Source organism: Shinella sp. H4-D48, assembly GCF_022637395.1.
Lineage (GTDB): Bacteria > Pseudomonadota > Alphaproteobacteria > Rhizobiales > Rhizobiaceae > Shinella > Shinella sedimenti.
On the sequence record NZ_CP093338.1, the window covers coordinates 692,059 to 749,388 of the forward strand.

The following is a 57,330-nucleotide window of genomic DNA, read 5'->3' on the forward strand; positions in this document are numbered from 1 at the left end:
CACGTTCTCATCACCGAGCGGATTCCCACCATCGTGGCGCAGTGGGCGCAGGACACGCTGGTCAACGCCATCCTGATCATTCTCATGATGAACATCATCATGCTGGTGGTCGGCATGTTCCTCGACCTGCCTGCAGCGATCCTGCTTCTGGGTCCGACCTTCGTAGCCATCGGACACGCCATCGGCATGGACCCGATCCAGCTTGGCGTGATGGTGTGCATCAACCTGTCGATCGGCCTCTTCACTCCGCCCATCGGTACCACGCTGTTCATCAGCGCGGCCATAGCACGCGTGCCGATCGGCGCCGTCGTCAAGGAGCTCTGGCCTTTCTATCTGGTGGCGTTCATCGTGCTGGTATTGATGTCATACGTTCCGGCACTCACAATTTATTGAGGACAGCATGACCAAGACCATCGCATTTGTCGGGCTAGGCTCCATGGGCCTGCCCATGGCCACCAATCTGGTCAAGGCCGGGTACTCCGTCCATGGCTTCGATACGCGGCCGCAAGCCATGGACGCGCTCGCTGCGGCCGGCGGGATGCGCGCCGAAAGCCTTGCATCGGCCTGCCAGCATGCCAATGCACTGATCCTCATGGTGGTCAACGCCGCGCAGGCGCTGACCGTGCTGATCGAGGCCGGAGCGCTCGCCGCGCTTCCCACGGGCGCGCATGTCTGCCTGATGGCGACATGCCCGCCGGACGAGGTCACGGCACTGGAAACAGAGATTCGGGCAAGCGGCAAGCGCCTCGTCGACTGCCCGGTCTCCGGCGGTGTCGTCGGCGCGAAGGCCGCGACGCTGACCATCATGGTGGGTGCGCCGCAGGAGGACTTCGACGCGGTCGCTCCGATCCTTCGCAGCATGGGCGACAAGCTCTACCATTGCGGCCAGAAGGTTGGCCAGGGTGCGGTGGTCAAGGCAATCAACCAGCTTCTCTGCGGCGTTCATCTCGCCGCGGCCGGGGAAGCGCTAGCGCTGGGCGAAAAGGCCGGCGTCGACGTCGCCACGCTCCTGGAGATCGTCTCCGGCTCGGCGGCCTCGAGCTGGATGCTGAAGGACCGCGGCCCGCGCATGCTGATGCAAACCCCGCCCGTAACGAGCGCGGTCGACATCTTCGTCAAGGATCTCGGCATCGCGCTGTCCGCCGGGCATTCGGCCGGCATGGGGCTGCCGCTTGCCGCTGCTGCCCACCAGATGTTCCTTGCCGAAAGCGGCAACGGCAATGGTCTTGCCGATGACAGCAAGGTCATCGCCGCCTATCGGCGTCTCAACGGGATCTCTTGACATCCACGGCACGCCGCAGCCCATTGGCGGGCGGCGTTCCGGATTGTCTCCGGGGCGCCGCATACACTGCGGAGACCAGCGTGGCCATCAATCCCAATCTGAATTCACTTGCCTATTTCGAGGCCGTCGCCCGCACGGGACGCGTATCGCTAGCCGCTGCCGAACTCGGTGTGTCTGCCGCCGCCGTCAGCCAGCAACTCAAGCAGCTTGAGGAGCAATGGGGTGTACGCCTGTTTCGCCGCAAGGACCGCCGCCTGAGCCTGACGCTCGACGGAGAGACGCTTTTCCAGGCAACGACGAACGCATTTCGCATGATCCGCGGCGCCCGGGCCGTGGTCCTGCGCCAGCGCAACAGCCGGCAGCTGACGGTGCGCTCCAGCCCCAGCTTTGCCGTCCGCTGGCTAACGCCGCGCCTCAAGCATTTCCTCGACGCCAATCCCGACTGGGGTATTCGCGTCGATGCCACGCCCGATTTCTCAGACTTCGAAACGGAGGCGATCGATCTCGACATGCGATATGGCGCAGGTGCCTGGGACGGCCTGCATACCGAATGCATCATCAACGATTTCTTCCTGCCGATGTGCAGCCCGGCCTATCGCGAGCGCCTGACGGCCGACGATGCGGATCCGGCCGGTCTTCTCGCCCATGCAAGACTGATCCATTCGGTGAAGACGCTCTATCAATGGGACGCCTGGCTGCTGGTGCATGGCATCGACCCGCCGCTGGAGCAGGCACCGCTGCGCTTTGACCGGTCGTCCATGGCCATCCAGCTTGCCCGCGACGGCGCGGGCGTAGTGCTCGATTCCGCCACCCTTGCCCAGGAAGATCTCGAGCGCGGCACGCTCGTCCCGCTATCGGCCGCCTTCGATGTCGTGGAGTTTCCCGCCTACTGGATCGCCTGCCCGCCCCGCCATGTCAACAGGCGCAATGTGCGGCTGTTTTCCGACTGGATCCGTGAGCAGGGCCAGAGCTTCGACCATCAGGCGCGCGGCCTTCTCAAGGGTCTCGGTTGCCGGATCCGCTTCGCCAACGACGGCGAGCCGGTCCTGCGCTAGCATTTCCGGCCGCGCCCTGGGGGCGCGGCCGACCGACACTCGTCCTCAATAGATGGTCAGGGCCGGGACGTAGGAGATGAGGCCAAGGGCAAGCGCTGCGACGAGGTAGAACGGCCAGAGTTCGCGCACGACGACTCCGATGGGAACGCGTGCAATGGCCGCGCCGATGAACAGCGTGGTGCCGATGGGCGGGGTGAACAGGCCGATCGACAGGTTGATGCAGATCATGATGCCGAGCTGGATTGGATCCAGGCCGATCGCCTGGCCGATGGCCACGAAGGTCGGGCCCAGCAGCAGGATCGCTGCCGGAAGGTCAAGGAACATGCCCACCACCAGCATAATGATGTTCATCATGAGGATGATCAGGATCATCGTGCCCAGCGTCTGCTGCGCCCATTGTGCCACGATGGTGGGGATCCGCTCCGTGATCAGCACGTGGCCGACGAGGCTGGAGGCGGTGATGACCAGCATGACGATGCCTGTCGTTACGACGGTCCCGACCAGCGCGGCGTAGATGCTCTTGAGGGTCAGGTCACGGTAGACAACGGCACTGACGACCAGCGCATACGACACCGCGATGACGCTGACCTCGGTCGGCGTCGCGATGCCGGCGCGCAGAAGAAGCACGATGAAGAGTGGCATGGCGAGCGCAGGCAGAGCCGAGACGAACAGCCTGCCGAAGGGCGGGAACTGCGAGCGGTCGGTCAGCCGCGGAAAATTACGGATACGGCCGGACAGATAGCAGACCAGCATCATGCCGGCGGCGAGCATCAGGCCGGGCAGGATGCCGGCGGTGAACAGGGCCGCAATCGAGACATTGGCAACCGTCGAATAGAGGATGAGCGGGATCGACGGCGGTATGAGGCCGGCGATCGTGGCCGAAGATGCGGTGACGGCGGCGGCAAAGCCGGCCGGATAGCCCTCGCGCTTCTGCCAGGGAATGAGCATGGAACCGAGGGCCGAGGCCTCGGCAACGGCCGAGCCGGAGACGCCACCGAAAATGGTGGAGCCGACGACGGTGACCTGGCCCATACCGCCATGGAAGCGACCGACGAGGGCGGCGGCGAGCTGGACGAGCTTCTGGCCGAGCGTGCCGGACATCATCAGCGAGCCGGACAGGATGAAGAAGGGGATGGCCAGCAGCGGGAAGCTCTGGGTCGGCTGAAACAGCTTGACGACGGCCAGCACCGTGGGCGTTCCACCATGCCACAGGATGGCGCCACCCGAGGCGATGATGAGGGCGTATCCGACCGGCATGGAAAGCGCCAGCAGGACCGCGAAAACGGCGAGCATGATCGCAGTCATGGCGCGTGCTCCGGATCGGTTTGATTCAGGGATTGCGGGTCCTGCGCAAAGGCGACCCGCACGATGTTGACGAGCGATGCGAGCGCGATGCCGACGAAGCCGAAGAGCAGTGCCGAATAGGCCCAGGCCTGTCCCAGCCCTGTCATCGGGAAGACCTGCGCCTTGGTGATGGCGATGACCTGCAGCGAAAGCCAGGCGAGATAGCAGAACGCGACGGCGACCATCGCATGCAACAGCATAAGGAGCCTGCGCAGCTGCTCGGTGCTGAGATAGCTGCGGATGGCTTCGGCGGCGATATGGCTGCCGCGCTGTGCGCCGATGACGATGCCGCCCATGATAAGCCATGGGAATAGCAGGTTCGGTACCTCGTTGGGCCAGCCGAGGCCGGCGGAGGTGAAGTAGCGCACGAGGACCTCGGCCATCAGTGCCAGGAAGATGACGACGATGGAGCAGACGGAAATCGCGATGGCGGCATAGTCGATGACGAGGCCAGCCATGTTTGAGACGCGCAAGGCGGGTGGACCCGCCTTGACATCATAGAGGGGGGAGTTGGCCAGCCCCATTATTGCGCCGCCGCCTGCCTGGCCGCCGCAACCAGCTCGTCGACGAGCTCCGGATACTGCGCGCGCCACTTCTCGTAGACAGGCTGCGTCGCTGCAACGAACGGTGCAGGGTCCACATCGTTGAACGTCACGCCCGCCTCCTGCAGCTTGGCATAAAGTTCCTCGCTCTGCTCGCGGACCATCTTACGGTTCAGCTCGCCCGCCTCGATGGCGGCCTTGCGAATGATGTTCTGATCCTCCGGCGAGAGCGAATCGAAGACGATTTTCGAAGCGAGGAACGGCGTGGATTCGAATTTGTGGTTGGTGCGGCTGATATAGGGCTGAACCTCGTAGAGCTTCGAGGAGAAGATGTTGATCAGCGGGTTTTCCTGACCGTCGACCACCTTCTGCTGGAGCGCGATGTAGAGTTCGGAGAAGGCCATGGGGGTCGGCGACGCGCCGAGCGCTTCGAAAATGTCGATGGTCATCGGGTCCGGCGGCGTGCGGATCTTCAAACCGGCGAGATCGCCCGGAGCCAGGATGGGCTTGCTGGAGTTCGATGTCTCGCGAATACCATTGTTCCACCACGCAAGAACCAGGATGCCCTGCTTTTCAGCCGCCGCCGCGATCTTCTCACCGACTGGGCCGTCCATAACGGTTTCGGCCTGCTCAAGGCTCTGAAACAAGAAAGGCAGGCCGAAAAGCCCGATCTCAGGAACCGCGCCCGACGTCGCACCTTGCGCATTCGCCGAAAACGCGATGGTGCCCAAGCGAATATTGGTAATGCTCTCTGCATCATCACCAAACTGCGAACTGGTTCCGACGTCGATGGTGATGCGTCCGTCCGTGCGCTCCTTGACGAGTTCTGCGAATTTCAAGGACGCGGTGTCCTTGGGATTGCCGACAGCGGCACTGTGCGAGATCTGGAACTGCTGGGCAGCTGCGGAACTGGCACACAATGAAACGACGAGAGCGGCGACGATATTACGAACTTTCATGACTATCCTCCACTTGTTGTCACGAGCTGTCTAGTTGGTGTTTTCGGGCTCCCCTCCCGAAGACTGACCTGTCAGGGGCAAACGCGGGCCAGGCGCACCTGCGTAACAGGTGTCGCTGCCATGAAACCGATCTGCCGGGTCGAACGGACATCCCCTTGGGGGCGCCGATCAGGTGGTTCTACGAACGACGCCGAACCGGCTTGTCTGGCCGAATGGCCGGCGGGCATTGCTCCCTGCGGCACACCGCGCGATGCGCCATTCCGGCTGCCGGACTGTCTTCCTCATACGCCTCCCGAACCGTCTCTACATCTGAAGCAGCAGCTTCTTGAGGATCTCGCGCACCAGATGGCGGTGATCCTGGCAAAGCTTGCGTGCCTTCTCGCTGTCACCGGCAGCAATGGCCGCGATGATCAACCGGTGTTCCCGGACGGAATTCGCCCGGTCGACATAAATCGGGCTGACAAAAGACAGCACCGATTTCATCTGGTCGCGGACCGAATAATAGCTGCTGGCGATCAGCGCGTTTTCGGACATGTCGAAGATGATCTGGTGGAATTGCCCGTCCAGCTCCGCCCATATCCGCGCCTGGTCGCGGTCCAGATTCTCCTCCATCCTGTCGACCAGCGGCGTCAGACGCGCTTCCAGTTCCTGTCCATCCACGTCGCCGGCGGCGACACGTTCGGCCAGCAGATATCCCGCCATGCCATCGAGCGCCTCGACCAGTTCGTACCCCTTAATGAGGTCCTGGATCGTGAAATGGCGCACAAAAGTCCCGGAGCGCGGAATGACCTCCACAAGCCCGTCGGCTTCCAGCCGCTTGATGGCGTCGCGTACCGGCGTGATGCTCATTTCGAATTCACTGGCGATGCGGTGAATGTCGAGGGGAGCCGACGGACGCAGACCACCATTGATGATCCTGTCCCGCAGCGTTTCATACGCCTTGTCGGAATAGTTTCGCGTCATCGTCTTCCCTCTGGACACCGCAGGGCCTCGTTACATGAGTTCGCTATATACCCTCGCTATATCCTGCGCCGACAACGGAACATAGTTGTTTACCAGCAATCGCTGCTGTGTTTCGATCACCTTGTCGGCGTACCGGCTCGCGTCACCGGCGGTCATGCCGTATTCGCCAAGCCGCCGTGTCGGCACCACCGCGGCAAGAAGCGCATCGAGCGCATCGAAGGGATTGTCGCCATCGCTCACGCCCACGACATCCTCGATCAGGCGCGCGATATCGGCGATCTTTCCGTCCGGGGCCTTCTCGTAATAGATCTTGAAGACCGGCGGGAGGAAAAGCCGTGTCGCCTCGCCGTGCGGCACGTGATGCGCGCTGCCGAAATGCATCGCGATCGCGTGAACGCCGCCGGCGAGCACGTTTGCCAATGCGATGCCCGCCATGTTGCTGGCGGTCAGATATGCCTTGGCGTCTTGCTGGATGACATCGCGACCATGTTGCACGATGCGCATGTAGCCCTGCAGGATCGCGCGGATGGCCGCCATGCAGAACATGTCCGTAAAGGCGCTGGCGCGCGGCGCGAGATAGATTTCCAAGGCGTGCACGAGCGCGTCGGCCGATGATGTCGCAAAGACATGATAGGGGATTTTCGACAGGAGTTCGTCGATCAGGACGGCATGATCGGCAAATCCTGCGTCGAAACCCTTGCCGATCTTGCTGCCGATGGACGGGAAGTCAAAGACAGAAACACAGGTGACCTCGCAGCCAGTTCCGCACGTTGTCGGGATCAGGAGCAGGCCCGCCTTGCGGCCCGGCTGCACGCCGGCTGCAAAAAGTCCTGCCACGGTCTCATCCGAATCCAGCGCCAGCACCTTCGCGCAATCGAGGATCGAGCCGCCGCCGATGGCGATGAGACGCTCGAAGCCGAGCTTTCGGACAGCACGCAGCATTTCGTCGACGGCAACATCCGTCGGCTCGCCGCCGCAGAAGTCGTCATAGAATAAGGTCTGCGCCGGCGTATCCTTCATGAAGGCGTCATGCAGGACGCGTTGCGTGAGAATCAGATCCCGTTCCGTGACGGCATGGGCTTCGGTGAAGGCGGAAAAGGTGTCGTAGCCATGAAGCTGTGGGCAAACAGCGAACTTCATAGTCGTTCAGGCTCCCGCAGCGATACGCACGGCGGCGATCTTCCCGAGCAGGGGGCCGTAGATGGCCTGATCGTCGGGCGCCGACCGGTCAAGCGGTTCGGCGATGCGCGTCGTGTTGTAATAGTGCTTCTGGGTGACGTTTTCGGATACCGAGTTCCCACCCCAGCTACCGCAGCCGAGCGAGAAGGTCTTCGCCAGGCCGTTGGACCAGCTGCCCGAATTCGCAACACCGTGCGACTGGCGCACGATGACCCGCGAGGTCTTCGTTTCGAGGCCGAGCTTCAGGATACGCTCGGGATCGTTGGAATGGATGCCGCAGGAATGGCCGGCACCAGAATAGCCGGTGATGACGTTGACCAGCGCGATGGCGTCGTCGAAGGCATCGTATTTGTAGCAGGTGAGGACGAGGCTGAGCTTTTCGCCGGAGAACGGATAGTCGGCACCGGCGCCCTGCTCTTCCACCACGATGAACTTGCGACCGACAGGCACGTCGATGCCGGCAAGGGCCGCGATTTCAGCGAGAGGGCGAGCAACGACCTTGCGCGAGACATGGCCGTTCTCCCAGAGCACGGCCTGGAGCTTCGCCTTCTCTTCGACCGTCGCGATATACGCCCCCTCCTCTTCGAGTGCGCGCAGAAAGCCATCATAGACGGAGGCCTGGACAATGATGGCGTTTTCGGCCGAGCACCCGGAGGCATTGTCGCCGGTTTTGCCGATCCTGATCTTCGAGGCTGTTTCCGCCAGATCGATCGTCTCGTCGATGATCACAGCAGCATTGCCTACACCTACCCCATAGGCCGGCTTGCCGGAAGAATACGCCGCGGCCACCATATCACCCGAGCCTGTCGCCATGGTCACGTCGCACTGGGCCATGAGCTCGGCGGCGAGCGCCTTAGACGGTGCCACGATACACTGGACCAAATCTTCCGGGGCATCGAGCGCACGAAGAACCTGGCGGATGACATCGACGACAAAGATGGTGGTATTTTTGCTGGCCGGATGCGGCGCGCAGATCACGGCGTTGCGGGCGCGGATGCCCAGAACCGATTTGAAGATCGGCGTTGCCTCGCAATTGGTACTTGGCACCAGCGCCGCGATGACTCCGTAGGGCTTGGCAATAGTGATTATGCCGTTCTCGTTGTCGCGGGCGATGACGCCGACGGTCTTTTCTTTACGGATGTCGTGGAAGATCGCCGGCATCTTGTGCGTAAGTTTGGCGAGCTTACTTTCGACAAGGCCCATCTTCGTCTCGTCATAAGCCATGTCTGCAATTGTCGCTGCCAGTTCGGGGCGTGAGAGATGGTATACGATCGCACCGGCTATTAGGTCGACCTGCTCCTGGGTGTAGCCGTTCAGGATGGCCTGCGCACTGCGCGCCCGGCAAACGAGTTGTGCGATATGACTATGATCTGCGGACTGCGACATTGTTCCTCCAGGCCGCGGTCACGGCCAAATGCTAAATGCTGTGATGCATCAGATAAGACATCACGATGGACATAAAACAAAGCCAGCCCAACTTCAACTCAAAAATGTCATCTGATGTATCAGTTCATATTCTCCTTGATACTTTCCGTGACGCATGTTAGCCGGCATGACAAGCGAAAACAGGAGGTGGAGATGGCAGAGGAAAAGGATCGCGTAGAGATCAATGAGGTCGTTCTGCGGGATGGCCTCCAGAACGAGCCGGATTTCGTTGCGACCGAGGAGAAGATCCGACTTGCTGACGGCCTTTCGCGCACGGGTGTCAGGCGTCTCGAGGTTTCATCTTTCGTGTCGCCGAAAGCGATTCCGAACCTGCGCGACGCGGCCGACGTACTCCAGGGCATAACGCGCGTGCCGGGCGTGCGTTACACGGCACTCGTGCCCAATGTGCGTGGCGCGGAGCGTGCGCTGGAGAGCAGCGTGGACGAGGTGAACCTCGTCATGTCCATCGGAGAACGGCACAATCTCGCCAACATGCGGATGACATGCGACCAGTCGCTTGCCCAGTTCAAGGAAATTATGACAGCGATCGCGGGCAGCAGTTTCTTCGTGAACGGCACGCTCGCTACGACGTTTGGCTGCCCGTTCGAGGGTCGCCAATCGGTGGAGCGGGTGCTATGGGCCATTGATATCTATCGCGAAATGGGCATTGAAGGCATCACGATCGCCGATACGATCGGCGTCGCCAACCCCCGTCAGGTCGGTGAACTCACGACGACAATTTTCCGGCATCACCCGGACCTGCAGCTAACGCTCCATCTGCACAACACGCGCGACATGGGTCTTGCCAACGCGCTTGCGGCTTATGATGCCGGCATCCGAAGCTTCGACTCCGCACTTGGCGGCATCGGCGGTTGCCCCTATGCCCCCGGTGCGACGGGAAATGTCTGCACCGAGGATCTGGTTCATATGTTCCACGCTTGCGGGATCGACACAGGCGTGGATCTTTCAGCGTTGATCGGACTTTCATGCGAGCTTCCGGCCTTGCTTGGCCATGCCACGCCTGGCTATGTCATGAAAGCAGGAACCAGCGATCGCGTTTACGCCTAGATGCTCGGATCTGACCGCGTCTGCTTGTTGCAGCATAATACCATCAGCCCGCGCATTGACGCCGAGGCAAGTGGCTTTGACGAAAGGCAGGCGTCAGGGGACCAAGTGGCGCACTCCACGGGTAGCGCACCGCTAGCGACCGGGAGCTTCATCGTTCGGACTGTGGGGGCGTCATTGCCGTTTTCAAACAGTGACTTGGCGTTGCTTGGCGTCCGGGTCGGCGAATAGCGAGTATGGGCAGCGTTCAATCACAGGCATGACCGCCGTGGGAGGTTGGCCGAACAACTTTGAACCAGGAAGATGAACCCGTTATCAATCGCCCGACAGGCCGGACGGCCGCCGGATCATGGCTGCCGCAATCGCTGTCGCTTCACCCGTCATGGTGCGGGCCGGCACGTTGCGGGTGGAACCGAAGGCGATGGCATCGACGGAGATGCACCGTCCGGCAACGAGGATATTGTCCACATCGAGCGGCACCAGCGTGCGCCACGGAATGCCGTAACCGATGCCGACATGGTCCATGATGGCGCGGCTGCCGCCCGGCTCGTGCACGTCGACCGGCGAATTGCAAAGACCGATCGCATCGTCGAAGCGACCGTTGCCTCGCACGTCGGCCTCAGTCAGGATGTAATGACCGGTCACGCGGCGGGTCTCACGCACGCCAAGCTTGGGCGCGAGTTCCAGGAAGATCGCATCCTCGAAGCCGCCGACATAGCGCTGCAGGAAATCGAACGCGCAATAGGCCTGCTTGCGGATTTAGATCTCGGCGCGGCTCAGGTCGCGGTCGTCGAGGCCATTGCCCTGATAACGCGTCACGTTGACGCTGATCTCGCCGGGGATGAGCCCCGTCTTCATGGTGATGTGATCTTTCGGGATGATCCAGTTAAAGCCTTCGGCAACCTTGTCCTTGATGCGCTGCTGGAAGCCAGTCAGAAGCACGGCCATGGTATAGTATTCATTGCGATTGCCGGCTTCCTTCGGATAGACGACTTCCCACATGTCCGCCCGGTTCGCCTCGCAATCGGCGATGAGCGCCGGAACATTGACGTTGAGCACGCGGAAATAGATGTGATGGGCTGGGTGCGGATGAGAAGCCCGCGCACTGCGCCATCCTTCATCACCGTCTGGACCACGTTGGCGCGCAGCAGCACCTCGACGCCCGATTCTTCCACCATTTCTTCGAGCAATATGGCCCCGTACAGCTTCTCGTCTTAGCTGTTATCCTTGCAATCGAAGCGTTCCACGTACTCTTGTTTCCAACTGGGCAGCGCACGAAGATTGGACCTCGGACACGAGTGGAACTTAAGCTCTTGAATGGGATCGAACCTACGACCCGCTGTTCTTCCGCGCTGATCTCACGCGAGTTCCTTGAGATGTCAGAGAGTTGGAAATCCTCGTGCTCGGTGGCCAGTACCTTGACCATGACATAGGAGGACCGATCTGCAATTCATCTGGTGACATATCAGACAGCTTCCGATGGAAATTGGATGGAAATGGATGAATAAATAGTGCATGCCATCGTTTTGGGAATTGGGTGGAAATGGATGCGTAAATGGAATTGTTAAATACGGCGACCGTCCGGATCACGCCCGAAGTCCTGTCGCTCATCGCCGAAATCGACGAGTTCAAGGGTGCTTGGCGTGCGATCGGCCGGATCGCGCCTGAGCGGCTGTCCAGCCTCCGGCGTGTGGCCACGATCGAAAGCGTCGGTTCCTCAACACGTATCGAAGGGGCACGCCTCACGGACCGAGAGGTCGAAAAGCTTCTGGCAAACATCCGCCTTGGGTCGTTTACGACACGCGATGAGCAAGAGGTTGCCGGCTATGCGGAGGTGATGGAGACCATCTTCAGTGCTTACGAAGCTATGTCGCTCACCGAGAGTCATATCCGTCAGCTCCACCGCGACCTTCTTACGCATTCGACAAAGGACGAGCGGCATCGCGGCGCTTACAAAACCCTCTCCAACAACGTGGAAGCGTTCAACGAACAGGGCCTGAGCCTTGGCGTAGTTTTCGCAACGGCATCGCCATTCGATACGCCGCGTCGAATGGAAGAGCTGATCATCTGGTTGGATGAACAACAGCGAGAAAAGCGGCTCCATCCACTTTTGGTCGTCGCGATTTTCGTTGTCGTTTTCCTGGAAATCCATCCATTCCAGGATGGTAATGGCCGCCTATCACGTATTCTGACGACCTTGTTGCTCCTGCGGGCCGGCTACGCTTACGTGCCCTACAGCTCCCTCGAGAGCATAATCGAGCAAAGCAAGGAGAGCTATTACATCTCGCTTCGGCGCACGCAGGGAACGATCCGCACCGCCGAGCCAGACTGGAATCCCTGGATCGAGTACTTTCTGAGAGCGCTGCATCGGCAGAAGACGCAACTTGAGAAAAAAATGGAGCGCGAACGAATTATCCTCGCCGACATGCCGGAATTGTCCGTGACATTGCTTGAGTTGGCCCGCGAGCACGGGCGGATTACGGTCGCGGAGGCTGCACGGATCACCGCTGCAAGCCGTCACACCATTAAGGATCATCTCAGGGCGCTCGTGGATCAAGGGCACCTCGTCCTGCACGGTGCCGGCCGCGGCGCCTGGTACGGTCTTTCCTAACGAAGTGGTGTCAGGCCCATCTGAATGGATTTGATCTTGAAGCAATATGAACCTATGGCCCAGACGTACGACTAGATAGTATTTATCGTCAATTTCATTCTTGATCTTCAGCGTGTCGCCGCAAGAGATCTAAGATCTGGCTCCACTCGCGACGTTTTTGGAGGACAGGTTCTTCCACCCACTTCATTGCTCAAGCGCGCGCATATCGAGTCAAGATGCTCCACTTGCAGACGACGTCAAAGTCGAAAAATGATGCAGCGCTATTTGCCATTCCCCCTTCGTATTCACGACGACAAACGAAGAGCGTACTCGGTTGTGCACGATCGTACCGTCCAGATGGCGATTAATGATGTTGCCGAACCCCTGCGCGATCAACGCACCCACGCCAAAGGCACGGATATTCTGATCAACGAGAGAAAGTGTGACGCCCCGGAGCGTGTTCCGGTAACTATCGAAATACTCCTCGACCTCCGAGCGGCCGACATAGAGCCTTGGCAACAAGCCGAAAAAAACGGCGTCGCCCGTATAGATCCTGGCGAGCGCCTTGCTATCCCAGGTCGCTGCCGCAGCGTTCCACCTCTGCTGTATCTCATCGAGAATTATGTCATGCATTTGAAAACAGGAGCTCTCGGACGGAAGCCTTGCGGCGGCCATCGTGGGTTATGTTTAGGTCGGATACAAATGTCAGGGCTTCGCCTAGCGCCGGTACGCCACGGCGACGTCAGCCGCCAGCGGATATCCGCCGACGGCATCAAACTTTCGAAGATCAGTCATAATATTCCACGGGCGCTTTCTTGAAGGCCTGCCAGGTTTCCATGTCATGGCCAGGCACGACAATCGCGTTTTCCTTCTCCACAATACGGCGCAGCCTGCGAACAGACGCTGCTGCCTCACGTGCCGAGGTCAGTGCACCGGGAAGGCACTTTTCGTTCCAATGGTCCATCGTGTAGGCCGCATCGATCGCGAGCAGGATCGGACCGGTGTTCGGCAACCGCACCATGATTGACTGGTGACCGGGCGTATGCCCCGGTGACATGAACGTCTGGACGCTGCCGTCGCCAAACACGTCATACTGGTCTTCGTCCTCCATCACGTCCCAGGTGATGCCGTCCTTGGTCAGGTCTTTCTTGATGTAGCCACCCTGCATGAACCAGTCGGCGGAGAAAGCCCAGTCGATTTCGCGGCGCTGGACCAGATGGCGTGCTTTAGGGAAATTGCCGCAGGCGCCAGAATGATCGAGATGCAGATGTGAGTGAAGCACGAACTTGATGTCGGCAGGCTTCATGCCGATCTTGGCGAGCTGGTTCACGCAGCCCTCCATCGGATCCATGATCGGGTAGTACTTCTTGGTCGTCTCGCCCCACCAGCCTTCTGGATCGTGGGCTGCCTCGACGGCTGTACCGCCATCGATGACAATATTACCCTTAGGGTGCACGATCAGGTACCAGGGTATCGGCGTGAAGAACGTGTCCTGGCTATAGCCAAGCTTAATGTCGACTTCCTTTTGCCGGATCTGGCCGGTTTGGAACATGTAGAGCCTGATATCTGTGCTCATGGGGTCTCCTCCTATCGTGGATCTGATGCAGCTTACGCCGCGGTTTTCGATTTGCCGCTCAGGGTGACGGCGAGAAGCTCATCGTAGGTCCAATTGGTCTTTGGGGCTTCCGCGACCCGGTTACCGTCGTGAATGACCATCACGCGATCGGCCAGTGCCAGCATCTCGCGCAATGAAGACGACACAAGCAACACCGCCGCGCCTTGCTGTGCAAGCTGCAGGATGATGTCGTAGATCTCCTTGATAGCACCGACATCAACGCCGTTCGTCGGCTCAGCGATGATGTAGAGCGATGCACCGGCGCTCATCCATTTGCCGATGACCACCTTCTGTTGGTTGCCGCCGGAAAAGAAGCGGACCTGGATGGCGGCGTTGCGCGGCCGCACCGCTAGCTGGTCCATTACGTCGTCGGCATATTCCTTCATAGCACCGGGGCGGACGGTGAAGAACCGTTCCAGCCTATTCAGCACCGGAAGGCAGATGTTCTCGGCAACGGAAAGCGCCGGAAAGAGCGCTTGCTTGCGGCGGTCCTCGGGAATGAGCGCCACGCCAGAACGCCGCGCGGCGATGGGTGTGCTGACGTCGATGGCCTTTCCGCGCAGGTTCACCGTGCCCGTGTGACGGACGACGCCGCCGAGTGCACGCGCAACATCCTCCATGCCGCCCCCGACCGGCCCCGTGATGCCCAGAACTTCGCCCGCCCGGATAGTGAAGGACAGCGGCGACAGGTTGGTCGTCGCCAAGTTAGTCGCCTCTAGAAGAACATCTAAGCGAACCCGGCTGCCATCATTGTAGGTCGATAGCTCTGCGCGATTGCGGTCAACCATAAGCTCGGTCACCCGATCTTCGGTGACTTCGCCGCGGTTGAGTGTACCTGAGACAAGCCCTCCGCGCAGGATGGTTGCACGATCGCAGATTTCCTGCACCTCCTTAAGGCGATGGGAGATATAAACGATGGCGATACCCTGTTTCTTGAAGCGCTCGATGATCCGGAAGAGCACTTCCGATTCCGCGGCGGAAAGACGGGCCGTCGGCTCATCCAGCACGATCAGCTTGTATCGCCGATGGAAGAGCGTCGCCAGCGTAACAAGCTGCATCTCGGCGGCCGACAGTGTGCCCGCGTTGCGGCTTGCATCGAGCTCGATGCCCATTTCGGCCAGGATCGCGGTCGCCTCTTCGTGGATCGCCCGGTCACTGATGCGCAACCACCCCGGTTCGTTTCCAAGCAGTATGTTCTGCCCGACGGTAAAGCTGGAGACGAGTTCGGCGTCCTGATAGACGGCGCCAAGGCCCAGACGGTGTGCCTCTGGCGGGTTTGAGACCCGCACAGGCGTGCCTTCGAGGAAAATCTCGCCGGCGCTGGGTGAATAGACGCCGGTGAGTATCTTGATCAAGGTTGACTTGCCTGCGCCGTTTTCGCCGAGCAGGCCGTGGACCTCGCCGGCCAGGAAGCTGAGGCTCACACCCTTCAGCGCCTTGGTGCCAGCGAATTCCTTCTCGAGATTTTTCAGTTCGACGAGTGCTGTTCCAGTCATCGCTTCACCTCAGATGAACTTGAGATGGACTTCTTCGCGGTTGAGAAGCGCATTGGCGCCGACCGCGATGATGAGAACCAGCCCCTGGAAGATGTGACGCGCGGCAAACGGGAAGCCGACCATGTTCATGCCGGAATCCACCATATAGAGGAAGAAGACGCCGACGAGCGTGCCCAACAGGTGCGGCTTGCCCTTGCCAAGGACGGTTGCGCCGAGGAACACGGCAGCGAATGCCTCCAGCAGATAGCCTTCACCACCGACAGGCTGCGCTGAAGAGGATATCGAAGTCACAATCACCCCTGCAATGCCTGACATAAGAGCAGACAGTACGAACGCGAGAATGACCCAGCGATAGACGTTGATGCCGGAATAGAAGGCCGCCATCGGATTATCGCCGACGGCGGCGATATAGTGGCCGATGCGCGTGCGGGTGGCCGCGATCAAGGCAACGAGGAACACGGCAAGCAGGATGAGCACCGGAACACCGATTATGCCGAGCTTGCCCTGACCCAGATAGAGGAAGGCCGTCTCGTCATACCCAACCGGCACCTGGTAGCCGCCGGTAATGAAAATGTTGATGCCCGAAAGAACAAACATCACCCCCAGTGTCACCACGATGCCGGACAGGCGGCCATAGGTGACGAGAATGCCGTTGACCGCGCCGATCATGCAGGCCGCAACAAGCGCGACGGCTATGGCAGCCCACGGCCCAAGGGTCGGAATCAGGAAAGCGACAAGGATCGAGGACGTGGTCACCGTCAGCCCGATCGACAGATCGAAGCTGCCGGAAATGACAACCCATGTCAGGCCGAGCGATACCAGTGCGCTGACAATCATCGAGAATAGGATGTTGTTGAGGTTCGAGGCGGTCGCGAAATAAGGCGATGCGATGGAAAAGCCGACGGCTGCCAGCACGAGCACGATGATCGTTCCCCAGCGCCGCAGAAACCGCATGGCAACGGATTCTGTTCGTCCCGCGGGTTGTGTCTTTGCCATAGATTTTTGCATCGTCTTCACCTGCGTGAGGCTTTTCTGCTCAGCTTGCGTCACTGCTCTGTTCCAGTCGTTCTTGATCGATAGAAGGCAAGTGTCGGCCTTGGCCTAAACCGCTTACCCGTGTGTCGTGCGGTGGCAGGCGCATGCGGCGGGCGGGAAGATTATGCCCGCCGCATGCCAGGCTGGCCTTAGCCGCCGAACTGTTTGAGCAGGGCGATCGCCTGCTCGTCCATGCTTTTGAGTTCGGTAAGGGCCTCTGCCGCCTGATCCGGTGTCTTGGTGATGACCGGAATGCGGTAGACGATGTTTGGGACATCCTCGCCACGGGCAAGTTTAACTGCGAGTTCGCCGGTCTTTCGGCCGATTTCCGGGAACGGCGAATCGCAGCTGAAAACCACCGGAACCTGCTTGGCAGCCCAGGCTTCGAGAAACTGTGTCGACAGGTAGTGGTTGAACAGCGGAACGTCATCGCGGTTCATCTGCTTGAGCGCTTGCCCCGCTCCGAGCGTAAAGGGCCACCACCACGATATGAAGCCGGCGAGAGAGCCGGGTTCAGGATTTGCCTGCAGCAGGGACAGCATGTTCTTGCGACCCACGGAGATTTCATCCGTCGTGCCCTGCCCTCCATCGATGAAGGGCAGAACCTTCATTCGAGGCTCGTAGCGGCACATTAGCTCAAACATGTCGACTTCCATGTCGAACGGCGTGAAATAGCCGCGCTGTTCTGCGGTCTGAGCGAAGGTGCCCTGACGCTTGCAATAGTTCTGGACGAAATATCCGAGCGTGGTGGCGGTGCCCCAGACGTCGTCCATGACGGCAGGCGAATCCTTCACTGGGATCGTGAAGCCAACCGTCTTGATGCCGCGCTTGTGGGCTTCGTCGGCAATATAGGCCGTCTCGGATTCCTGGGAATAAATGCCCATGACGAGGGCGTCGATGCCGCGATCAAGCAGTGCGCGGGCAGCGGCCTGCTCGCTCGCTTTGGTCGGTTCGCCACGAACGGTGACGACTTCGCCACCCGCATCGAGCACCGCCTTGACTATTTGCCAGCAGCCACGGCGCCAAGGCTGATTGAATGGCCCGTAGGTTAGCGGAACGCCGATACGCACCTTCTTGCCCGGCGCGGGAGGCGTGATCTCCTCCGCACTTGCCATTACCGCAGAATTGGCAAAGGCGGCGCCGCCGATGACGCCAGCCGCACCCTTTAAAAGGCTACGGCGACTGAACTGCGCATATTCGGTGGCCTCTTGTGCAAGTCTTCGCAACCGTACGGTGTCATCAAAGAAGCTCATGTTTTCCTCCCTATTGCTTCGGATTTCGACCCGAGAGGCCCCGCGCTTGTTGCTGGACGACGATTTCCCTGTCACCCGGGCATGCGTCGGCGGCGGTGTGGGGCCAACGCCCGGCACCCTGCCCGCTTCGATGAACCGGAACCCGTCGTGGTGACCGGCGGCCACCCTCCTCTTGTGGACAATGAACCATATTACTTGGTTGCCTGACAAGTAGATTCTGCTATTCTTGCGGAAAAAGATGCATTGGGGCAGTTGCGGCCGGCGAAGCCTGCTAAAACCGCTCTGGATAGTAGAGATGGAAACGGAACGCTCGGAGGGCGCGCATGGTGCTAGATGACAGGGTAAAACGCGGCCCTTCGCTTGCGGATTCGGTCGCCGGCCGTATCCGTGCCGACATCACGTCAGGAAGCTATGCCAAGGGCGACAAGCTTCCCACGGAGCGTGTTCTTTCTGAAAAATACGGCGTGAGCCGGCCGATCATACGCGAGGCGATAGGCTCACTGAAGCGAGATGGTCTGGTTGCAACCCGTCAGGGGCTTGGCGCCTTCGTGATAGAGACGAAAGAGGTTGCCTTCCGGCTGGCGGGCGTCGATCTCACTGACGCGCTCGATGTGCAGAATGTCATCGAACTGCTGATGGCAGTCGAGTCCGCCGCGACGGCGCTGGCGGCAGAGCGGCGTTCCGAAAAACAGCTTCAAGAAATCGAACGTCGGCTCAAAGCTATCCAGTCGGCATTCGACAATGGAGAGGCCGGCGTAGAGGAGGATCTAGCGTTTCACCGAGAGATCGTTGATGCCTGTGGAAATCCGCATTTCCGGGAAATGTCAGACTTTCTTGAGTCGCACGTCCGCAATTTCATACGCAAGGCACGTGCCAGCACGTTGCGCAACGCACTGCTTGAGCAGGTCCAATCCGAGCACGTTGCAATCTACAATGCCATCGCGAAGGCCGATCCGCAGGAGGCGCGCCTTGCAGCGGAAGATCACCTGCGCGGCGCAGCAAACCGCCTGAGATTGCTGCTTAGCGGGTCAAACGAAGAACCGCTGTAAACGTATCTCGTCATGATGGAAGCAGGTCCCGAGAGCGGAATTTAAAGGGCTCTTCGGAATGCTGGTCTTGTTGTCGCTATAGCGTTGGTCGCGCGTGAGCGTCACGTGGCACCTCGCGCGCTGAGCACGGACAGAGGGCATGCACCCGGGCGAACTTACAAGAAGGCTGCGGCTCCAAGCACATACCGCGCTGTTCAGTAGTAGTCTCCACATTGTCCGCATGCAGGCGGGCGATTGTGCTCGTCCAAAATCGCTTGACTTGGACAGCCTCGTTACCGAGAGCCTGAGCCTGATCGCAGCCTGTGTGCCATAGCGAGGCAGATCCGCACATGGATCGGACAGGCTGCACGCTCATTTTGTTCGTTGTTGTCGCGGATGTCACGCCCAAGAGGAAATCCGGGAAGACTCATTGGCTTCGTCTACGGTCCGGTAAACGAAGCGCTTTTCATGGCGAACAAAGGCATATGGCGCTGAACGGCAAGAAGAGCGCCGTATGCACAGTGCAAATCTGCAGAGGCTGGAAACCAGGAGTTAGGCCGTCGCGCGAGTACCGGGGAACAGCAGGTCGATGAAACGCGCCGCGGTCGGTTGAGGTTCGTGATTGGCGAGACCCGGGCGTTCATTGGCCTCGATGAACACATAATCCGGCTGCGAAGGATCGCGGACCATGAAATCGATGCCAACGACCGGTATGTCAATCGCCCGCGCAGCCCGGCAGGCGGCGGCGACCAGATCGGGGTGCACCGTATCAGTAACATCGTGGATCGAGCCGCCCATGTGCAGGTTCGCCGCCTTGCGAACCGTAATCTCCCGTCCCTCTTCAGGCACGGTATTCAAATCCAGCCCCTGCTCGGAAAGGCAACGCTCCGTTTCCGCATCAATCGGTATGCGGCTCTCGCCACCAGTCGCGGCCTGCCGACGGCGCGATTGTACCTCGATGAGCGCCGAGATCCTGCTGCGGCCATCGCCGACAATGCGAGGTGGCCGCCGCACCGCAGCCGCAACCAACGCGAAATCGATAATCACGAGCCGCAGGTCCTCGCCCTCGAAACAGGCTTCCACCAGAACCCTGTCGCAGACTTGTCGGGCCACGGCAATGGCCGCATCGAGCGCCTCCACTGTGGTGACGCCGACGGAAATACCCTGCCCCTGCTCGCCCCGCGCTGGCTTGACGACCACCTTGCCGTGATCGGCAAGAAAGGCTTCCAGGAGTGCTCGATCGCCGTCCACCTCAATCTGCTCCGGAACTTTGATCCCCGCGGAGGCAACGACACGACGCGCGATGGCCTTGTCGTCGCAGATCGACATGGCGACACCCGACGTCAGTTCCGAAAGGCTCTCGCGGCAATGGACCGTGCGCCCACCGTGGGACAGGCGAAAGAAGCCGCCCTCAGCATCGGTGATATCAACATGCACGCCCCGCCGCGTCGCCTCGTCAACGATCAGTCGGGCATAGGAATTGAGCGCGTCATAGGACTGATGCGGCGTCGCGAAAAACTTCTCATTGATCGCGTTTTTTCGCTTCATGGTGAAGAGCGACACGCGGTGGAAGTTCAGCTTCTCGTAGAGTTTGATGGCCTGCGCATTGTCGTGCATCACCGAAAGGTCGACGAAGGAAAGGCCCCGAGCCTGAAAATGTTCAGCCAGCTTGCAGACGAGCCGTTCGCCGATCCCCGGCTGTCGGGCCTGCGGGTGTACAGCAAGACACCAGAGCGAAGCACCTCGCTCTGGATCGTCGAACAGCCGCTGGTGATCGATTCCAGTGACCGTGCCGACGATCTCGCCAGTGGCATCGTCTTGTGCGACGAAGTAGGTCACCGGGCGGTTATCGCGGTCGGAGGAAAAGAAATCGGACCGAATCTGCACCATTCCGCACGCAGCGTAGACGCGATTGATGCCTTCCGCATCGGCCTCGTTTGCCAGACGTCGGATGGTCACGCCACGCATGCGGCGCGCTTTTGCCCTATACGTCGAGAGATTAAGCCGAAAGGTGTGGGAGGGGTCTAGAAACACCTCCTGTGGGGCACGTGACAAAAGCACATGGGGATCACGCACGTAGAACGCGATGTCACGGCTCGACGGCGCTTCCTCGCGCATCTTCGCCAGAAGCGTCTCGTCGTCCGCGAAGGTCGGGGCGAAGAGTAGCCGCCCCCAGCCGCAATCCAGCGCGACATCCTTCTTCTGCTCGTCCGCGGCATCTGGTCGGCCAACCTGACGCCCGGGATATGCCCGGGTGCTTAGTTGCTTGAGGCGATGGGTCACAGCACGAGTACCCTTGCTGCGATGGCGCGGCGCGGTCTTTCCTCTGGCTTCCTTCAAGTTACACCTCCTGGGCCTGGAGCCACATTTCCAGAAGCCCGACCTGCCAGAGTTCCGAGCCACGCAACGGCGTGATGTGGTCTTCGGGCTTGTCGAGAAGACGCTCGAGATAATCCTTGCGAAAGAGGCCGCGTTCGCGGGCTTTCTGCGCATGGAGCGCATCACGGATCATGTCGAGGTATGGCCCGGCAATGTATTTGAGCTGTGGGACAGGGAAATAGCCCTTTTTGCGGTCGATGACCTCGCTCGGCACGACCTTGCGAGCGACGTCCTTCAGGATGCCCTTGCCGCCATCGCGCAGTTTTTCCTCAGGCGGAATGCGCGCGGCCAGTTCGACCAGTTCATGATCGAGGAACGGCACGCGCGCCTCCAGGCCCCAGGCCATGGTCATGTTATCGACGCGCTTTACGGGGTCATCCACCAACATCACGTTGCTGTCGAGGCGCAACGCCTGGTCGACAGCCGTTTCGGCACCCGGCCGCAAGAGATGCTCGTTCAGAAGGTCTCCGCTGATATCGCGGTCCGCCAACCAGCTTTTGGAAAGCTGCGTGGCCAGCACCGCATGCGAGCGGTCGCGGAAGCCCCGGCCATAATCAGACACCACATCACTGGTGGCGAGCAGCGGGGGATACCAGTGATAGCCGCCGAAGACCTCATCGGCACCCTGGCCGGACTGTACGACCTTGATGTGCTTCGAGACCTCCTTGGACAGCAGGTAGAATCCGACATTGTCATAGGAAACCATCGGCTCGGACATAGCCGCGATGGTACCGGGCAAGGCGTCCATCAGATCTGCAGATGGCACGAAGATCTTATGATGGTCCGTCCCGAAATGTCGGGCAATGAGGTCGGAATAGATGAATTCATCGCCCTTTTCACCATTTGCCTCCTCGAAGCCCACGGAAAAGCTCATCAGACCTTGCTGTCCTGCTTCCGCCAGAAGCCCGACGATCAGGCTGGAATCAACACCGCCCGAGAGCAGCACCCCGACGGGAACGTCGGCAATCATACGGCGTTTGACGGCGGTGCGCAGCGAGGCGAGCAATTCGTCCTGCCATTCGGCGCGGGTGATCGCCCCGTCGCCGGCAAGCCGGCGATAGGGCGGATCCCAGTAACGACGATCTTCGAATGAACCGTCCCGATCATATGTTCGAATGGTCGCAGGCGGCAACTTCCGCACACCTGCAAGAATGGTGCGCGGCGGCGGTACGACCGCGTGGAACGTCATAAAGGTGTGAAGCGCCTCCACATCGATCGAGGTATCTACCCCGCCGGCCTTAATGATGGACGGCAGCGAGGATGCAAAGCGCAGCGTGCCATTGGCCTGCGCCAGATAGAGCGGCTTGATGCCGAACCTGTCACGCGCCATGACGATGCGACCGCTGTCACGCTCATGGATCACGAAGGCAAACATGCCATGGAAGCGGGACACGCAATCCTCTCTCCAGGCATGCCATGCTTTCAGGATGACTTCCGTGTCACCCTCGGAGAAAAACCGATAACCGTTTTTCTCCAGCTCGGACCGCAGTTCACGGAAATTGTAGATGCAGCCGTTGAAGACGAGGGATAGGCCAAGATCCGGATCGACCATCGGCTGCTGCGACTTGTCGGAGAGGTCGAGGATGCGTAATCTCCGATGTCCCAATCCGACATTTCCACGCACCACGATCCCCGATGCATCGGGCCCCCGAGGGGCGAGAACGTCTGCCATCACCGAGACTGCCGAAACCGACGGCGAACCGCCGTCGAACCTGACTTCTCCACAAATTCCACACATGAACTGGGTCGAAACCTCCATTGTTGGTACATCATATGCCGTCGGGGCCGTGAAGAAATCCACGGCCCCGACGGCTATGGGAACAAAATGCGCGAGATGGGCCGAAGTTCCATATGACGGCAGGTCAGAACGCGCCCGTCAGGGCACATCCGGTTCCTCGACGGTAAGACTCTGCTCGGCATCCTGCACTTTCTGGTGGGTAAAGCCGCGCAGGCCGGAAACCTCCTCGGCATCGCGCTCGATCTGCACGTCGCTGGCGACATAGTGTATCGTCAGACGGGCAAGTGAGATCAGTGCGTGGAGGTGGATGCGCTCGTAGCCATGGGAGGCGTCGACGCCAAAGGTCAGCAGTGCCGTGCGGACGTCGTGACCGGCTTCGATCGCGGAGGCCGCATCAGAGCGGTAGTAGCGGAAAACGTCCTTCTGCACCGTCAGGCCGTGTTCGCCGCACAGATCGTATAGCTTTTTGGAGAGGTGATAGTCGAAGGGGCCGGTCTGGTCGGCCATCGCAAGCGTCACACCGAATTCCTGCGAATTCTGGCCGGGCGCGGTTGTACCGTTGTCGATGGCGACGAGCGAGGCAACTTCCGGCACCAGTGCAGCAGAGGCGCCGACGCCGACTTCTTCCCCGATCGTGAAGAGCCAGTAGGTGTCGACGGGCGTTTCAATCTTCGCCCGCTTCATGGCCTCAAGTGCGGCGAGCATGATCGCCACACCCGCTTTGTCGTCCAGATGACGTGATACGATAAAGCCGTTATCGAGGAATTCAGGCTGCGGATCGACCGCAACGATATCGCCGACATCGATGCCGAGTTGGCCGAGGTCATGCCGGTTACGCGCCAGCGCATCGACGCGCAGCTCGGCATGGGGCCATCCGGTCGGCTGACTGTCGACCTCGTCGTTGAACGTATGGCCGGAGGCCTTTAGCGGCAGGATCGTGCCGCGATAGACGCCTTTGCCCGAGAAGATAGAGACGCGGGCACCTTCGGCGAAGCGCGCAGACCAATGGCCGATGGAGACGAGTTCGAGCCTGCCGTTGTCTTTGAGGTACTTAACCTGCGCTCCGAGCGTATCGAGATGGGAGACGATGGCGCGGGCCGGACGGGCGGCACCGCCGGAGCGGCGAGCACGGATCGCGCCGCGGCGGGTTAGGACAATTTCCAGCCCCAGGCTTTCCAGTTCGCGCGCGGTATAGCGCACCGCCTCGTCCGTGAAACCCGTGGGGCTGGGGATATCGAGCAGCGCTTTGAGCCGGCTTTTGAGGTACTCGGGATCGATCGCAATCTCTTCCTGCATAACGGCTTTGTCGCAACCGAAGACGCCACCGTCAAGGAACAGGCAAGCTGTATGCCCTCCCCCGATGGCTTGCCACATGCCGCAACCGCCTGCCCCTCAGGGGATCGGAAGGGCGTAAAAAAGTTCGATCGCCACCCTCCATTTCACCCTCATCGAAAGCGTTTACTGTTTACACTGTCGAGATTCAGCCTCTCCTCGGGGAGGAGACACGGACCACCAAGACTGAATCCGGTTCTCTCCCTTCGATGGGGAAAATCTTCGTCGGCAGGACGGTGAGGGCAACATGAATGACAGGAGCAAAACGGCCGGCTCCATGAGATCGGCACATGCCGCCGGACCTTTGGTGCTCATCACCACCACATATACTGAGCGCTACCACCTCACCGCTTTCGATAACCCCGCGCCGTTGCACGATCAGTGTCGCGTCGGATCCTTGCGGTGAGACCGCAATGATGAGGTCTCTGTGGCGATACGACTTTGGTCGGCGCACATGAGACCCACCGCAGCCGTGCCTAGGCTGGATCCGGTCGCCAGGGTCACGGCGCGCGCCAGCATGGTCAGGGCGGTTCCGACGGCATGAAGCTCAGGCCCATGCCGGTGACGCGGAAGCGCGCCACAAAAGCGGATTCCGAATAGTCGTGGGTCTCGACCGCGCGGCGAAAGTTCGGCGCCAATACATGACGGAAGAACCGGGCATGGATGCCTTCCCATCGAATGCGGCTTGTTGCGTGCGACCGTGGCCCGCGCGCTTTCCGGCAAGGGCTATGTCGAGGAAGAGCGTCGCCGGCTGATCCAGCAGACAGTGGACCGGCTCGGTTATCGAACGTCGACGATCGCACGGGCGCTGCGCACGCAGCGAACGTCCTCTATCGGCGTCCTGATCGCCGACATCACCAACCCGATCTTCCCGCAGATCGTCAAAGGCATCGATGAGGTCGTCGCGGCCGATAACCACACCATGTTCCTTTGCAACACCGACGAGGACTCCCAGAAGCAGCAAGCGATCGTGCGCTCGCTGTTAGATCGCAACGTCGACGGCTTTGTTCTGGTCTCGCAGACGCTGACGGACGATTTCCTCAAGTTGCTTGAGCATGGACCGCCATGCGTGTTCATCAACCGGAGGCCACAGGCGCCCGTCATGGATTATGTCGGGCCGGACAACGCCCAGAGCATCCGGTTACTGCTCGATCATCTTTGCGAGTTGGGTCACGAACGCATTGCCTATGTTGCGGGCCCCGCGCTCTCCTCTACCGCACAGGAGCGCCTAACCAACTTTCGCAGCGGAATGGCCGCCCGCGGTCTCGCCGTCGATGAATCAATGGTTTTGCGCGGCAATTACAGTTTCGAATCAGGCCGCGTCGCCGCCGAAACGCTTTCGGCGCTCGAAAGCCTACCGACCGCCGTCATTGCCGCAAACGACTTTGTTGCCATGGGCATCATCGACTATTTTCAGCAGCATGGCCTGAAGGTTCCCGAAGATCTGTCCGTGACTGGGTTCGATGACGCTTTCGAGATGCAGGCGGATGGCCATTATCCGCTCCGGTTCGAGGGCATTACCACGGTCGATCAACCCAAACGGGATCTCGGACGAGCGGCGGGGCGCATCATGCTTCAGCGCATTTCATATCCCGGCGGCGCTCCCAATTCCATAATACTACCGACTCGACTGCGGATTCGAAATACGACGGCACCAGCCCAAACGAAGAACAGGCAAGCGTAGAGTAACGAGTTCCTCGCAATCTTCGCGAATGGCTGCGTCATATGTATTTGGGACGATTGGGAGCGGAAACTGACGACGCAGCCATTTCGCAGCCAGGCAGTTAGCGGGGATATGAAGTGAGGTGCAAAAAAGTTGATTAAGTTTTTGAGGTGATTGCCATAACTGCCTTGAACGCACCATGCAGACAGGCCGCGAAATTGACCTGTCTGCCGGATATGGAAGCACCCGAACAATCGATCCGAATGTGCTTTTCTCGAGACAAGGCATTCTCGCGTTCATAGTCGCACCTTTCTCATACCATCGACCGCGAGATCTCGTTTCCAACTGTACTTGTGGTGCCGATTGATAAGACGCTGACATTGACAATGACGATGTCGATACCGCCGGAAAGCGGTTCGGCTTTCAGTACAGATGCCGATGGTTCAGCGCCATGGCGGCATAGAAGGACGCCACCCAAGGTAGAAATACCATACTTGGTCGGCTGCGACCGTCTTTGTCTCGTCAGTCTCGTCAGCATTGCGCTTGCAGATCATCACGTGAGTGCCGGCCACAAACCGTCCCGCGATGCAACGACAGGCTTGGGGTCTGCCCGATCCCGCACTGCATTATGTCCGCTGGATACTCCCAGAAAAAAATCAATGGCGCCGCTTGACAAGCCGATAACAAGAAGTCAGCTTAATTAACAGGCGACGAGCGATGCTGCTTAAAAAATCGCCACATATGGATATTTGTTACGTTTTTCTGGCAACGTCGCCGTCGGCAGCATAGCGCTGTCCGTACAACCAAATTGGCTGCCGGAACATGGTCAGAGAATATCCAATCGGTTTGTTGTTTTCGGTAACCGGGTCGTACGGCACCGTTGGCGCATCGATGTTGCACGGTGCGCGCCTCGCCTGCGGACAGATCAACGCCGACCCGGAATTCGGCGTCCGACTTTCCCCAATCGAACATAATCCCGGCAGCGACCTCAACGCCTACGCGCCCGCCGTGGAGACCATGATTTCGAGCGGCGTTAGGAACGTCATCGGCTGCTACACCTCATCAAGCCGCAAGGAAGTGATACCGGTTTTTGAAAAGCGGGATGCGCTTCTTTGGTACCCCACGCATTACGAGGGCTTCGAAAGCTCCTCGAACGTGATTTACACGGGTGCAGCCCCCAATCACCACATGTTGCCGTTGGTGGATTATTTCACGCGTCACATAGGCCATCGCGTGTTCTGCATCGGCTCGAACTATATCTGGGCGTGGGAGAGCAACCGCATTCTACGCGAAGAATTGGCGCAACGGCATGGTACGGTGGTTGGGGAACGCTACCTTCCGGTCGGGGAAACGGATGTCGATTGCATAGTCGAAGCCATCTTCGCGGCCGAGCCGGACATCATTTTCAACTCTCTCATCGGCGAATCCGCTTACGCGTTCTTTCGCGCATTCCGCGCTGCCTGCCGCTCTCGCGGCATCGATCAGGCGCAACGCTACCCCATCGCCAGCTGCAACCTTTCCGAACCCGAGCTCGACAGCATAGGGCCGGACGCAGTCGACGGACACCTGAGCTCCAGCGTGTACTTCGCGTCGATAGACACCATCGCCAACCGCGAATTCGTCAGCCGTTACAACACCGCATTTCCCGGTAACCATGGCCCTTCGGCCGAAGCCGAAGCAGCCTATGTGGCGACCATTCTGTTGGCACAATCGCTTCGCGCAGCCGGCACGGACACGATGAACGACGTCAAGACCTGTGCGGCAAACCAACGACTGCGGGCGCCTCAGGGTGAGGTCGTGATCGATCCCGAGACGTTTCATACCTACCTGACGCCCCGGATCGGCCGCTCCCGCGCCGATCGCCATTTCGACATCGTCTATGATGCAGGAAAACCGGTTGCGCCCGATCCCTATCTGATCAATTCCACCTCCATTCTCGAAGCGTCGCCGCTTCGCCCATCCTTTAGGATCGTGTCATGAGGTCCAACCGCTATGTTCAGAATTTCCGCCAACGGCGAGCGCTGATCCTGAGCCGGGATTGGCGTGCGATCGAGACGATCTCGGCGATGGCCGCACGGCTCGGAATGTCCATAGAGTCGGTCGTGCCCGATGATGGCGGCTTGCCTCCTATTCTGGACGTAGCCGACGCCCAATGCGATGTGCTATTTCTTGATGGCGATCTCAACTTTCTTCCCGAAACGGGTCAGGGCGGCGCTGGCGGTGGCAGCGGACCGCCGCACATCCCCGTTATCGGTCTTGTCGGGATCGAAGCACCCAGCCGGCTTCGCGCGCTAATGCAGTTCGGCGCGACGGCTTTTTTGTCGAAGCCGGTGCATAGCGGCTCGATTTTTTCCGCCCTCTACCTGGCCATCAACACATTCGACAACATGTCAGGCCTGCGCCTGTCGATTCAAGAACTCGAACATCGCCGTCGGTATCGTCGGCATGTCATCAAGGCAGTAACCTTGGTGATGAAGTCTCATTCCCTCGACGATGAGGGAGCGTTCGCTCTACTCCGCAAGGAGGCCATGCGCGCACGCCTCAGCCTGGAAGCCTATTGTGAAGGTGTCGTCCAACGAAGCACGGCACGCAGTCTCGACGAAAAGGGGCGACGACAAGGAACCTGACGAGAAGCAGGCCGTCGCCGCTTAGTTAAAAACAACCTCCATGGAGAACAAGATGAAGAAGACGCTTAACGGCGCCATGACGGCGCTCGGCCTGATTTTGCTTTGCTCCGCCGCCAATGCGCAGGACCCTATCAAGCTCGGCGTGCTCGAGGACCAGTCCGGCGACTTTGCTGCCGCGACGATCGGAAAGGTTCACGGCATCCAGCTTGCGACGGAGGAAATCAATGCGGCCGGCGGCATTGCCGGCCGGCCGCTGGAACTGGTGATCTACGATACCCAGTCCGACAACACCAGATATCAGGAGTTCATGCGCCGCGTGCTGCAGCGCGACAAGGTGGACGCGGTCTTTGCAGGTTTTTCGTCCGCCTCGCGCGAAGCCTACCGGCCGATCGTCAACCAGTTCGATGGGTTGGCGTTCTACAACAACCAGTATGAAGGTGGTGTCTGCGACGCCAACATGATTGTCACCGGCGCCGTTCCCGAGCAGCAGTTCTCGACGCTGCTGCCCTACATGATGGAGACCTACGGCAAGAAGGTATACACGATTGCGGCAGACTACAATTTCGGCCAGATTTCGGCCGAGTGGGTCCGCAATCTCGTCAAGGACGGTGGCGGCGAGATGGTCGGCGAAGAGTTCATCCCGCTCGGCGTGTCGCAGTTCTCACAGACGATCCAGAACATCCAGGCCGCCAAGCCCGACTTCGTCGTCACCCTCCTCGTGGGCACCGCACAGGCGTCCTATTATGAGCAGGCTGCTGCAGCAAACGTGAACCTCCCGATGGCGTCTTCCGTCAATGTCGGCCAGGGCTACGAGCACAAACGCTTCAAGCCGCCGAGCCTCGCCAACATGTATGCGACGGTCAACTGGGTCGAGGAAGTGGACAATCCCCAGTCCAAGGCCTTTGTCGAACGGTGGCACAAGAAGTTCCCTGACGAGCCTTACATCAATCAGGAAGCGGAAAACTCGTACCTGGCTGTCTATCTCTACAAACAGATGGTCGAGCGCGCCAATGGTTCGACTGACAAGGAAGAACTGCGCAAGGTGATCGCCCAGGGCGACGTCTGCTACGACGCGCCGGAAGGCAAGGTATGCCTCGATCCGAAGAGCCAGCACATGTCGCACTCGATCTACCTGGCCAAGGTCAACGAAGATCACTCGATCAGCTTCCCGAAGGTTTGGAACGACATCAAGCCCTACTGGCTGGGTGAAGTGGGTTGCGACCTGACGAAGAAAGATCCGAGTGAGCAGTATACGCCGTCGAACCTGCCCAAAGCCGCCGACTAGCACATCGTGTGGCCGGGGACCGTCCCGGCCACGTCCCTCCCCGAGCGTGCCGCCTGTTGCCCACGTGCAAGGAAATCGTCGCAATGACCGTTCTCTTTTCGATCTTCAGCTTTCTCTATCAGACCGGTGATGCCTTCGCCTTTCTCGTGCTCTCGGCCTGCGGGCTGGCGATCATCTTCGGCATGATGGGCGTAATCAATCTCGCCCATGGCGAGTTCATCATGTGCGGCGCCTATGTCTGTGCGGCGGCTGCTCGCGCCGGACTGCCGCTGCCGATCGCCATCCTCGCGGGAGCCCTTGCCGCCGGGTTCGCTGGTATGGTGATCGAGCGCATTATCATTCGCCCTCTCTACGACAGGCCGCTCGACACCATTGTCGCGACATGGGGCGTGTCGATGGTCGTGACGCAGGGGACGTTGATCCTGCTCGGCTCGACCATGCCTGGCACGGGAACACCCTTCGGCAGTTTCACTGTCGGCCCCTATTCCTACTCGGTCTATCGCGTCGTGTTGATGGTCGCGGCGCTGGGAACGCTGGGCCTGCTCTGGGTGGGCTTCACCAAAACACGGTTCGGCGTGCTGGCCCGTGCAACCATTCAGGTGCCGCATATTGCGCAAGCGCTCGGCGTCAACACCGGTCTCGTCTACAGTCTCACATTCGGCCTGGGCGCGGCGCTCGCCGGGCTCGCGGGCGGACTTTATGCCCCTACCATGACGCTTGTACCCACGATGGGCTCCGCATTTGTCGTCGAAGCCTTCGTCACCGTCGTCGTCGGCGGTGCGGACATCTTCCTCGGGACGGCACCAGCCGCCCTCGTCCTCGGCGCGGTAAAGGCCAGTCTGACATCCTGGCAGGGACAGCTTGCCGGACAGATCGGCCTTCTGGTCGCCGTCATCATCGTTATTCGCATCCTGCCGCGCGGTATTTCCGGCTGGATACTTCGCGAGAGAACCTGATCCATGCAAGGAACAAACTCCCTGATGAAAACGCTCGGGCTTCTGCAGGGCCCCCAGACGCTCGGCAAAGGCAAGCCCTTCTGGTCCGCCTTCACGCTGGTCGTCGCGCTGGCATGCGCCTATCCACTGTTTGCCGACGGCTACGATGTCGGAAACAACGTCTACTTCTTCAACTGGGCGTTCATGGCGCTCGGCCTGAGCCTGATCTGGGGATACGGCGGCACGTTGAGTTTCGGCCAGACGGCTTTCTTCGGTGTCGCCGGCTACACATATGGCGTCATCTCGATCAATTTCGGCGATGCCTATGGGCTGACCATCTTCGCCTTGGTCGCGTCGGTGGCGGCAGCGGCGTTGCTGGCCGCGGCACTCGGATACTTCCTTTTCTTCGGCCGTATCAGCGGTGTCTTCCTCGGCATCGTCACGCTTTCGGTCACACTGGTCCTCGAACGCTTCATGGCACAGACCGCAGGCCCGGAATGGCGGGTCGGTGCCGCAAGATTGAACGGCTACAATGGCATGGGCGGCATGCCTTCCCTGACGATCCCATGGTTCGGCAGCGACATCGTGCTCTTCCCCGATGTTCAGCTCTACTACTTCACCCTGGCTCTGCTGATCGCCTGCTACCTCGGTTTGCGAATTCTCGTGAACTCCCGCTTCGGCAACGTGCTCGTCGCTATCCGCGAGAACCCGCAGCGCGCCGAGATGCTGGGTTACGACATTCGGGTCTATCAATTGGTCACCTTCATTATCGGCTCGGCGTTGGCAGGACTTTCCGGCGTTCTCTACACATCCTGGGGCAATTACATCACGCCGGCCTCGATGGGGATGACGGCGGCGGCGTTGCCAATCGTCTGGGTTGCCGTCGGTGGACGCAGCGACCTGACGACCACGCTGATCGGCGCGATGCTCGTGCTGGCCGGCTTTCAGGCCCTGACTATCCACGGCAGCCAGTACGCGCTCGTCGTGATGGGCGCTCTCCTGGTGCTAACCGTTCTGATCGCCCCCCGCGGCCTCGTTTTCGGTCTGGGAACGCTTGTCGCCGGGCTGGTGAACCGCAAACCGAAACGTCAGGGAGAATGACCATGGCCATTCTCGAAACACGCGCCCTCAACAAGTGGTTCGGCGGCCTGCATGTGACCGGCGGCGTGGACTTCGCCCTGCAGCGCGGAGAAATCCATTGCTTGATCGGACCAAACGGAGCCGGAAAGAGCACCCTGTTTCGCCTGATCCTCGGAGAGCACCTGCCGACAAGCGGCCAGATTCTCTACGAAGGTAACGACATCACAAAGGCGAAGTCGTTCGAGCGTATTCGTCGCGGCATCAGCGTCAAATTCCAGGTTCCCGGCATCTTCAAAGCGCTCAGCGTGCGTCAGAACTTGCAGATCGCCCTGCAGCATCATTGCCCGCCCGCAGAACTCGATGGGGAGATCGATCGGCTGCTTGAATTCCTCAAGCTGACGGAAGCGCGGCATCAACTGGCCGGCAATCTCAGCCACGGACAAAAACAATGGCTGGAGATCGGTATGGCGGTAGGCCTGAAGCCGCGTCTCCTGCTGCTCGACGAGCCCACGGCCGGAATGACACCGGACGAGACCGCAGCGACCGGCGAAATGGTCCAGGCATTGAACCGAGACGGCGTCACGGTGCTGGCCGTCGAACACGACATGGCCTTCGTTCGCCAGATTGCCCACAAGGTCACCGTCCTCCATTTTGGAAAGATCTTCGCCCAAGGCACGATCAACGAGATCGTCGCAGACGAACGAGTGGCCGCCATCTATCTCGGAGACGCCACCCATGCGTAGCGAAATTCTTCTGAATACTGTCGGCCTATGGTCTGGGTATGGCGGCAAGCCTGTCCTGCAGGGCATCGACATCGACGTTCGCGAAGGCGAGATCGTGGCCGTCATCGGTCGCAACGGCGTCGGCAAGTCGACGCTCATGAAGAGCCTGATCGGTCTTCTTCCGCGCGACAAAGGCTCGATTGTCTTTCGCGGCACGGCCGTCGACAACGTGCCTGCCTACAAGCGTGCCAGGCTCGGCATCGGCTACGTCCCGCAGGGACGAGACGTCTTCCCGCGCCTGAGCGTCATCGAAAACCTTATGGTGGGCGAATCCATCTCCAGCAAACGCGCGACGGCCGAAGAGATCGAGAAAGTCTTCAGCTATTTTCCCATTCTGAAGGAGCGGCGCAACCAGCCGGCGGGCACGATGTCCGGTGGCCAGCAGCAACAGCTCGCCATCGGTCGGGTGCTGATGGGCAAACCGTCGCTGATCCTGCTGGACGAGCCGTCCGAGGGCATTCAACCCAACATCGTCCAGGACATCGCCCGCATCATGGTCGAACTGAACAGGACGACCGGCGTCACTATCGTCTTCGTCGAGCAGAACATCGACATGATCCGCGCTATGGCGCAGCGCTGCTATGTCATCGACAAAGGCCGCATCACCGACAAGATCATGCCAGAAACACTGGAGGATCGCGATGCCGTGCGACGCTATCTCGCCGTTTGAAATCGTAAAACAGCAAAGGAAGGAGCACTCATGAGTTGGCTTGACGAAACAATCATGGCCCGTAAAGGCGTTGCAAGAGGGAAGGCCGGCGAGACCTACAGCATTACCGAGGAAAGCCAGGGCAAGTATCACTATGTTTACGGCGCTTTCGTCGATCCGGTGCTGACAGTCGATCCCGGTGCCGTCGTCTCCGCCGAAACGCACGACGCCTTCGAGGGGGCCATCAAGCACGAAACAGATAGTCCAACGAAGCTCCTCAACTTTCCCTATCTCAACCCGCAGAACGGCCCGATCTACGTGAACGGCGCAGAGAAGGGCGATTGCCTTGCGATCTATATCAAGAGCATCGTTCCGCGCGGACCACAGCCGCGCGGAACGACGGTCATCATGCCAGAGTTCGGCGGACTTGTCCCGACGGCCGATACGGCATTGCTGACGGCACCGCTGCCGGAGCGCGTCCGCAAGCTGGATGTCGATGCCGAAACGGGCGTGAGATGGAACGACAAAATCACTCTGCCTTACGAGCCATTCATCGGTACGATCGGCACCGCACCGGAAATCGAAGCGATTTCCTCGCTCGTTCCGGACTACTACGGCGGAAACATGGACTTGCCCGACATCTGCCCGGAGACCGTCATCTACCTGCCGGTCAACACGAAGGGCGCCTATCTCTATCTCGGTGACTGCCATGCGGCACAGGGCGACGGCGAGCTTTGTGGCGTTGCCGTCGAGCATCCCACGGTCACGACCATACAGATCGACCTCATCAAGAACTGGACGATCAAAACGCCGAGGCTGGAGAACGACCGATTCTACATGACGATCGGCTCATCGCGCCCCATGGAGGACGCGGCGCGGGGCGCCTACCGTGAACTCATCCGCTGGATGGTCTCCGACTTCGGCTTCGAGGAGATCGACGCCTACATGCTCCTGACCCAGTGCGGCCGCGTTCGCCTCGGCAACATGGTCGATCCCAAATACACCGTCGGCGCATCGGTTCTGAAATCGATCGTCGGCGTAGCCAACTGATACCCCGTTGCAGAGGTCGCCCCATCGGGCGGCCTCTTCCTTTTCTTTCCGATGGCGCCTCGGACGACAGCCCCACGCTGTGGGTGGGCTCAAACTCATGCTTGCACTCAGTCTATCGGAAGGTGAACACGTTCGGTCCACAACCAGCAGCAGGCCCTACAGAACGGTCGTTTCACTGCAGGTTTAGAAGAGGAAGGCCTGGAGAGTTGCAACTGTGTCCAGCGCTCAAAAGCAACCACAAACTACATAGTCTTCTCGGAGTTTGAATATTCAGCCAGATGATGTCGACCATCAGTGAAAGGCCGAAACCCTTGTGTCGTTTTAGAACCCGCCAAGGCATCATCGAGCCGGCCCTTTGGGTAATTCTTCGGGGGTCCTCTGTCGGGTCTCCATTTGCGTTTGGTCCCAATTGCCCGGAAACCTTTCACAGCGCTTTTCCCGCTGGTGCGCCGTCGTTGTAATCGAACAAGAAACGTCAATCGCGATCGGATCACCGAAGGTTGGATAGCCCGCGGTGAAGTAATCCACCGGCACCGCCCACAAACACTCCAAAGCACGCGAATATTTGGGTAACGGAGACATATGGGAAGCCATATTCTTGCCGGCCCAGATACGAAAGTGTTGACCAAACTCGGCCATGTCAACGGCGACGACTCACCAAAGAACTCGACGCCCGAGACCTCGACGAACCGCCCGAGACAGTCCGCGCAGGCTTTATGGATCAGGTACTGCGCGCCCTTCTCTTTTCCGTCGAGGCAGCACGACTTGATTGAACCCCAAGACATCCAACACACGGTGGAGGGGGTAAAAATAACCACGAATATTTTTCCCTTCACCCCTCGCCGGGATTGATTGAGTGCGGCTGGGTTATAGGTATTGTACGCGCGCGTTAAGGGAGGTCTACATGTCTGACGGGTCAGTGTTCCAGCCCGGACTAAACTGCTGGAGTATTGGGCGTGCAGACGATTTTTCGATCATCGTGGATGCGGACGACTATTTCAGCGCCATCCGCAATGCCATGCGAACCGCCCGGCATTCCATATTCCTGGTGGGATGGGACTTTGACGCGGGCACAACGCTTGGACGTCCCGATGTCGATGACGGCGCGCCTCGCAAGGTTGGCGACTTCATTCTCTGGCTGGCGCGCCAAAATCCTGATCTCGAGATCAGGATTCTCCTTTGGAGCCCGGCACTCCTCGCAAGCTGGATGCGGCCGTCCAACCTGCCGTATCTCCTGAGATGGAAATGGCATCCGCGTATCTCCGTGAAGCTTGACGGAAAGCATCCAGTCGGGAGTTCGCACCACCAGAAAATGCTGGTGATCGATGACGAGGTGGCATTCTGCGGCGGGATCGACGTCACACTCGACCGCTGGGATACGCGCGAGCATCTTGACGACAATCCGCTCCGGCACCGGCCGAACGGCGCGCCCTACGGTCCATGGCATGATGCTTCCAGTATGTTCACTGGTGAGGCTGCCCGTACTTTGGCAGAACTTTGTCGTATGCGATGGCTGCGCGCCGGCGGCAACGAGGTGCCTCGGGCCCCTTTACAAGGCCCAGCCATGGACCGGCCAAGTCCGGGTTTCTCTTTTGGTTCGGTAAACCTGGCCGTTGCCCGCACCGAACCGTCGCACCTTCAAGAGAGCCGGGTCGTCGAAATCGAAAAACTATACCTCGATATGATCGCGTCCGCACGCACACTGATCTACGCGGAAAGCCAATATTTTGCGTCGAGAGCGGTGGCTCAAGCGATTGCCCAGCGGTTGGCTGAGCCCGATGGGCCGGAGGTCGTGCTCATCAATCCCGTCGCCTCCGACAATTGGCTGGGCGCGCTTGCGATGGACACAGCCAGAGCACGATTACGGGAGTCGCTGAGGCGGCATGACCCAAGTGATCGCTTCCGGATGTATCACCCGGTTACCGTCAACAAGCAGCCGATTTATGTTCATTCAAAGCTGATGATCGTGGACAACGAGATTGTCCGCGTAGGCTCATCAAACATGAACAACCGTTCCATGCGCTTTGATCGCGAATGCGATGTCGCGTTCGAAGCAGGAGGCTCTGAAGAGATGCGTGGAAGGATTGCCGCGTTCAGAGCCGACTTGCTGGCCGAACATCTGGGCGTGTCCGCTCGCACAGTGGCGCATGAAATGGCGCAATCCGGATCTCTGATTGCGGCAATTGAAAGTCTCCGCAAATCGCAACAAGGGCGCACTTTGATCCCCTACACTACGCCGGAAGTGTCCGATCTTGAAAAGTGGCTCGCCGACAACGAAATTCTCGATCCGGAAGGCCCCGAGGAACTGCTCGAGACGATAACGCGCCGCGGTTTATTCCGAGGGCGATTACACCTCCCACTTCGGTGGCGCAGTCGCGAAGGCTAGGCATTGCTCGCGTTCATGAGCATCGAGATTGCGCTTATTTCACCGAATAGGCGCACCACTCGAAAAGGCTCCAAATGCAGGAACGTATTTGGTCGGTCCGAGCTGTTCTGTTCATCGAGGGCGATTTGTCGACGGGTTACGATCGGGGCCAGTCATCCTCCCGGTTGCTCGCAACAAACGCGTCGGCGAAATGCGCGGCGAAGCTCTCGGCGACGAGCGAACGCTTGCGGTCCGAGCTGAGATAGATGCCGACAACCACGTCGGCAAGCCGCGGAAGGCCGGGCACGTCGAGTGTTGCAAGTTTGGCAGGCACGATGCGACGGGCCAGCACCGTGTTGCCGTACCCCGATCCGATCGCGGCCTCCAGACCGGAGAGGCTGGGGCTCGTGTAGACAAGCTCATACCCGCGGCCGTCGCGTTGCAGGGCAGTCAGCATGGCGCGCCGGTAGAGACAGCCCTCGGGAAAACAGACGACGCGCAAGTTGGAATTGGCGTCGGTAACAACGGACGTCTTTTTCTCGCCAATCCAAACGAGCGGTTCCTTCCACGTCATGAAGGCACCTTCAGCAGGTCCATCAGGCGTCATCGCGACCACCATGTCGTATAGGCCATTGCGCAGGCCCTGCAGGAGAGCATGTGAAAGGTCGCAGACGACTTCGAAGCGGAAGTCATGACCGTGGCGCGCAAGTTGCGGCATCAGTTTCGGCAGAAAATGATCGGCGTAGTCATTGGGAATACCAAGGCGAATCTTGCCGTGATGGTCACGTCTGGAAAGACGCAACACCATCTCGTCGTTCAGTGTGAGCATCTGGCGCGCATAGCTTGCGACAAGTTCTCCCGCCTCGGTCGGCTGCGCACCGGCATCCTTCGCGAAGAGCGGCACGTCGAGCAGTTCCTGCAATTTCTTCATCTGCAAGCTAATCGCCGGCTGCGTGCGGCCAAGCTGCTCGGCAGCGCGTGTGTGGCTGCGCAGGTCGATAACCGCGAGGAAGGTGCGCAGGAGATCGGTTGGAATGTTTCTCATGACGACGGCACCCACTTAAAACCAGAAACGGGCCGCACGGGGCGGCCCGTTTCATGTTGCCCGCGAACGGGTCAGGCAAGCAGGATATTGTGCTCGGGACCGAAGGGGAAGCCTGTGATGTTTTCGCTGCCACTTTCCGTCATCACGAGAATATCGTGCTCGCGGTAGCCACCGGCGCCCGGCATTCCGTCCGGAATAGACACCATGGGTTCCATGGACACGACCATGCCGGGCTGAAGAACCGTATTGACGTCCTCGCGCAATTCGACACCCGCCTCGCGGCCATAATAGTGCGACATCACGCCGAAGGAGTGGCCATAACCAAAGGAGCGATAACCGAGCAGGCCATGGCTGCGGTAAATGTCGTTCAGTTCCGTCGCGATGTCGCCGCAGCGCGCGCCAGGTTTCAACAGCTCGAGACCGCGGCGATGGACGGCGCAGTTGATTTCCCATATCCGCAGATGCTCGTCGCTAGCATGGTCAAGAAAAAGCGTACGCTCCAACGCGGTGTAGTAACCCGCGATCATCGGGAAGCAGTTGAGCGACAGGATGTCGCCCTTCTCCACCCGGCGCGATGTTACCGCGTTGTGCGCGCCGTCGGTGTTGGGGCCGGATTGGAACCACACCCAGGTGTCCTTCAGTTCAGATGAGGGAAAACGCGCTGCGATATGGCGGACCATGGCGTGGGTGCCGGCCAGGGCCACCTCATACTCCGGAACGCCTGCGCCAATGGCTGATACCACCGCGCCGCCACCGAGATCGGCCGTCGCTGTCCCCTCCCTGATGAGGGCGATCTCCTCAGCGGACTTGATCGTCCTTAGCCACATGGCTGGTGATGCGATGTCGACGAACTCCACCTCGGGGAACGCCTCCTCAAGCAGGCGACGGAACTCCAGGGTAACCTGGTCGAACTCGATGCCAAGGCGCTTGGCGCCCGGCAGCAGCGTTTGCAGCGCATGGAAGAAATTGTCACGCTGCCAGTCGGTGTAGGTCAGGTTGTCACCGAATGTACGGCGATAGGGTTGGCCGGCATCGATACCCGCTGTTACCGACGTCGCCTTTTGCGGTGTAATGACGAAGGCGTAATGACGACCGAAAGCGCAATACAGGAAGTCAGAGAAATAGCAGATGTTGTGATACGAGGTCAGGACCGCAGCGTCGAGCTTCAACTCCTCCAGGATTCCGCGCATCGCATTCTGCCGTCGCTCCATCTCGCCGGCAGAAAATGTTGGCTGAGCCTTCTCCCCGTTGTGCATCTTTTGCAGCCGCAGAAGTTGGTTCGGCATGCCTCCCGCAATCATATTCATTCCCAAACTCCTTCATATGCGACCAACCAGGCCGATCGACAAAGCCAAGAGTAGGAGCCGCCGCCGCCGGAAGAAAATGAGAAGTTTCAATGGAAGCATAAGGGATTCGATAGCGATCGTAGAACCACGGACGAATCCGCATCCGAGGCCCACCCGGAACAACTGCCACGAAGCGACGAGCGTTCTGTCAGAGCGATCAAGGCCCGGTCGCCTGCCAATCGAGGGTGAAGTCAACCCGACGCCACCTCGTGGGCCCGTTCAGCGCTCGAACCTGTCCAGCATCTTCCTCAGCTGCGTATTCTGCAGGCGAAGCTTGTTCGCCAATTGCTCCCGAAGAGACCTGATCTCGGCCTCAAGGTCGCTCATACCCTCGGAGATGGTTCGGGCAACAGGGGCGGCCTGCACGACAGCTGCGGGGGTCTCGACTGCTTTGGGACGCCCTGATCGCCTGCGCGAGACGGCCTTGGCGGTCTTCTTGATCTTTGGAGCAGCATCGTCCAGCGAAGCTGTGTTGCCTGTCGGGACGTCGGCATCATTCTTCGCCAACGTCCCGTCAATGGCATTGTCGCCGCCGGTCTCGTCGAACGGCCCGTGCGCGGCGGAAGGACCGTCAAGTTCATCGACCGCCCCTGGCTTATCCGTAGAGCCAACGACCGGCGAAACGGCCGGGCTTGCGCCCTCGTCCGTGGCCTCGTCCTGCGCTGGCTGGCGTCGCGGCGACACGAGACGGGCAAACAACTTCCATGGAGACGCCATTTGTTCGACCCCGCATTTATCCGTTCGCAGACTGCGCGTTCATCGTTGGTCGCAGCCAGGCGCCATCAGAACACTCGTCACGAAACGCATGACCATGCGGCCAACAATTGGCCACCTGCCTCGATCAGGCGAGCTTCAGCCGCTTGCGCAGATCGGCGTTTTCAGCGCGCAGCTTTTCGGCAAGCAGCTTGCGCAGCTTCTGGTTTTCTTCTTCCAGCTGCAGCAGATCCGCGATGTCGTCAATCGCCGGGGATACGACAGATGCCGCCTGTACCGGCTTGGGAGCACGCTTCACGGGCTTGCGCTTTGCAGGGCTTGCAGCTTCGACCGCTTTTGCTTTGCGACCCCGCTTCTGCTTTCCAACGGCTTCCGTTGAAACGGCAGCCGTTTGCGCCGCAGTGCCAACAGAAGCGGGTTCTGCGGCCACTTTCTTAGCCCGGGGCTGGCGTTGCTTCTTCGGCAAGGTGGGCGTTTCAACAACGGCCGGGGCATCACCAGTGGTCATCGTTTCGCTTTCATCGGCCATGATCGTCTCCTCGTCAGCGGCTTCAGTTGTGTGCTGCCGAACCGGTTGTGTCAAGAACGGTCCAACCGTCTCGGTGTCTGTCGCAAGCACATTGCCAGCGGATTGGCCATCCGGTTGATCGGCGGGCGGGTATGGTGCCGCCTCGTCCTCGACATCGCGGGCAACAGACTTGAGATCGATGCCGCCCCAGATGGAGTTGGACTTGGGGTCCGGCTTTCGTCGACCCTTATATTCGACGGCAAAACTGCGTTGCGTTTTTTTCAAAGTTCGAAGCCCTGCATATCCAAGGAAATGTCCGGCGGCGCATCAGACCAGCCGCAGGCCTACTGCATAATCATTGGATGCCTATCAGTCCAGCCTACTGCACATCTCGATCTGTTGGTGCTCCATCGAGTTCCCATTGCCGACCCTCTCCCGCCGCGTGGTTGGCGCAATCGCTGGGAACGTTGGCCCATTTTGATCGTTAAGCGCCGGAGTGCAGGATGGAGGATTTGGTGGCTAGGTTTTATTTTAAGATCCAAGACCAGGAAGGCGTGCTGCTGCCGGACAGAGCCTTCGAGTTTGAAACTGTCGCCGACGCAACAGAGCAGGCAAAAACCCTGTTGGCGGAAATGGCTCTTGATGGATTGCCAAAAGAGCCGGTCGACAGCATTTCGGTCGAATTGCAGGACGGGGAATTCCGGCCTCTGCTGACATTGCGCCTCTTGATGGAGACTCTTCCACACGGCCAGTCAACCCTACTATCCCACTCACCTTAGTGGTGCTGAAGGCTTTCTGCGTGGAAATTCTCATAGCTGTATCAGCTTCGAGATGGCGCAAAATCTGCGTTGGGCAAAACCATCATAACAGGGCCGGCAGATCCTAAGACGCTCTTGGTTCGGCGCCCTTTTGCCTTATGACATCGCTCACCTTCACCCTTGAGGACGCTGTCCCTCAGCACGACGCACGCCTTTCTCACTTTGTAGGGCGAGTCCGTGCCGTCAGCTTGTTTCCGTCGGGGTCACGAAGATATGCAACGAATGCGCCGTTCGGTCGCTGCGCAGGCGGGCTCTCAATAGCGGCGCCACCATGCGCAGTACCGGCGGCGTGCCACGCCAGGACGTGATCTTGGCTCTCCGCAGCTATACCGATCGTTCCGCCGTTGGCCGCGGTTGCCGGCTTGCCATCGATCGGCTTGGTGATCATCAGCCGACCTCCGTCGTGTGAATAGATCAGCCGGCCCCTGGCATCCATCTCGCCGGGCTTACCGCCCAACGCAATGAAAGTGGCGTCGTAAAAGCGCCTCGCGCGCTCCAGGTCGTTGCTTCCAATCATGACGTGAGTGAACATGCTTGCTCTCCAGTTGGTGGCGCCCGTAACGGAACGCCAAGCAGAGTATAGCGGCACACTTTGGCGGGGGAAGCAGCTACGAAAACGCAGTTACGTTATGCGGAATGTACGCCGCTTCAAGCTCGTCCAGTTCGTCCTGGTCCAGTTGGATGTTCAAGGCGTTGAGCGCGTCATCAAGATGGTGCAGCTTTGTGGCACCGAAGATTGGCGCGGCGATCGGCTTCTTTTGGAGAACCCACGCGAGTGCGACCTGTGCCATTGGCACGCCGCGCCTTTCGGCGACCAAACCAACCGCCTCGACGACCTTTTGATCGGCTGCGACAGTGTCCTTGAACAGGCTGTTGCCGTAGCTGTCCTGATTTGCACGGGCGCTGTCTCCGGTATTGCCGGGCGCACGCGAGAGGCGGCCACGTGCGAGCGGGCTCCACGGCAGAACGCCGATCTTCTGATCTTCGCAGAGCGGCAGCATTTCGCGCTCTTCCTCCCGATAAAGCAGGTTGAGCTGGTTCTGCATGGATACGAAAGGCGTCCATCCGTTCATCCGGGCCACATGGAGCGCCTTGCTGAACTGCCACGCAAACATAGACGATCCACCGATGTAGCGCGCCTTACCCGCCTTGACGACATCATGCAACGCCTCCATCGTCTCTTCGATCGGTGTCGTGTAGTCCCACCGATGGATCTGGTAGAGATCGATATAATCCGTACCGAGCCGCCGCAGACTGGCATCGACCTCCGCCATAATAGCCTTACGCGAAAGACCTCCTCCGTTGGGCTCTGGACGCATCGGCAGGCCCACCTTGGTCGCGATGACGACGTCCTCACGCTGCGCGAAATCCTTGAGCGCGCGGCCGATGATCTCCTCACTCGCGCCTAGGGAATAGGTGTTGGCGGTATCGAAGAAATTGATCCCGGCCTCCAGTGCCTTTTTGATGAACGGTCTGGATTCCTCTTCCGACAGCGACCACGTCTGTGGGCCGATGCCCGGTGTGCCATAGGCTAGGCAGCCGAGGCAGAGCCTGGAGACGGTAAGGCCGGTATTGCCAAGGCGCATATAGTCCATCTTAAAGTCCTCAATTCTGAAAATCTGGCCGTAGGTTGCCGGTCGTCCGGATCCTGTTCATCCTCTGCCCTCCGTCCATGGGGGAGAGCGAACCGCCTCCGGCGTAGAACCGCGACGGTATCCGACGTCCCTAATGATTGAGTATCTGGCCAAGGAAGTTTCGGGTGCGCTCGTTTTTCGGCGCTGAGAAAAACTCTTCGGGCTTTGCCTTTTCGATGATCTCGCCGCCATCCATGAAGATCACATGGTCGGCCACGCTTCGGGCAAAACCCATCTCATGTGTGACGCAGAGCATCGTCATGCCCTCCTGTGCAAGGCTGACCATTGTGTCGAGCACTTCCTTGACCATTTCCGGATCGAGCGCGGAGGTGGGCTCATCAAACAGCATGACCTTCGGCGTCATGCACAGAGCACGCGCGATCGCCACACGTTGTTGCTGACCACCGGAAAGCTGCGCCGGATATTTGTTCGCCTGATCGGGAATGCGGACACGCTCGAGATACTTCATGGCGATGGCCTCAGCGTCCTTACTCGACACCTTGCGGACGCGGATAGGCGCGAGCATGCAGTTCTGAAGAACGGTCAGGTGGGGGAAGAGATTGAACTGCTGGAAAACCATCCCCACTTCTGCTCGCACGGCGTTGACGTTCTTGAGACTCTCGCCCAGAGAAATCCCATCGACAACGATGCTTCCTGCCTCGAACTCTTCGATGCGGTTGACGCATCGGATCATCGTCGATTTACCAGAACCAGAGGGACCGCAGATCACGATCCGCTCACCTTTGGCCACCTCGAGATTGATGTTCTTCAAGGCATGGAACGCGCCGTAATATTTCTGCAGACCGGTTATCGCGATGATTGGCTCTTCGTTTGCCTTGTGCGTATCGGCGACATGGGCGTGAATCTGTGCGGATGCCATTGTATCTCCTGCCGGGAGGTCGGACCGGCATCAGCCGGTCCGACTACGTGAGGTTAGTTAGGGATTTCGATAGGCAGCGGGGCATCGCCCTCGCCGGTCGTCGGCAGTTCGGCAACCATATCCTTGCCGATCCACTGCTTATAGAGCGCCGGCAGTTCGCCGCTTTCCATGAGCTTGCCGATCACGCCGTTCAGATGGTCAGCGAATTCGCGCGATTGAGGCCGCACCGCCACGCCGTTGAAGACGCGCGACAAGACGAACTTCTGTTCGAACTTGCCGGCTCCTGCGACCTTTTCGATATTGCCGAGCTGTGTAAACGCGGCGCCGATGATATCGACCTGCCCGGAAATCAGCGCCTGCACCGTCGAGGCATCGTCATCGAAGCGCTGGATCGTCGCGCCCGCCGGGTTTGCCGTCGTCACGGCCTTGTCCTGCGGTGTACCGCGCGGCACGCCTACGCGTGCGCCGTTGAGATCGTCCCAACCACTTGCCTTGAGATCCGCCCGGCCGATGAACACGTTGTCATTGTTGCAGTAGGGACGGGAGAAGAGAACCACCTTCTGGCGGTCGGGGAAAATTCCCATGACGGCAGCCAGCATATCGACTTGGCCCGTGAGAAGCGTCGCGATGCGGTTGGCGGGAGTGACGGGAACGAATTCCACGTGCACACCGAGTTCTTTTGCGATCAGACGCACGAACTCAATGTCGAAACCTGTCAACTTGCCGGATTCATCGCTGTAGCCCCAGGGAACCTGTGCGACCTGGACCCCGGCCTTCAAAACCTTACGGTCCTTGATCTCCTGCACGCTCTGGGCGGCTGCGATTGATGGAAGAAGGGCCAGTGCCAGGGTGCCGCCGACGGCGCCCAAAAACAGGCGGCGGTTCATTCCTTTCAATATCGTCTTGTTGATGTCGGTCATGCTTTCTCCTCCTTTAGAAGCGGCGTTGTGCCGCGGTCGATTTGTTTAAGTGTTCGTGGCGAACCGTCGTTCGTACCGGGCGCTAAGGCGCGAAAGCGGGAAGCAGATCGCGAAGTAGCAGGCGGCGGCGAGGCCATAGGCAATGAGTGGCTTGTATGTCGTGCTGGCAGCGATTTGCGCGCTGCGGGAAAGCTCGACGAAACCGATGATCGCCGCAAGCGACGTTCCCTTGATGAGCTGCACGAGAAACCCGATCGTCGGCGCAAAGGAAAGCTTGACGGCCTGCGGCAGCACGACATCGCGCATCCTGCTGATATATCCGAGGCCGAGAGCGGAAGCCGCCTCGCTCTGCCCCTTCGGAACGGCCTGGATGCCGCCCCGCCATATCTCACCCAGAAACGCACTGGCATGGAATGTCAGGCCGATGGACACTGCGGTCCAAGCGCTGACGTGGTAGCCGAAGACGGGCAAGCCGTAATAGACAAGAAACAGCTGCATGAGCATCGGCGTGCCCTGGAAAAAGTCGATATAGGCGCCTGCGAGCGCACGCAGCCATTTCCAGGCAGATGTGCGGGCAAGAGCAACCAAGGTGCCGAACACCCCTCCTCCGATGAAGGCCACGGCAGACAGGGCGAGCGTTGTCCACATGCCCTGAAGGATCGACAGAACTTCCAATAGACCGAAATCACGTATCATTCCCGTCGCCTCACTTGATCGGATAGGAGAAGAATGCGCGATCTATTCCCTTGAAAATAAAGGAGAAAATCATTGAAAGCGCGAAATAGAGCAAAGTCGCCACGATATAGATCTCGAAGCTGCGGAAGAGGTCGCTATCGATCAGTTGGGCTGTCGATGTCAGTTCTTCGGCGGAAATCGAGGAGACGATACTTGTCGTCAGCAGGGCAAGAATGAACTGCCCCGAAAGCGCGGGATAGATAATCCGCAAGGCAGGCTTCAGGACGATATATCGGAACACCTGGAGCGGGGTGAGGCCTAGCGCAGCACCCGCCTCGAACTGGCCGCGTGGAATGGAATCGACACCGCCACGAATGATCTCGGCAGAGAAGGCGCCGCAATTCAGGCTGAGCGCGATGAAGGCTGCCGTCCAGGGCGTAAAACTGATGCCGATCGTCGGCAAGCCGAAGAAGATGAAGAAGACCTGCACGAGGAACGGAGTGTTTCGAATGACCTCGATATAGGACAATGCGACCGCACGCAGCACGGCCATGCCGCTGCGCCGCGCCAGCACGGTCGCAATGCCGATCACGAAACCGCAGACGACGGCGGTCGCAGCGAGCCAGAGCGTCAGCAGGCAGGCATGCAGGAACTGCGGCCAGTAGGGGAGAAGAACTCCGAAGTCGAATTGATAGGTCACGGCATGGTTCCTCGGCCAGCAATGGCGTGGAGCGGATCGGATGGCACATCCGGATCCGGTATGCGGAAAAAGCGGCGGTAGAGATCGATCTGCGGCTGAAGCATCAGCATACCGGCAAGCGTTCGAAATCCACGTCTGTGTGCCTCATGCAGAAGGTGCGTTTCAGCAGGCTTCATGATGATTTCTGCGACGAGGGCTTCGGGGTTTAGTCCTTCGAGCGCGAAAGGAAGCGGGTCGGTCTCGCCGAGACCGACGGGAGTCGCGTTCACGACGATGTCCGCGTCGCCGTGCTCGCCCGCGGCCGCATGTTTAACCTTACCGGGCCACAGGCGTTCCAGCCTCTCGCAAAGCTCTCCCGCACGATACGCAGACAAATCCGACACATGCACGCAAGCGGCTTTCGCCTCCAGGACGCCCGCGGCGATCGATGACCCCGCGCCACCGGCGCCGTAGACGAAAACGGTCTTGCCCTCGAGCAGTTCGCCGGAACCGAGCAGCCCTGTGACAAACCCGATGCCATCGAAATTCTCTGCCGACCAGCGGCCGTCAGGCTCGCGCCGCAAGGCGTTTGCGCAGCCCGCCGCTATCGCGACCGGGCCCGCGTCGTCCGCGTGTTTGAGCAACTCGAACTTGTGCGGTATCGTCGCCAGAAAACCGCCGACATTGCCAGCCGACTTCAACGCTTCTATGAGCGCTGGAGCCTGCGCAGGCCCCACTTCGATGGGAACCATCGCCGCATTGGCTCCGCTTTTTGCAAACACCGCGTTCATGAGTTGCGGCGCTTTCACCTGCGAGACGGGATCACCAATGATGATGAAAACCTGCGTCGCGCCGTCAGGGCTTGGAACAAGGTGCCGCGTCATGTCATAGCCCCCGGCGGGAGGGCGGTGCGACGCGGTGCTTTTCCATGCTCTTCGCGCATTTCGCCGAAGAGGCTGTCATGGCAATGCACATGGATACATAACGTCATCAGGCTCCTCCTTCCATCAGTCTTTTCCAACCGCGGGCGTATCTGCATTCACAGTAAGCATGCCCCGATCGCCCATTGATCGACGCGGTTTTTCACTATTCCGCGAACAGACTCGAATCCATCAATGCAGGCGGCTTGGGAATGAGCGGCTTGAAGTCCATTTGGTCGAGCACGTCATTCTGGATATCGATGCCGGGGGCGACTTCCGTCAGCACAAGTCCATCTTCGACAAGCTCGAATACCGCACGCTCGGTGACGAACACGGCAGAGTGCCCCCGCTTCAATGCCTCCCGGCCGGAATAGGTGATCTGCTCAACCGAACGCACGAGCTTGCGAACCTGCCCGGCTTTCCGAACATTAATGCCACCCGCCGAGATCTGGACATCCGACCCCTTCGTGTCAAACGTTCCGCAGAAAACCACGCGCTTGGCGTTCTGCGCGATATCCATGAAGCCTCCCGGGCCGACAGTCAGCCCGCCGAGCTTGGATACATTGACGTTACCGACAGCGTCGAGTTCACCGAAACCGAGGAATGCCATGTCGAGGCCGCCGCCGGCGTAGAAGTCGAATTGCGATGGTCCGTCGATCATTGCGGACGGGCTGCGCGCAAAGCCGAAGAGCAACCCGACGAGAAGCGAGCCGCCATAGGTGCCATGTTCGATCGTCTGGTAATAGCGGTCGACCTCATTGCGGTCGGCGACGATCTTGGCGACGCCCTCGCCAATGCCGACGCCAAAATTGATGACGGTACCGTCACGCAGTTCGCGGTGGGCGCGCCGGGCAATCAGGCTGCGCACGTTAAGTGCCTCCGGCGGGCTCAGAGTAACAGGCCCCCTGCGCTCTCCCGAAAGTGTCGGGTCATAAGGCAGATCGTAGCTCGGGCGTTGGTCGGGATCGACCACGACAGCATCGACGATCGCGCCGGGCACACGCACCGAACGCGCCGGCAGAGAATTCGTATCCACGGCAGTTCGAACCTGGGCAATGACGATGCCACCGGAATTGTGCGCAGCGAGTGCGGCCGCGTAAACGTCGATGTTCGCCGCTTCCTGGTCCAGGCTGATATTGCCGTCAGCATCACCGAACGATCCGCGAATGATGGTCACATTGATCGGAAACGACTTGTACCAGAGAAGTTCCTTACCCCCGATCGTCACGACCTCGACGAGGTCTTCCCTCGCGGACGCGTTCATTTTGCCACCGTGTTGACGGGGGTCGACGAAGGTCCCAAGCCCGACATGGGTAAACAGACCCGGTCGTCCGCCGCCGATCTCGCGATACAGTTGCATGACGCATCCGCTTGGCATCACGTAGGCTTCGATCTTCTCGTCGCGCGCCATCTCCTGCATCTTCGGAGACCACACCCAGTGCCCACCGATGACGCGCTTCACCAGCCCCTCATGGGCGAAGTGGTTCATGCCTTCCTGTTTCTTGTCGCCAATGCCAAGCGCATGGACAACAGTCAGGTTGCGCGGCGCGCCCGTGTCGAGAAAGCGACGTGAGACCGCACGAAACGTATGCGTCGCCTCCATCAGACCGCCGCCGCCGCCGATCAGCGCAACCGTGTCGCCGTCCCGGATGAGCTTTACGGCATCGTTGGCGGTCATGAACTTGTTACGGGTCATGCCGGAACTCCGGCATCGGGACGACGCGGTACCATGAGCCCGTGCTCGCCTTTCTGAACGATCTCACCATTCTGGTTGACGAGGTGGATATCCATCACAACGATCCCCATGCCGGGCTTGCTGTTCGACGGGCGCATTTCCTTGATGCGGATGCGCGCCTGAAGCGTATCGCCGATGCGGATCGGCCGTTTGAAGGACCATGACCAACTGAGCGCGATTCCGTCCTTGAATGTAGCGGACTGAACTTTCAAGCCGTCGGCCAGGGAGAGCCCCATCAGACCGTGCGCGATACGCCCGCCAAATTCCGTGGTCTGCGCGTAGACGCTGTCCATATGGATCGGCGAAAAATCGCCAGCCACGCCGGCATAGGACAACACATGTCCTTCCGTCACGGTCACACGCGGAGTGAGCGTTTCCTGGCCAAGAGTCAGATCGTCGAAATACCGTCCGGGAAGCATCGTTCCCACCTCCGCTGTATGTGTCATGGAATTAGAACGACCCGCCCGACCGCCTCGCGCGCCTGCAATTGACGATGCGCCCGCGCAGCTTCTTCGAGCGGCAAGCGCCGCCAGATCTCTGGTGTGAGGTCGTGTGTTTTCATGAAGTCCAGAATTTCGCGAACTTCATCGCGCGACGCACTTTGTATGCCCTGGAGACGAAACTCCTTGATAATCAGCAGGCCGAGATTGATGGAAACCGGCTTGCCGTGGAGTTCGCCGATAACGGCACAGCGTCCTCCGGGTGCGAGGCTGCGCAGCGTGCCAGCAAAGGTCGGCGAGCCTACAAGTTCGACCGCAAGATCGACGCCGCGGCCGTTCGTGAGCCGGCGCACGTCGTCGCCGAACTCGCCATTCTCACTGACGATGACATTGCTTGCGCCCTTGCTTTTCAGAAGCTCGGCTTTTGCAGCACTGCTGGTGATAGCGATGCTTCGCCCGCCGAGCGCATTCACGATCTGGATAGCAGCAAGGCCCAAGCCGCCGCTCGCACCGGTTATAACAGCCGCCTGTCCCGCCTGAAGATCGCCGAATTGCCGTATCGCCTTGTAGGGCGGCCCATAGACACAAGCGGCGAAACACGCTGCTTCCAAGGCAAGGCCATGAGGTATTTTGACGAGATTGCTGGCCAGGAGGACCGAATATTCAGCGTATCCACCGTCGCGTGTCTGACCAATGTCGCCCGCGGTGAAGCGGCAAAGCGAAGGGTGTCCGCGCAGGCAGTCCTCACATTCAAGGCAGGCCTGAAAATTGAACACGGTAACGTGGTCACCAGCCACAAACGCTTCAACCTCCGCCCCTACGGAAACCACCTCCCCTGCCAACTCATGGCCGAGCACGCGCGGCAGAGCCACTCGAGAGCGAAGGCCGGACCGCAGGATCAGATCGAGGTGGCATACGCCGCAGCACGCGATCTTGACGAGGACTTCCCGCCGCCCAACGGGAGGCATGGCCACCTCCTCGCATGTCAGGACATCAGGCTCCCCGAAGGAGCGCAATTTCACGGCTCTCATGCACTCCTCCCCGAATGCGATTAATGGAACTCGTTTCATATGGAACCAGTTCCATTTTGTCAATCGCCGTGACAATGCGTTCCATTTGGAATAGTGTGGCTGAAATTGTTGAGGGTCGGAATGCAACCACCGGATAGAGCAGTCTCCGTTATCGAAATACTGGCAAGACATGCATTCGGCCTGCCCCTGTCTGAAATCGCCGATCAACTGTCGATACCGCGCAGCGCCACACATCGGCTCCTGGCCGACCTTAGGGACGAAGGGTATGTGCGGCAGGACTATGATGGCGGGGCTTATCGCCTTACGGCCAAGCTTGTCGCCGTTGGCTACGAATATCTCTCGGCAGCAAGCGTCTCGTCGCGACTCCAGCCCATCATTGACAGGTTGGCCGAACAGACGGGTGAACTTGTCGTGCTTGCCGTGGTGGACCGCGGCAAACTGCTTCGCCTCATCAAGGCGCAGGGTGCGCGCGGCGGGCTTCTTTACAACCCGGACGAAGGGATCGAGGTTTATCTGCCTGCGACCTCCAACGGGCATGCCTACCTCTCTGTTCTCGATGAGGACGAGGCTCTGCAACTTGTGGCAAGACAGGGCATGAACCAGGAAGGGGCCGGGAAAAACGCGCCCAGAACCATCCGCCAGTTGTTCGAATACGTTGAGCGTGCGCGCGAAACCGGAATCGCAAGGATTTTCGACGTCTGGGTCGATGGAACATCGGCAATGGCCGCTCCCGTTCTTCGTCCCGGCTCGCGGATCCCGCTTGGAACCATCAGCGTCGCAGGACCGACCATCCGCATGACGAGCGAGCGTATGGATCAGTTCGCAGATGCGCTGAAGGCCGCATGCAACGCCGTTGCGGAAACGGGCTTCGACCTTCCGATTTTTGAGCAGGCCTGACCCATGTCCAGTCGCAGCCGCAGCATTGCCATCCTCGAGCTTCTGACAGGCCACCCGTGGGGGCTGAAAATGCCCGAGATCGCATCGACGCTTGCAATTCCCCTGCCGGCCACGACCCGCGTCTTATCGAGCCTTGTCGCCTCTGGCTACATATTGGGATCGCTGTCCGGGAAGGAGGGCGTGTTCCGGCTGAGCCCCAAACTGCCCGCCCTCGGACTTGCATTTCTCGGTGCGACCGGTGTGACGGATCTCGTTCAGCCGATTCTGGACGATCTGGCGAAAAAGACCGGTGAGCTTGTCCGGCTCGCCATCATATCCGGCGACAAGTTGACATGGGTCGCGGAATCCCAAGGTGCTCGCAGCGGCCTGCTTTATAATCCCGAAGCGGGAAAGGACGTCTATCTGCCGGCAAGCGCCAATGGCCAGGCCTGGCTCTGCTGCCTGCCCGACGACCAAATCCGTCAGATGATGGAGCACGAAGACTTCGCCCGTCCGGATGTCGGCCCAGGCGCCCCCAGGACCATCGACGCCTTGCTGGACGCGATTTCAAGCGCCCGGCAAAGGGGGTTCGCAAGTGTAAGGGACAGCTACACCATCGGCACATCGGCCATGGCAGTCGCCATTGCGCGGCAACCGGGAAACGTGCCGATCGGGACTCTGAGTGTCGCCGGCCCGGCAATGCGACTGAATGAAACGCGCATGATGGAGGTGTTCCCGTGGCTTAGCGCGAGCGCAAGGGAACTTGCGGCGTCAAGCGCTTCTTCTCCGCTGTTCAGCATGGCTTGAACCCGGACATCAATCCGCCATCACGCCTGCTCTTGTGACATTGAGGGTGGAACCGCTGCCGAGCAGGCCCGCAGACAAATCTACAATCAGTTCCAGGTGTTCTACGGTCAGCCGGTCAGGGCCAAGCCGCCTTGGCGGCCGACGTCCCTTTCGATTTCTCGTACGAGCGTGTCTAGAGCCGGGTTTCTCGACTTGCGTGCGCGCCGCACGACATACGCCAGCGGCGGCGGCGGCGGCAGTCGGCCGGTCATAATCTGCATCTCACTCTGGATATAGCGGTCACTCAGCAACGCGACACCCATTGTCGCGTTGACCGCGGACACGATACCAGCCGCACTTGAACACTCGAATACGGTTTCAAGAACGGCATCGTCCTGGCCTATGTCGAGCGCCCACTTTCTATAGAAGCAATCCTCATCGAACGACAAAAATGGTATAGGGTCATCGTGCCCGATGACCAGCTCGGGATGCTTCACCCAGTGAAGCCGTTCCCTGTAAAGCACGACATCGGTCGGGCGTACTTCATGGTTGAAGACCTGAACAACAGCGGCATCAAGCTCGCCACGCTCCAGCATGGCGCGCAGGACCAGGCTCATGCGGACCTTGGTTCGGACAGTGACGTTCGGGTGAAGCCGGCGGAAGCGGCCAAGAATGCGAGCAAGGTCGCTGCAGGCCGTGTCTTCGGTGAATCCGAGGAGAAGCCTTCCTGCCAGAGGCGTTTTTGACAGGCTTAGGAGCGCCTCATCGTGCATTCCCAGGATGCGCGCGGCATAGTCCAAGAGATCCTCACCGGCGGCTGTGAACATGGATGCGCCGGCTTTGCGGCCGAGTAGCTCGCAGTCGAGGCTCACTTCAAGGCGCTTGATCTTATGGCTTACAGCGGATTGTGAAAGACCCAACGCCGCCGCCGCTTTTGTTACGCTGCCATGGTGCCGGATTGCGGAAAGCGCCCGCAGCGCATCGATTTCAAGTCTGCGACTGTTCAATTCGTTCATTACCTGTCCGCCTGGTTCTCTGGATGACCCTACCATAAACCACAGCAATCATGACATTCTTTAAGGAGATGTCATGTGCTCATCGATATTTGTCATGTGCGTTGATGACGCTTTCGTCTTAGCGGTGGTGGCGTTTCACATCACAAAGATCCTATGACTGACCCCGCCACTTCATCCACCGCAGATAGCCACCATCCACTGTTGTGGCCATTGCTGGCAACACTCCTCATCATCGGATGGAGTTCGGGCTTCGTTGGCATCCGCTATGCCAATCAGGAAGCAAGCGTCATGCTCCTGCTCTTCTGGCGCACATTGCTCTCGGGATTAATCCTTCTTCCCTTCGCGTTGATGATCGGACCGAGGATTTCCCTGCGTGCGGTGAAAGATCAGGCGTTGTTCGGCATCATGGCGGTTTTCCTTTACCTTGGAGGCTTCGCCCTTGCTATCGAGCAGAGGGTGCCCACCGGACTGGTCGCGCTTATCGCCGACCTTCTTCCGCTCGCCATTGCGGTGCTCTCACAACCGGTGCTCGGTGAAAGCCTCACGGCTCGGCAGTGGCTCGGAACTGCAATTGCCGTCCTTGGCGTTCTGGTCGTCTCCTTCGACAGCCTCAGCTTCGGTACCGCGCCGGCGTGGGCCTACGGTCTCACAGTCGGTTCGATGCTTGTGTTTGCGGTCGCGTCGGTCCTCCACAGGAAACGCAAGACGCAGACCATGAAGGTTCACCAAAGCCTTTGCATCCAGATGCTGGTGGGGTCTGTTCTCTTCGGTCTGTGCGCATCGATGCAGGGCCGTCTTGCCCCACCGATGACCCGGGACTTCGCAATCGGAATGATCTGGCTTGTGCTGGTAGCGACTTTCCTGGCCTATGCGGTCTACTATACCAGTCTTCGGCTGTTCCCGGCCGCCAAGGTGAGCGCTGCCATCTATCTCAGCCCACCCGTGACAATGATATGGGCATGGATCTTGTTTTCGGAGCCTCTGACCGTCGCGATGTTCGCCGGAGCCGCGGTAACGCTTGTCGGCATCTGGATGACCTCGCGAGGCTGAAAAGAGCGCAGTCGGCGGCCGCAATGCAAACGGAAAAGATCATCGGACCAATGGCCGCGTGCTAGCGGATAGCACTCTTTCTGAGAACATTTTCCATGAAGCTCCTGATGAACGCCGCAGATACTGCTTTTTCCTTCAGGACGGCGATTGTCTGGGGAATTTCAGAAAACGCATCGGGCAACGTGCGAAATGCAGGATCAATGTGGGCCGCGGGTTCGAGAGACTGCCTCAGTCCCGCGGCCGCATCGCATTCTCCAGCCTTCAGTTTTTCGATCGCGGCCAAAGGGGTTTCGGCATAAACGATCGTTGCATGTTTCGCTTGGCGTTCGATCTCTTTTGTGTAGGCGGCACCTCGAGCGGTCGCTATCCGACGGCCGGAAACATCCACGTCCGCCACAAACCGGGCATCCGATATCGCCGGAACAAGGTAGGTCGCGGTTACAAAAGCATAGGGCGGGGAAAAAGCGAACCGATCCGTGCGGGACGGATCTGCGGCGATCAGGGCAATATCCCATTCGTTCAGGTTCGCCGACTCCAGGATTGCCGCCGCCGATCGGTATTTTATCACCGAAAGCGCGCAACCGAGTTCCTCTGCCAAGGCGTTTGCCATATCGACACTCGGCCCGGACGGCACTCCCGTGCGTTCATCGATACGGACAAGGGCGGCATTGCTGCCGTTCACCGCCGCCCGGAGTGTACCGGTCGGCGCAAGTTCGGCGAGCACGCTTTCCGAAGCCACCATTCGTCACGCCCGCCTCGAAAACCTGCCAGCCAAGGCTTCTGCACCGCGCGCCAGCACGGCGACATCGACGCCGACTGCCGTGAACAGCGTTCCTAACTCCATGCAGCGGGCGGCGAATTTTTCATCGGGCGTGAGAATCCCTGCCGGTTTTCCGAGCCTATTGAGCAGCCCGATGGCCTTTTCAATGGCCTCGACCACTTCTGGGTGACCGGGTTGGCCGGGATACCCGAAGCTGGCCGCCAGGTCCGCCGGTCCGATGAAGATGCCATCTACGCCATCGATCGACGCGATGGCTTCGATATGCCCCATCGCTTCGCGCGTTTCGACCTGGACGAGAACGCAAAGCTCCAGCGCTGCCTGCTGCGCGTAATTCTTCACCCGGCCAAAGCGCGTAGCCCGCGTCAGCGCTGAAACGCCCCTGATGCCTTCCGGCGGATAGCGTGTTGCTTCGACCGCAGCCTTGGCTTCCGCCGCGTTTTGAACATAGGGGATGAGCAGCGTCTGGACCCCGATATCCAGAAAGCGCTTGATCAGGACGGGATCGTTGACGGCTGGCCGCACGATGGGCGCAACGTCATAGGCTGCCACGGCCTGCAACTGCGGCAAAACCGTCAGCACGTCGCTCGGGGAATGCTCCGTGTCGAACAGCAACCAGTCGAAACCAGCCGGCGCGACGATCTCCGCCGCATAGCTTCCCGGAAGCCCGCACCAGAGGCCGAGCTGGCTTTGGCCTGCGCGCAGCTTCGCTTTGAATTTATTCACAGGAATATCCATCTGGCACCTCACAGGAAAGACACGCCGATGGACCCGACAGGACCGTAGTCGGCCTGTATCACATCGCCGGCAGCGATATCGACAGGGCGGGTGAACGAGCCGGCAAGGACGATCTGCCCCTTCTTCAGGCCGCCGCCAACAGCATGCAGCTTGTTGACGAGCCAGGCGATGCCGGCCGCCGGATGGCCCATGATCGCCGCTGAAACACCCGACTCCTCGATAATGCCGTTCTTCGACAGGGTCGCCCCCACCCAGCGGATATCGATATCCATGGGGCGAATGACACGGCCCCCGACCACGATAGCGCCGAACGCCGCATTGTCGGCGATCGTATCGGTGATCGCCCGCGGCACCTCGGTCCGGTAGTCGATGATCTCGAGTGCCGGCACGACAAATTCCGTCGCGCGCATGACGTCGTAGATCTGGATACCCGGCCCCGAGAGATCCTCGCCCATGATGAACGCCAACTCGACTTCAAGCCGCGGCTTTATGAAGAGATCCGCTTTGATCTGCGCTCCGTCGTTGTAGAGTGCGTCGTCCAGAATGACACCGTAGTCAGGCTCCGTCATCTTGGACGCCATCTGCATCGCACGGGAGGTAAGACCGATCTTGTGGCCGACGATCCGGGCACCACGGGAGATGCGCGACTGTGCCCAAAGTGCCTGAATACGATAGGCGTCCTCAAGGTCGAGATCGGGATAGGTCTTGCTGGGCTGCACGATCGGCTTTCGCTCGGTCTCTGCTTTCAATATGGCGTCTGCAGTCGCCTGACGTTGCTCTTCGGTAATCATGAACTGGCTCCAGACGTGACGTTACTTGATGGGCGGACGCGGCAGAACCGCCTCGCCCGGCTCCATGACATAGGTGTAGTCGAGCGAGTACCATTCGCCCTCGATGTCGCGGTCGGTCGGATGCGGTTCGTCATGACGAACGAAGTTCCCCGTGAGCGCCGCTGTCACGCCGAACTGCACATCCGATGCAATATGGGGGTCGCTGGGATCGAAGACTTGCGAAATCAGTGTCTTGTAGCCGTGCCTGAAGATCAGGGCGTGCAGATGGGCCGGCCGGTACGGATGACGACCTTGCGCCTTGAGCATCCGGCCGACGACGCCATCGACAGGAATGGGATAGCCCACCATCTTCACGGTGCGAAACCAGAAGCGTCCGTCCGCATCGGTCAGGAACTTGCCGCGCAAATTCATCTCCGCCTGGTCCGGGTCCTGGTTTTCGTAAAGACCTACCGGCGAAGCGTGCCAGACATCCACTTCGGCACCGGCGATTGGCCTACCCTCTCGGTCAATGACCCGGGCACGCACGAAAAGCGGCGTGCCAGGTGTGTCGGAACGAATGATCGTTCCACCGTTCTCCACCCTTGGAGAATTCAAGCGCCAGAACGGACCGAGAAGCGACTGGGATGTCTCGGTCTGGCCTTTGTCACCATTGTTGAGAAGGCAGACGAGTGATGAAACACCCAGCGAGCCCGACATCAACACGAACTCGTTGTGACTGTCGGTCTGAAGCTGCCCGATCTCATTCAGGATGGCGGTAGCCTCCCGAAATTCCGCTTCGGTCAGCCGCACTTCGCGCACGAAGGCATGAATATGTTTCACAAGGGCCACGAGGATTTCACGCGCCCTAGGATCGGACGTCTGCTGCATGGCCGCGACCACGGCGGGCGTTACATCGCTTTCAGTTTTAATGACCATATGCCACCTCTCGATAATGGACCGATACAAAGATAATCGATTATTTGTCAAGCGATGAAAGACGTCATCACGCCTTCCGATCGCCCGCAGCAAGGACATAACAATCACAAATCATTGATTTTATGTTCTTTAACAATGAAGCAAGAGGGAGATTATAGGAAAATCCGCAACAATTTTCCTGACGGTTGACAAGAATAATCGTTTATCTTATCCATCATCGACGACGGAAAATCTCCGCTTGGGAGGAACCAATGAAGCAGCAGGACGGCGCCGCAAGCCCAGCCGAGATCGGCAGTTTTTCCGACGACGGGAAAAACAC

Annotated in this window: 56 protein-coding genes (2 of these 56 cut by a window edge); 21 read left to right on the forward strand and 35 right to left on the reverse strand. The window is 59.6% G+C overall.

All coding sequences use genetic code 11. The annotated features are described in order from the left end of the window. The 3 genes from MNR02_RS20215 to MNR02_RS20225 all read left to right on the forward strand — a co-directional run. Positions 1-393: the final stretch of a TRAP transporter large permease gene (locus MNR02_RS20215; protein WP_241949093.1), read on the forward strand. It extends 867 nt beyond the left edge of the window; 393 of the gene's 1,260 nt are visible here — the last part of the coding sequence; its start codon lies off the left edge, out of view; it ends in the stop codon at positions 391-393. 7 nt (positions 394-400) lie between these two features. After that, positions 401-1,282, forward strand: coding sequence for an NAD(P)-dependent oxidoreductase (locus MNR02_RS20220; protein ID WP_241949094.1), 882 nt, complete (start codon positions 401-403; stop codon positions 1,280-1,282). Between the two features lie 80 nt (positions 1,283-1,362). Then, the gene (locus tag MNR02_RS20225; RefSeq protein WP_241949095.1) at positions 1,363-2,337 is read left to right on the forward strand and encodes a LysR substrate-binding domain-containing protein; all 975 of its coding nucleotides are present in this window, start codon (positions 1,363-1,365) and stop codon (positions 2,335-2,337) included. A gap of 45 nt (positions 2,338-2,382) precedes the next feature. On the opposite strand, the gene MNR02_RS20230 is transcribed toward MNR02_RS20225, so the two are convergent. From MNR02_RS20230 to MNR02_RS20255, 6 genes are all read right to left on the reverse strand, one after another. After that, positions 2,383-3,642 carry a TRAP transporter large permease gene (locus tag MNR02_RS20230; protein ID WP_241602868.1) on the reverse strand — a complete coding sequence of 420 codons (1,260 nt, stop codon included), beginning with the start codon at positions 3,640-3,642 and terminating at the stop codon, positions 2,383-2,385. Further along, complete coding sequence (locus MNR02_RS20235) at positions 3,639-4,139, reverse strand: TRAP transporter small permease (RefSeq protein WP_241949096.1); 501 nt, start codon at positions 4,137-4,139, stop codon at positions 3,639-3,641. Before MNR02_RS20235 ends, MNR02_RS20230 begins: the two co-directional genes overlap by 4 nt. A 65-nt stretch (positions 4,140-4,204) precedes the next feature. Beyond that, positions 4,205-5,182 (reverse strand): TRAP transporter substrate-binding protein, encoded by a 978-nt coding sequence (locus MNR02_RS20240; protein WP_241949097.1) that lies wholly within the window; start codon positions 5,180-5,182, stop codon positions 4,205-4,207. 303 nt (positions 5,183-5,485) lie between these two features. Beyond that, the gene (locus MNR02_RS20245; RefSeq protein ID WP_241602878.1) at positions 5,486-6,145 is read right to left on the reverse strand and encodes a GntR family transcriptional regulator; all 660 of its coding nucleotides are present in this window, start codon (positions 6,143-6,145) and stop codon (positions 5,486-5,488) included. 30 nt (positions 6,146-6,175) lie between these two features. Continuing rightward, positions 6,176-7,285, reverse strand: a complete 1,110-nt coding sequence (locus MNR02_RS20250; RefSeq protein WP_241949098.1) for an iron-containing alcohol dehydrogenase — start codon at positions 7,283-7,285, stop codon at positions 6,176-6,178. 6 nt (positions 7,286-7,291) lie between these two features. Then, the gene (locus MNR02_RS20255) at positions 7,292-8,710 is read right to left on the reverse strand and encodes an aldehyde dehydrogenase family protein (RefSeq protein ID WP_241949099.1); all 1,419 of its coding nucleotides are present in this window, start codon (positions 8,708-8,710) and stop codon (positions 7,292-7,294) included. Between the two features lie 192 nt (positions 8,711-8,902). Here MNR02_RS20255 and MNR02_RS20260 point away from each other — a divergent pair, with 192 nt between their 5' ends. Then, the gene (locus MNR02_RS20260; RefSeq protein ID WP_241949100.1) at positions 8,903-9,817 is read left to right on the forward strand and encodes a hydroxymethylglutaryl-CoA lyase; all 915 of its coding nucleotides are present in this window, start codon (positions 8,903-8,905) and stop codon (positions 9,815-9,817) included. Between the two features lie 312 nt (positions 9,818-10,129). On the opposite strand, the gene MNR02_RS20265 is transcribed toward MNR02_RS20260, so the two are convergent. Together MNR02_RS20265 and MNR02_RS20270 are read right to left on the reverse strand one after the other, a co-directional pair. Then, on the reverse strand, positions 10,130-10,573 hold the full coding sequence (locus MNR02_RS20265; RefSeq protein WP_371746777.1) for an FAD-dependent oxidoreductase: 444 nt from the start codon (positions 10,571-10,573) through the stop codon (positions 10,130-10,132). Continuing rightward, a complete protein-coding gene (locus tag MNR02_RS20270) occupies positions 10,574-10,873 on the reverse strand; it encodes a hypothetical protein (RefSeq protein ID WP_241949101.1) in 300 nt (99 codons plus the stop codon). Between the two features lie 496 nt (positions 10,874-11,369). Here MNR02_RS20270 and MNR02_RS20275 point away from each other — a divergent pair, with 496 nt between their 5' ends. Next, positions 11,370-12,425: a Fic family protein gene (locus MNR02_RS20275; RefSeq protein ID WP_371746764.1), complete on the forward strand. Its 1,056-nt coding sequence runs from the start codon at positions 11,370-11,372 to the stop codon at positions 12,423-12,425. Positions 12,426-12,635: 210 nt separating this feature from the next. On the opposite strand, the gene MNR02_RS22975 is transcribed toward MNR02_RS20275, so the two are convergent. From MNR02_RS22975 to MNR02_RS20300, 5 genes are all read right to left on the reverse strand, one after another. Then, positions 12,636-13,079: an SgcJ/EcaC family oxidoreductase gene (locus MNR02_RS22975; protein ID WP_371746765.1), complete on the reverse strand. Its 444-nt coding sequence runs from the start codon at positions 13,077-13,079 to the stop codon at positions 12,636-12,638. 112 nt (positions 13,080-13,191) lie between these two features. Next, positions 13,192-13,980, reverse strand: a complete 789-nt coding sequence (gene attM, locus MNR02_RS20285) for an N-acyl homoserine lactonase AttM (RefSeq protein ID WP_241602895.1) — start codon at positions 13,978-13,980, stop codon at positions 13,192-13,194. A 32-nt stretch (positions 13,981-14,012) separates the two neighbouring features. After that, positions 14,013-15,443: a sugar ABC transporter ATP-binding protein gene (locus tag MNR02_RS20290; RefSeq protein WP_241949103.1), complete on the reverse strand. Its 1,431-nt coding sequence runs from the start codon at positions 15,441-15,443 to the stop codon at positions 14,013-14,015. Between the two features lie 81 nt (positions 15,444-15,524). Continuing rightward, positions 15,525-16,469, reverse strand: coding sequence for an ABC transporter permease (locus MNR02_RS20295; protein WP_241602901.1), 945 nt, complete (start codon positions 16,467-16,469; stop codon positions 15,525-15,527). A gap of 230 nt (positions 16,470-16,699) precedes the next feature. Further along, positions 16,700-17,968, reverse strand: a complete 1,269-nt coding sequence (locus MNR02_RS20300; RefSeq protein WP_241949104.1) for a substrate-binding domain-containing protein — start codon at positions 17,966-17,968, stop codon at positions 16,700-16,702. A 158-nt stretch (positions 17,969-18,126) separates the two neighbouring features. Between MNR02_RS20300 and MNR02_RS20305 the strand changes: the two genes are divergently transcribed. Continuing rightward, entirely contained in the window at positions 18,127-18,852 is a 726-nt protein-coding gene (locus MNR02_RS20305; RefSeq protein ID WP_241949105.1) for a FadR/GntR family transcriptional regulator, read from the forward strand. A gap of 531 nt (positions 18,853-19,383) precedes the next feature. On the opposite strand, the gene ngg is transcribed toward MNR02_RS20305, so the two are convergent. From ngg to MNR02_RS20320, 3 genes are all read right to left on the reverse strand, one after another. Beyond that, a complete protein-coding gene (gene ngg, locus MNR02_RS20310; protein WP_241949106.1) occupies positions 19,384-21,171 on the reverse strand; it encodes an N-acetylglutaminylglutamine synthetase in 1,788 nt (595 codons plus the stop codon). 1 nt (position 21,172) lies between these two features. Further along, entirely contained in the window at positions 21,173-22,948 is a 1,776-nt protein-coding gene (locus MNR02_RS20315; RefSeq protein ID WP_241949107.1) for an N-acetylglutaminylglutamine amidotransferase, read from the reverse strand. A 138-nt stretch (positions 22,949-23,086) separates the two neighbouring features. Beyond that, on the reverse strand, positions 23,087-24,244 hold the full coding sequence (locus MNR02_RS20320; RefSeq protein ID WP_241949108.1) for an osmoprotectant NAGGN system M42 family peptidase: 1,158 nt from the start codon (positions 24,242-24,244) through the stop codon (positions 23,087-23,089). Between the two features lie 721 nt (positions 24,245-24,965). On the opposite strand from MNR02_RS20320, the gene MNR02_RS20325 reads away from it, so the two are divergent. The 10 genes from MNR02_RS20325 to MNR02_RS20370 all read left to right on the forward strand — a co-directional run bounded on the left by MNR02_RS20325 (position 24,966) and on the right by MNR02_RS20370 (position 36,737). After that, complete coding sequence (locus MNR02_RS20325; RefSeq protein ID WP_241949109.1) at positions 24,966-25,964, forward strand: LacI family DNA-binding transcriptional regulator; 999 nt, start codon at positions 24,966-24,968, stop codon at positions 25,962-25,964. An 801-nt stretch (positions 25,965-26,765) separates the two neighbouring features. Next, positions 26,766-27,923, forward strand: coding sequence for a transporter substrate-binding domain-containing protein (locus MNR02_RS20330; protein WP_241949110.1), 1,158 nt, complete (start codon positions 26,766-26,768; stop codon positions 27,921-27,923). After that, positions 27,920-28,570, forward strand: coding sequence for an ANTAR domain-containing response regulator (locus MNR02_RS20335; RefSeq protein WP_241602944.1), 651 nt, complete (start codon positions 27,920-27,922; stop codon positions 28,568-28,570). The genes MNR02_RS20330 and MNR02_RS20335 overlap by 4 nt, the downstream gene beginning before the upstream one ends. 76 nt (positions 28,571-28,646) lie before the next feature. Then, the gene (locus MNR02_RS20340) at positions 28,647-29,855 is read left to right on the forward strand and encodes an urea ABC transporter substrate-binding protein (RefSeq protein WP_241949569.1); all 1,209 of its coding nucleotides are present in this window, start codon (positions 28,647-28,649) and stop codon (positions 29,853-29,855) included. 83 nt (positions 29,856-29,938) lie between these two features. Beyond that, a complete protein-coding gene (locus MNR02_RS20345) occupies positions 29,939-30,811 on the forward strand; it encodes a branched-chain amino acid ABC transporter permease (protein WP_241602947.1) in 873 nt (290 codons plus the stop codon). Between the two features lie 24 nt (positions 30,812-30,835). Then, positions 30,836-31,891, forward strand: a complete 1,056-nt coding sequence (locus tag MNR02_RS20350; protein ID WP_241949111.1) for a branched-chain amino acid ABC transporter permease — start codon at positions 30,836-30,838, stop codon at positions 31,889-31,891. A 2-nt stretch (positions 31,892-31,893) separates the two neighbouring features. Continuing rightward, positions 31,894-32,613, forward strand: coding sequence for an ABC transporter ATP-binding protein (locus MNR02_RS20355; RefSeq protein WP_241949112.1), 720 nt, complete (start codon positions 31,894-31,896; stop codon positions 32,611-32,613). Next, positions 32,606-33,322 (forward strand): ABC transporter ATP-binding protein, encoded by a 717-nt coding sequence (locus tag MNR02_RS20360; protein WP_241602955.1) that lies wholly within the window; start codon positions 32,606-32,608, stop codon positions 33,320-33,322. The genes MNR02_RS20355 and MNR02_RS20360 overlap by 8 nt, the downstream gene beginning before the upstream one ends. Before the next feature lie 30 nt (positions 33,323-33,352). Beyond that, a complete protein-coding gene (locus tag MNR02_RS20365; RefSeq protein WP_241602959.1) occupies positions 33,353-34,351 on the forward strand; it encodes an acetamidase/formamidase family protein in 999 nt (332 codons plus the stop codon). Between the two features lie 904 nt (positions 34,352-35,255). Continuing rightward, positions 35,256-36,737 carry a phospholipase D-like domain-containing protein gene (locus tag MNR02_RS20370; RefSeq protein ID WP_241949113.1) on the forward strand — a complete coding sequence of 494 codons (1,482 nt, stop codon included), beginning with the start codon at positions 35,256-35,258 and terminating at the stop codon, positions 36,735-36,737. 136 nt (positions 36,738-36,873) lie between these two features. Here MNR02_RS20370 and MNR02_RS20375 read toward each other — a convergent pair whose 3' ends face one another. The 4 genes from MNR02_RS20375 to MNR02_RS20390 all read right to left on the reverse strand — a co-directional run bounded on the left by MNR02_RS20375 (position 36,874) and on the right by MNR02_RS20390 (position 40,614). Next, a complete protein-coding gene (locus tag MNR02_RS20375; RefSeq protein WP_241949114.1) occupies positions 36,874-37,761 on the reverse strand; it encodes a LysR family transcriptional regulator in 888 nt (295 codons plus the stop codon). 71 nt (positions 37,762-37,832) lie between these two features. Continuing rightward, the gene (locus MNR02_RS20380) at positions 37,833-39,047 is read right to left on the reverse strand and encodes a M24 family metallopeptidase (RefSeq protein WP_241949570.1); all 1,215 of its coding nucleotides are present in this window, start codon (positions 39,045-39,047) and stop codon (positions 37,833-37,835) included. A gap of 279 nt (positions 39,048-39,326) precedes the next feature. Continuing rightward, positions 39,327-39,824 (reverse strand): hypothetical protein, encoded by a 498-nt coding sequence (locus MNR02_RS20385; RefSeq protein ID WP_241949115.1) that lies wholly within the window; start codon positions 39,822-39,824, stop codon positions 39,327-39,329. 124 nt (positions 39,825-39,948) lie between these two features. After that, positions 39,949-40,614 carry a transcriptional regulator gene (locus MNR02_RS20390; RefSeq protein ID WP_241949116.1) on the reverse strand — a complete coding sequence of 222 codons (666 nt, stop codon included), beginning with the start codon at positions 40,612-40,614 and terminating at the stop codon, positions 39,949-39,951. A gap of 218 nt (positions 40,615-40,832) precedes the next feature. On the opposite strand from MNR02_RS20390, the gene MNR02_RS20395 reads away from it, so the two are divergent. Next, positions 40,833-41,108, forward strand: coding sequence for a hypothetical protein (locus MNR02_RS20395; RefSeq protein ID WP_241602969.1), 276 nt, complete (start codon positions 40,833-40,835; stop codon positions 41,106-41,108). 196 nt (positions 41,109-41,304) lie between these two features. Here MNR02_RS20395 and MNR02_RS20400 read toward each other — a convergent pair whose 3' ends face one another. From MNR02_RS20400 to MNR02_RS20445, 10 genes are all read right to left on the reverse strand, one after another. Beyond that, the gene (locus MNR02_RS20400) at positions 41,305-41,679 is read right to left on the reverse strand and encodes a VOC family protein (RefSeq protein WP_241602971.1); all 375 of its coding nucleotides are present in this window, start codon (positions 41,677-41,679) and stop codon (positions 41,305-41,307) included. A gap of 76 nt (positions 41,680-41,755) precedes the next feature. Continuing rightward, positions 41,756-42,742, reverse strand: a complete 987-nt coding sequence (locus MNR02_RS20405; protein ID WP_241949117.1) for an aldo/keto reductase — start codon at positions 42,740-42,742, stop codon at positions 41,756-41,758. Between the two features lie 130 nt (positions 42,743-42,872). Then, entirely contained in the window at positions 42,873-43,661 is a 789-nt protein-coding gene (locus tag MNR02_RS20410; RefSeq protein ID WP_305854555.1) for an amino acid ABC transporter ATP-binding protein, read from the reverse strand. A 53-nt stretch (positions 43,662-43,714) separates the two neighbouring features. Beyond that, complete coding sequence (locus MNR02_RS20415; protein WP_241949118.1) at positions 43,715-44,581, reverse strand: transporter substrate-binding domain-containing protein; 867 nt, start codon at positions 44,579-44,581, stop codon at positions 43,715-43,717. 45 nt (positions 44,582-44,626) lie between these two features. Then, positions 44,627-45,274 (reverse strand): amino acid ABC transporter permease, encoded by a 648-nt coding sequence (locus MNR02_RS20420; RefSeq protein WP_371746778.1) that lies wholly within the window; start codon positions 45,272-45,274, stop codon positions 44,627-44,629. Positions 45,275-45,287: 13 nt separating this feature from the next. Further along, positions 45,288-45,956 carry an amino acid ABC transporter permease gene (locus MNR02_RS20425; RefSeq protein WP_241602981.1) on the reverse strand — a complete coding sequence of 223 codons (669 nt, stop codon included), beginning with the start codon at positions 45,954-45,956 and terminating at the stop codon, positions 45,288-45,290. Continuing rightward, a complete protein-coding gene (locus tag MNR02_RS20430) occupies positions 45,953-46,819 on the reverse strand; it encodes a shikimate dehydrogenase (RefSeq protein ID WP_241949120.1) in 867 nt (288 codons plus the stop codon). The genes MNR02_RS20425 and MNR02_RS20430 overlap by 4 nt, the downstream gene beginning before the upstream one ends. A gap of 202 nt (positions 46,820-47,021) precedes the next feature. Then, positions 47,022-48,551, reverse strand: coding sequence for an acyl CoA:acetate/3-ketoacid CoA transferase (locus tag MNR02_RS20435; RefSeq protein ID WP_241949121.1), 1,530 nt, complete (start codon positions 48,549-48,551; stop codon positions 47,022-47,024). Then, positions 48,548-49,036: a MaoC/PaaZ C-terminal domain-containing protein gene (locus MNR02_RS20440; protein WP_241949122.1), complete on the reverse strand. Its 489-nt coding sequence runs from the start codon at positions 49,034-49,036 to the stop codon at positions 48,548-48,550. The genes MNR02_RS20435 and MNR02_RS20440 overlap by 4 nt, the downstream gene beginning before the upstream one ends. Then, positions 49,033-50,061 (reverse strand): alcohol dehydrogenase catalytic domain-containing protein, encoded by a 1,029-nt coding sequence (locus MNR02_RS20445; RefSeq protein ID WP_241949123.1) that lies wholly within the window; start codon positions 50,059-50,061, stop codon positions 49,033-49,035. Before MNR02_RS20445 ends, MNR02_RS20440 begins: the two co-directional genes overlap by 4 nt. Before the next feature lie 93 nt (positions 50,062-50,154). Here MNR02_RS20445 and MNR02_RS20450 point away from each other — a divergent pair, with 93 nt between their 5' ends. After that, complete coding sequence (locus MNR02_RS20450; protein ID WP_241949124.1) at positions 50,155-50,958, forward strand: IclR family transcriptional regulator; 804 nt, start codon at positions 50,155-50,157, stop codon at positions 50,956-50,958. A gap of 3 nt (positions 50,959-50,961) precedes the next feature. Beyond that, on the forward strand, positions 50,962-51,744 hold the full coding sequence (locus MNR02_RS20455; RefSeq protein WP_241949125.1) for an IclR family transcriptional regulator: 783 nt from the start codon (positions 50,962-50,964) through the stop codon (positions 51,742-51,744). Positions 51,745-51,851: 107 nt separating this feature from the next. On the opposite strand, the gene MNR02_RS20460 is transcribed toward MNR02_RS20455, so the two are convergent. Next, complete coding sequence (locus tag MNR02_RS20460) at positions 51,852-52,739, reverse strand: LysR family transcriptional regulator (RefSeq protein WP_241949126.1); 888 nt, start codon at positions 52,737-52,739, stop codon at positions 51,852-51,854. 153 nt (positions 52,740-52,892) lie between these two features. On the opposite strand from MNR02_RS20460, the gene MNR02_RS20465 reads away from it, so the two are divergent. Continuing rightward, positions 52,893-53,789: a DMT family transporter gene (locus MNR02_RS20465; RefSeq protein ID WP_241949127.1), complete on the forward strand. Its 897-nt coding sequence runs from the start codon at positions 52,893-52,895 to the stop codon at positions 53,787-53,789. Between the two features lie 61 nt (positions 53,790-53,850). Here MNR02_RS20465 and MNR02_RS20470 read toward each other — a convergent pair whose 3' ends face one another. Genes MNR02_RS20470 through MNR02_RS20485 form a run of 4 tightly spaced genes read right to left on the reverse strand, consistent with a single transcriptional unit; the run spans position 53,851 to position 57,011 of the window. Continuing rightward, positions 53,851-54,531 carry a transporter substrate-binding domain-containing protein gene (locus tag MNR02_RS20470; protein ID WP_241949128.1) on the reverse strand — a complete coding sequence of 227 codons (681 nt, stop codon included), beginning with the start codon at positions 54,529-54,531 and terminating at the stop codon, positions 53,851-53,853. A gap of 3 nt (positions 54,532-54,534) precedes the next feature. Beyond that, positions 54,535-55,305 (reverse strand): 4-hydroxy-2-oxoheptanedioate aldolase, encoded by a 771-nt coding sequence (hpaI, locus tag MNR02_RS20475; protein WP_241949129.1) that lies wholly within the window; start codon positions 55,303-55,305, stop codon positions 54,535-54,537. An 8-nt stretch (positions 55,306-55,313) separates the two neighbouring features. Further along, entirely contained in the window at positions 55,314-56,096 is a 783-nt protein-coding gene (gene hpaH, locus MNR02_RS20480; protein ID WP_241949130.1) for a 2-oxo-hept-4-ene-1,7-dioate hydratase, read from the reverse strand. 21 nt (positions 56,097-56,117) lie between these two features. Continuing rightward, on the reverse strand, positions 56,118-57,011 hold the full coding sequence (locus MNR02_RS20485) for an intradiol ring-cleavage dioxygenase (RefSeq protein ID WP_241949572.1): 894 nt from the start codon (positions 57,009-57,011) through the stop codon (positions 56,118-56,120). A 251-nt stretch (positions 57,012-57,262) separates the two neighbouring features. On the opposite strand from MNR02_RS20485, the gene MNR02_RS20490 reads away from it, so the two are divergent. Further along, positions 57,263-57,330, forward strand: partial view of a GntR family transcriptional regulator gene (locus MNR02_RS20490; RefSeq protein WP_241949131.1) — the 5' end (the start) only. The gene runs 655 nt beyond the window's last position; 68 of the gene's 723 nt are visible here — the first part of the coding sequence; the start codon lies at positions 57,263-57,265; the stop codon falls past the right edge of the window.

Coding starts and splice junctions, on each gene's coding strand:
- MNR02_RS20220 (WP_241949094.1), top strand. CDS start 401: ATGACCAAGACCATCGCATTTGTCGGGCTAGGCTCCATGGGCCTGCCC.
- MNR02_RS20230 (WP_241602868.1), bottom strand. CDS start 3,642: ATGACTGCGATCATGCTCGCCGTTTTCGCGGTCCTGCTGGCGCTTTCC.
- MNR02_RS20235 (WP_241949096.1), bottom strand. CDS start 4,139: ATGGCTGGCCTCGTCATCGACTATGCCGCCATCGCGATTTCCGTCTGC.
- MNR02_RS20240 (WP_241949097.1), bottom strand. CDS start 5,182: ATGAAAGTTCGTAATATCGTCGCCGCTCTCGTCGTTTCATTGTGTGCC.
- MNR02_RS20245 (WP_241602878.1), bottom strand. CDS start 6,145: ATGACGCGAAACTATTCCGACAAGGCGTATGAAACGCTGCGGGACAGG.
- MNR02_RS20250 (WP_241949098.1), bottom strand. CDS start 7,285: ATGAAGTTCGCTGTTTGCCCACAGCTTCATGGCTACGACACCTTTTCC.
- MNR02_RS20255 (WP_241949099.1), bottom strand. CDS start 8,710: ATGTCGCAGTCCGCAGATCATAGTCATATCGCACAACTCGTTTGCCGG.
- MNR02_RS20260 (WP_241949100.1), top strand. CDS start 8,903: ATGGCAGAGGAAAAGGATCGCGTAGAGATCAATGAGGTCGTTCTGCGG.
- MNR02_RS20275 (WP_371746764.1), top strand. CDS start 11,370: ATGGAATTGTTAAATACGGCGACCGTCCGGATCACGCCCGAAGTCCTG.
- MNR02_RS22975 (WP_371746765.1), bottom strand. CDS start 13,079: ATGGCCGCCGCAAGGCTTCCGTCCGAGAGCTCCTGTTTTCAAATGCAT.
- attM (WP_241602895.1), bottom strand. CDS start 13,980: ATGAGCACAGATATCAGGCTCTACATGTTCCAAACCGGCCAGATCCGG.
- MNR02_RS20295 (WP_241602901.1), bottom strand. CDS start 16,469: ATGCGGTTTCTGCGGCGCTGGGGAACGATCATCGTGCTCGTGCTGGCA.
- MNR02_RS20305 (WP_241949105.1), top strand. CDS start 18,127: ATGGTGCTAGATGACAGGGTAAAACGCGGCCCTTCGCTTGCGGATTCG.
- MNR02_RS20315 (WP_241949107.1), bottom strand. CDS start 22,948: ATGTGTGGAATTTGTGGAGAAGTCAGGTTCGACGGCGGTTCGCCGTCG.
- MNR02_RS20320 (WP_241949108.1), bottom strand. CDS start 24,244: ATGCAGGAAGAGATTGCGATCGATCCCGAGTACCTCAAAAGCCGGCTC.
- MNR02_RS20330 (WP_241949110.1), top strand. CDS start 26,766: ATGGTCAGAGAATATCCAATCGGTTTGTTGTTTTCGGTAACCGGGTCG.
- MNR02_RS20335 (WP_241602944.1), top strand. CDS start 27,920: ATGAGGTCCAACCGCTATGTTCAGAATTTCCGCCAACGGCGAGCGCTG.
- MNR02_RS20340 (WP_241949569.1), top strand. CDS start 28,647: ATGACGGCGCTCGGCCTGATTTTGCTTTGCTCCGCCGCCAATGCGCAG.
- MNR02_RS20345 (WP_241602947.1), top strand. CDS start 29,939: ATGACCGTTCTCTTTTCGATCTTCAGCTTTCTCTATCAGACCGGTGAT.
- MNR02_RS20350 (WP_241949111.1), top strand. CDS start 30,836: ATGAAAACGCTCGGGCTTCTGCAGGGCCCCCAGACGCTCGGCAAAGGC.
- MNR02_RS20355 (WP_241949112.1), top strand. CDS start 31,894: ATGGCCATTCTCGAAACACGCGCCCTCAACAAGTGGTTCGGCGGCCTG.
- MNR02_RS20360 (WP_241602955.1), top strand. CDS start 32,606: ATGCGTAGCGAAATTCTTCTGAATACTGTCGGCCTATGGTCTGGGTAT.
- MNR02_RS20365 (WP_241602959.1), top strand. CDS start 33,353: ATGAGTTGGCTTGACGAAACAATCATGGCCCGTAAAGGCGTTGCAAGA.
- MNR02_RS20370 (WP_241949113.1), top strand. CDS start 35,256: ATGTCTGACGGGTCAGTGTTCCAGCCCGGACTAAACTGCTGGAGTATT.
- MNR02_RS20375 (WP_241949114.1), bottom strand. CDS start 37,761: ATGAGAAACATTCCAACCGATCTCCTGCGCACCTTCCTCGCGGTTATC.
- MNR02_RS20380 (WP_241949570.1), bottom strand. CDS start 39,047: ATGCCGAACCAACTTCTGCGGCTGCAAAAGATGCACAACGGGGAGAAG.
- MNR02_RS20385 (WP_241949115.1), bottom strand. CDS start 39,824: ATGGCGTCTCCATGGAAGTTGTTTGCCCGTCTCGTGTCGCCGCGACGC.
- MNR02_RS20395 (WP_241602969.1), top strand. CDS start 40,833: ATGGAGGATTTGGTGGCTAGGTTTTATTTTAAGATCCAAGACCAGGAA.
- MNR02_RS20400 (WP_241602971.1), bottom strand. CDS start 41,679: ATGTTCACTCACGTCATGATTGGAAGCAACGACCTGGAGCGCGCGAGG.
- MNR02_RS20405 (WP_241949117.1), bottom strand. CDS start 42,742: ATGGACTATATGCGCCTTGGCAATACCGGCCTTACCGTCTCCAGGCTC.
- MNR02_RS20410 (WP_305854555.1), bottom strand. CDS start 43,661: ATGGCATCCGCACAGATTCACGCCCATGTCGCCGATACGCACAAGGCA.
- MNR02_RS20415 (WP_241949118.1), bottom strand. CDS start 44,581: ATGACCGACATCAACAAGACGATATTGAAAGGAATGAACCGCCGCCTG.
- MNR02_RS20430 (WP_241949120.1), bottom strand. CDS start 46,819: ATGACGCGGCACCTTGTTCCAAGCCCTGACGGCGCGACGCAGGTTTTC.
- MNR02_RS20435 (WP_241949121.1), bottom strand. CDS start 48,551: ATGACCCGTAACAAGTTCATGACCGCCAACGATGCCGTAAAGCTCATC.
- MNR02_RS20440 (WP_241949122.1), bottom strand. CDS start 49,036: ATGACACATACAGCGGAGGTGGGAACGATGCTTCCCGGACGGTATTTC.
- MNR02_RS20445 (WP_241949123.1), bottom strand. CDS start 50,061: ATGAGAGCCGTGAAATTGCGCTCCTTCGGGGAGCCTGATGTCCTGACA.
- MNR02_RS20455 (WP_241949125.1), top strand. CDS start 50,962: ATGTCCAGTCGCAGCCGCAGCATTGCCATCCTCGAGCTTCTGACAGGC.
- MNR02_RS20460 (WP_241949126.1), bottom strand. CDS start 52,739: ATGAACGAATTGAACAGTCGCAGACTTGAAATCGATGCGCTGCGGGCG.
- MNR02_RS20465 (WP_241949127.1), top strand. CDS start 52,893: ATGACTGACCCCGCCACTTCATCCACCGCAGATAGCCACCATCCACTG.
- MNR02_RS20470 (WP_241949128.1), bottom strand. CDS start 54,531: ATGGTGGCTTCGGAAAGCGTGCTCGCCGAACTTGCGCCGACCGGTACA.
- hpaI (WP_241949129.1), bottom strand. CDS start 55,305: ATGGATATTCCTGTGAATAAATTCAAAGCGAAGCTGCGCGCAGGCCAA.
- hpaH (WP_241949130.1), bottom strand. CDS start 56,096: ATGATTACCGAAGAGCAACGTCAGGCGACTGCAGACGCCATATTGAAA.
- MNR02_RS20485 (WP_241949572.1), bottom strand. CDS start 57,011: ATGGTCATTAAAACTGAAAGCGATGTAACGCCCGCCGTGGTCGCGGCC.